Below are 57,671 nucleotides of genomic sequence, written 5' to 3' on the forward strand. Positions count from 1 at the left end.
ATGATTATGTTTATCAAAAAATATGCGTCTTAGAATATTATCCATACTAAAAAAATACCACAGAACAGCGTTCTATGGCACAATTTTTATACTTTCTTATCTTTTCTTAAAAAAACGTTTCCGGCCCTTGCCGGAAACGTTCCATACACATTATTGGTCTGTAAACACGAGGTTTGGTTTTTTCTTTAGGCTGTGCTTGCCGTCGATGAAACGAACAGTGCCTGATTTGGCGCGCATGACGAGTGTTTCAGTTGTGGCGATGCCGCCTTTGAACTGAACGCCTTTTAACAGTTCGCCGTCTGTGATGCCAGTTGCGGCGAAAATAGCGTCGTCGCCTCCGCACAGGTCTTCCATGCGCAAGACTTTGTTAACGTCTTCGATGCCCATCTTATGGCATCGTGCTACTTGCTCGTCGTTTTTCGGAACGAGGCGTCCTTGGATTTCCCCGCCTAAGCACTTCAAACCGACTGCTGCTAAGACGCCTTCTGGTGCGCCGCCTTCTCCGAATAAGATGTCAACGCCTGTGTCATCAAAAGCTGTGTTGATGGCACCTGCCACGTCGCCTTCTGGAATAAGTTTAATGCGTGCTCCTGCAGCGCGAATCTCATCAATGATCGCCTGGTGACGCGGACGGTTTAAGACCGTTGCCACAACGTCTTCAACGTCTTTACCTTTAGCCGCTGCGACAGCTTTCAAATTATCCGTCACTGATGCATTCAGATCAATTTTTCCAACTGCTTCTGGTCCAACTGCGATTTTTTGCATGTACATATCAGGTGCGTGCAGCATCTTACCGCGATCTGCAATCGCGACAACTGCTAGTGCATTCCATGACCCTTCAGCGACAATGTTTGTCCCTTCAACAGGGTCAACCGCGATATCTACTTTTGGATTTTCAGCGCTGCCTAGCTCTTCTCCTATGTATAACATCGGAGCTTCATCACGTTCACCTTCTCCGATGACAACACGACCGTCCATTGGGATCGTATCAAATACATGACGCATCGCTTCTGTTGCGGCGTTATCTGCTTCTTCTTTTTCTCCGCGTCCCATCCATCGTGCTGAAGCAAGTGCAGCTGCCTCAGTTACACGTACTACTTCCATTGATAAACTTCTTTCCATGTTAAAAAGCTCCTCCCCTATATCGACACCTTATGAATTTTGGTATTGCTTCACTTCATCATCAGTCAAATCTTCACGCCAAACGTTAGCCCCTAAGGCTTCTAACTTGTCGGTTAAATTCGCGTAACCACGGTCGATGTGTTCAACACCTACAATTTCTGTCACGCCATTGGCCATTAAACCCGCAACGACAAGTGACGCTCCAGCACGTAGGTCTGTTGCTTTTACTTTCGCACCTTCTAACGTCGTTGGTCCGGTGATGACCGCTGAACTTCCCTCAACTTTTATATTCGCATTCATTCGGCGCAGTTCATCTACGTGTTTAAAACGGGCAGAATAAATCGTATCGGTGACAATACTCGTTCCGGTTGATTGCGTTAGCAGCGCTGTAAATGGCTGCTGGAGATCCGTCGGAAAACCTGGATAAACTAGTGTTTTAATATCGACACTCGACAGGACTTTATCCGTCGTCACAATCAATCGGTCATCTTCTTCGACAATTTTAACACCCATTTCACGAAGCTTAGCCGTCAGTGACTCTAAGTGAATCGGAATCACATTATCGATGACAACTTCTTTCCCCATAGATGCCGCGATAATCGTATACGTTCCAGCTTCGATTCGGTCTGGAATAATCGTGTGGCGACAGCCGTTTAAATGCTCGACACCTTGAATACGAATGACGTCCGTTCCTGCTCCTTTGATATTCGCACCCATGCTGTTTAAAAGGGTTGCGACATCAATGATTTCAGGTTCTTTCGCTGCGTTTTCAATAACGGTTTTTCCTTTTGCACGAACCGCTGCTAGCATAATATTAATCGTTGCGCCAACACTAACAACATCTAGATAAATTTTAGCGCCACGAAGTTCATCAGCTCTTAAGTAAATCGCACCTTGTTCGTTCGTTACCTGTGCACCTAGAGCTTCAAAACCTTTAATATGCTGGTCAATTGGGCGGGGGCCTAGATTACAACCCCCAGGCATACCAATGACAGCCTTTTTAAAACGGCCAAGCATAGCACCCATGAAATAATATGATGCTCTTAGCTTCTTAACCCGGCCATTCGGCAGTGGCATTGAAACCATATTTGATGAATCGATTGTCACATCTTCACCATTTTGTTCAACCTTACCCCCGATGTCTTCTAAAAGGCCTTTTAACGTTTGAATGTCTGAGATGTCTGGGAGACCTTCTAATGTCACTTCGCCTTCAGCCAAAATCGTTGCCGGGAGTAAAGCAACGGCACTGTTTTTGGCTCCACTTACTCGAACTTGCCCTTGTAACGTGTGTCCACCTTCGATGAGTAATTTTTCCATTGAATAAGACTCCTCTTAAGTTAATCTATCCTTATTATGCGAAAAAAGCTTTAAAACATGCTTCTTACTTGTTCGCTTGCTCCCAATCTGCTAAAAACTTCTCGATACCTTGATTAGTTAACGGATGCTTAACTAACTGTCCGATCACTTTAAACGGAATGGTTGCGATATGCGCGCCGTGTAAAGCTGCTTCATGAACATGCATTGGATGACGGACGCTTGCTGCAATAATTTCAGATTCGATTCCGTGACGGTCGAAAATCTCTGCGATTTCCGCAATTAAGTTCATGCCGTTTTGACCGATATCATCTAAACGTCCTAAGAACGGTGATACATAAGTTGCACCAGCACGCGCTGCAAGTAGGGCTTGGTTAGCTGAGAAAACAAGTGTTACGTTTGTTTTAACGCCTTGGTCTGTTAAGGCTTTACAAGCTTTTAATCCTTCTAGCGTCATTGGAAGTTTGATTGTAATGTTTGGTGCAATTTTCACAAGCTCTTCTGCTTCTCTAAGCATTCCCTCTGCGTCTTCTGAAATAACTTCTGCACTAACAGAACCTTCTGTTACGACTTCTGTTATTTCTTTTAAACGTTCGTGGAAAGATACGTTTTCTTTAGCTACTAAGGATGGGTTTGTTGTCACACCAGCTAAAATGCCTAAGCTGTGTGCTTCTTTAATTTCACTAATATTTGCCGTATCAATAAAAAATTTCATAATATTTGCCTCCTATAAAAATATTCAGATGGTATTTATGAATCGCTTTCGGTGGACGCTTTCCGCGGGCACGGCTCGAGCCNGTCGGCATTGGTCACAGGACGTGACCGCTTTTAGCCGACCCGGAGTCGCCACCTTAACTTTTAAATCATAATCAGAACCAATATTAAACACGAAAAGGCCAACCCAAGTTTTACGGATTAGCCATCTTCATATGGTTATTAAGCTTTATTTGACGAACCAAATTCGCGCATTTTACCGATAACGGTCTCTTTAATTTTCTCGCGACTTGGTCCTAAGTATTTACGCGGATCATATTGTTCTGGCTGTTCAGCTAACACCTCACGAACGACTTTCGCCTGAGCGATTTGGTTCTCGGTGTTCACATTAATTTTTGCCGTACCTAATGAAATAGCGCGTTGTATATCTTTTGTCGGAATACCAGTTCCGCCATGTAACACGAGTGGTACACCTGTTAACTTTTGGACTTCTTCCATTCGGTCGAAACCTAAATTTGGCTCACCTTTATATGGACCATGAACCGATCCTAATGCCGGAGCAAAGCAGTCCACACCCGTTTCGCGAACCAAACGGTCACATTCTGATGGAATCGCATAAGCGGCTTCTGCATCTTCAACAATGATGTCATCCTCTTGTCCACCGATGCGTCCTAATTCTGCTTCAACTGACACACCATGAAGGTGCGCTAGTTCAACGACTTTTTGTGTTAAAGCAATGTTGTCATCTAATGGAAAATGAGAGCCATCAATCATGACAGATGTAAATCCAGCATGAATCGCCTCTGCGCATTTTTCGAAACTTGAGCCGTGGTCCAAATGAATGGCTACAGGCACAGTTGTTTGATAAGACTTCATTAATTCGTTAACTAAAGCAGTGACGACATTAAAGCCACCACAATATTTCGCTGCTCCTTCCGAAACACCGATGATGACTGGAGATTGTTCTTCTTCAGCCGCTTGTAAAATCGCCTGAAAGTACTCCAGGTTATTAATATTAAATTGCCCAACCGCATAGCCTTCACGGTTTGCCTTGTTGAGCATCTCTGTCATAGATTGTAATGGCACAACTGGTTCCTCCTTGTGATGTAAATCGTACCTATTTAATAGAATACCAACTGCACCCTAAAATCGCAACTAAATCTTAACGTTAAGCCCCTCTAATATTTGGTGAATTTGTTCAACCGAAAAAGGCTTTTCTATCACATCAAATACTTCTGCATCGCCTAGATGATCTCGAAGTTCCTGTTCTGCCATCCCGCTCATTAACACGACTGGAATGTCTGCGGATTCTTCGTTTAACCGTCTAATAACCTCATCTCCGCGCCAAGGTTCCATTAAATAATCTAAGAAGATGATCTGCGGTAATTTTGTTAAAGCTTCTGTAAAAGCTCGATCTGAACGTTCATAAGTTGTCACATTATAATTTTCACGTCTAATAACTTCTGATAACAACAGACGAACGCCAGGTTCATCATCTACCACAAAAACCTCACCTTTAATCATCATTACCCCCCAGGTTGTTCAGTATAGTTTAACTTTACCAAAAAACGGGAGTTAATCAATCAGTTATTTTGTCGTAACTTGTCGTTTGCTTGCTAGACTGTGTTCGATAAAATCTCTAAATAAAGGCTGGGGGCGATTTGGGCGCGATTTAAATTCAGGGTGAAATTGTGAAGCCACAAACCATGGGTGATCCTTTACCTCGATAATTTCAATTAAGCGGTCATCTGGGCTCTTACCTGAAAAAACAAACCCAGCTGATTCCATGTCTTGTCTGTACTGATTATTAAATTCATAACGGTGGCGATGGCGTTCATACACGACTTCCTCAGCATAAGCGTCGTATGCTTTCGTGTTATCTTGAAGACGGCAAGCATAAACACCTAAGCGAAGCGTTCCTCCTAAGTCTTCAACATCCTTTTGTTCTGGTAAAAGATCAATGATTGGATGCGGCGTTGTAGGATTAATCTCTGCTGAATGTGCACCATCAAGACCTAACACATTACGCGCAAACTCGACGGTGGCAAGCTGCATGCCTAAACAGATTCCTAAAAATGGCACTTTGTTCTCACGCGCATATTTAATGGCAGAAATTTTACCTTCAATGGCGCGATCACCAAATCCACCAGGAACTAAAATCCCATCGACATCTGATAAATAATCAGCTGCGTTGTCATCGTTCACATCTTCAGAGCTGATCCATTTCACTTCAATATCAGCATCATGCGCGAACCCAGCATGTTTTAATGCTTCAACGACTGAAATATACGCATCCTGCAAGGAAACATACTTACCTACAAGCCCGATTGTAACTGTAGAAGATAGGTTTTTAACCTTTTGAATTAAACCTTCCCATTCATCCATGTTGGCCTCAGGCGTGCTTAATTTGAAATGATCAACCGCAAGCTGGTCTAATCCTTGCTGCTTTAATTCTAATGCTACTTCGTATAATACATCACAGTCTAATGCTTCTATTACTGCTTTTTCATTGATGTCACAAAACAGTGCGATTTTTTCTTTCATTTCTTTGCTAATTTTCATATCCGTTCTAAGCACAATCACATCTGGCTGAATCCCAAGTGAACGAAGCTCTTTTACGGAGTGCTGAGTTGGTTTAGTCTTCAGTTCCCCTGCTGCTTTAATGTATGGCACAAGTGTACAATGGATATACATGACGTTGTCACGACCAAGATCACTTTTCAGCTGACGAATCGCTTCTAAGAACGGTAAGCTTTCGATGTCCCCAACCGTTCCGCCAATTTCAGTGATGACAACATCTGCATTCGTTTCTTTACCAGCTTGGAAAACTTTATTTTTAATCTCGTTGGTGATATGCGGTATAACCTGCACAGTGCCGCCTAAGTAATCACCTTTGCGTTCTTTACGGATCACTGATGAATAAACTTTTCCTGTTGTGATATTGCTGTATTTATTTAAATTAATATCGATAAATCGCTCATAATGTCCTAAATCTAAGTCCGTTTCAGCACCGTCTTCGGTAACGAATACTTCACCGTGCTGATAGGGGCTCATCGTCCCTGGGTCGACGTTTAAGTACGGGTCGAATTTTTGAATCGTGACGTTTAGGCCGCGATTTTTTAGCAAACGACCGAGTGATGCTGCTGTGATTCCTTTACCTAAAGATGAAACCACTCCACCTGTTACGAAAATATACTTTGTCATGTTACATCCTGCCTTTCTATTACATCTGGATCGGGGAGTATTTATTATAAGTTTTCCTTATAAGTTCGATTTAACACTAATCATTTATTAAGAATCTCTATAAAAATAAAAAAAGCTCCCGAACTGAGTCGGGAGCTTGTCTATTTTTTGAGAGCCCACATAAAATCTTAAAGTTTTATATTTAAGAAGTCAAGCTAAACTTTATAAATCTTCTTCGTCGTCATCTTCAACGAAGTTATCATCGTCTTCCGGATCTTCCTCGAAAAGTTCTTCGTCATCATCTTCTTCAGTGACTAAGTCATCTTCTCCAAGTTCAGGTTCCACCTCATCTTCAAGAAGCTCTTCTTCTTTTTTCTTCTTTTTCTTCTTCTTCTTTTTCTTTGGTACTTCTTCAGTGAAGGAAATCGTATCATCTTCCTGCTGATCATATGGGTACCACTTTTTAAGGCCCCAGATGTTTGTACCAACTGACATAAAGCGTCCGTCAATATTTAAATCTGTATAAAATTGAACGATGTATTCTTCTTTTTCCTCTTGGGTGAATTCCTTTGCTTCTGCAATGAGTTCAAAGATTTCATTGAAGTTCATCGCTTTCTTTTCTTCTGCTAAGATTTCATAAGCAACTTCAACCATTGAAACCTCTTTAACTTCTTCCTTGGTATACTTTTCCAACGTCACTTCCAGCACTCCTTTACCCAATGTCGATGGCGGAAACCATAATTATGCTATTTTTCTAGTTTACAGAATACCACAACCATTAGTCAATTCAAGTACAAAATTAATTTTAGACATAAAAACGAGGATTTATTCAAAGTGGATGCTTTTTCGCTGTGGCAAAAAGGCTACTTCTCTGTTTTTTCCGTTAATTATCTACCCCTATTTGAAAAATATCTACCACGAAATTTGTCGACGAAGTAAAAAAAGCTTTTTTATCTACCCCTAAAGTTCCTTTATCGACCTTTTTGCATAAGGAAACCACCAACGGCGAGGTTGGTGGTTTGACTTATTACATATTACGACGGTACTGCCCGCCGACTTCGTATAAGGCGTTTGTGATCTGGCCTAGACTGGCCACTTTAACGGTTTCCATGAGTTCTTCAAACACATTACCGTTTGACGCTGCAACTTCCTTAAGGCGGTTTAATGCTTCTTCAGATTTGTCAGCATTTCTGTCTTGGAAGTCATGTAAATTCTTAATTTGTTGCTGTTTTTCTTCCTTAGAAGCACGGGCAACTTCCATCGAGTTGATTTCATCTTCTGATGGTGGGTTCGGGTTCACATACGTGTTAACCCCTACAATCGGAAGGTCGCCTGAATGTTTTTTACCTTCATAGTAAAGAGACTCTTCTTGAATCTTACCGCGTTGATACTGGCGTTCCATCGCGCCGAGTACGCCACCGCGGTCGTTAATGCGTTCGAACTCTTGTAAAACGGCTTCTTCAACAAGGTCAGTTAACTCTTCTAAAATAAATGACCCTTGTAATGAGTTTTCGTTTTTCGTTAAGCCGAATTCTTTGTTAATAATCATTTGAATCGCCATTGCACGGCGAACGGATTCTTCAGTTGGTGTTGTGATGGCTTCGTCATACGCATTAGTATGAAGCGAATTCGTGTTGTCTTGAATCGCGATTAATGCCTGCAGTGTCGTACGAATATCATTAAAGTCAACTTCTTGCGCGTGAAGTGAACGGCCTGATGTTTGAATGTGATACTTCAACTTCTGGCTTCGCTCATTCGCACCGTACTTATCGCGCATCGCAACCGACCAAATGCGGCGCGCCACACGGCCAATGACTGTATACTCAGGGTCTAAGCCGTTTGAGAAAAAGAATGATAAGTTTGGCGCAAATTTGTTAATATCCATGCCGCGGCTTAAGTAATACTCAACATACGTAAAGCCGTTTGCGAGGGTAAAGGCTAACTGACTGATTGGGTTTGCTCCTGCTTCAGCAATGTGATAGCCCGAGATTGAAACCGAGTAGTAGTTACGGACTTCATTATTAATGAAGTACTCCTGAATGTCCCCCATCATGCGAAGGGCAAACTCGGTTGAGAAAATACACGTGTTTTGTCCTTGATCTTCTTTTAAGATATCGGCTTGAACCGTACCACGAACAACTGAGATCGTCTCGACCTTAATTTGTTCGTACTCTTCTTGGCTCGGTTCGCGGCCGTTTTCGTCTTTAAACTTCTTCAGCTGCTGATCAATAGCTGTATTGAAATACATCGCTAGAATAATCGGCGCAGGACCGTTGATGGTCATTGAGACAGACGTCATTGGATCGACTAAGTCAAAGCCATCATAAAGCTTCTTCATGTCATCTAACGTACAAATACTTACGCCAGATTCTCCAACTTTACCGTAAATGTCAGGGCGCTCATCAGGATCTTCACCATATAGCGTCACGGAGTCAAAAGCTGTACTTAAGCGCTTAGCCGGTTCGTTTTTCGATAAATAGTGGAAACGGCGATTCGTACGTTCTGGCGTTCCTTCACCAGCAAACTGACGAGTCGGATCTTCTCCTTTACGCTTGAATGGGAACACCCCTGCCGTAAATGGAAAGGCACCAGGCACGTTTTCCATGAGCATCCAGTATAAACGGTCGCCCCAGTCGCGGTATTTTGGCAGCGCGACTTTTGGAACTTTAATTCCAGATAAGCTTTCCGTATTTAAGTCAACGGTAAACTCTTTATCACGAACTTTATAGGACAACTGATCCTTTGTGTACGTCTCTTTTAGCTCATCAAATTTATCAAGCTTTTCCTTGTTGTCAGCTTCTAATTCTTTCTCGTATTTCTCAATTAGCTGAATAAGCTCTTCAACTTGGCCGATTTCTTCTTCGGTTCCCTTTAATTGATAAAGCTTACGCGCAATATCGCTCTGTTTCTTCGCATCCTCTTTATACCCGTGCACTGTCTGCACGATATCACGTAAATATTGACGACGCTCTGGTGGGATGATTAAGTTTTGCTTTTCAACTAGCTTAATCTTTGTATCAAACGGAACTTCAGCCTCCCAGCCGTAACGGTCGTTAATTGTTTCTAAAATTGAAGCAAATAGTGTGTTCGTACCTGGGTCGTTAAACTGTGATGCGATCGTGCCAAACACTGGGAATGTGTCATGGTCTTCGTGAAATAGCATCCGGCTACGACTGTACTGTTTACGAACTTGATTAAACGCATCTTCTGACCCTTTTTGTTCAAACTTATTGATGACGATGAAGTCAGCAAAGTCGATCATGTCGATCTTCTCTAGCTGAGTTGGCGCACCGAATTCAGCTGTCATCACGTACATCGATAGGTCCGTAATCTCAGTGATCTCGGCATCCCCTTGACCAATCCCGCTTGTTTCAACAATGATGAAGTCAAAATCAGCTGCTTTGACAACGCGAATCGCATCTAAAATCGCCTGTGACAATTCCGTTTTTGAACTTCTTGTTGCAAGCGAGCGCATATACACACGTTCGTTAAAAATCGCGTTCATACGAATTCGGTCACCAAGTAGCGCACCGCCTGTTTTCTTCTTCGTAGGATCGACAGATAAAATCGCAAGCTTTTTATCTGGCACTTCGTTAATAAAACGGCGAACAAGTTCATCCGTTAATGAACTTTTACCCGCTCCGCCTGTTCCAGTAATCCCTAATACCGGCACGTCCTCGCGCGTAATTTTTAATAAATCTTGAAGCTTATCACTCGTGACGTCTTCATTTTCAACATGTGAAATAAGGCGCGCGATTGCTTGATAATCACCTTGTTGCGCTTTAGCTGCATCTGATTCAAGCTCAAGCGGCGTCGGATGATCGCACTCCTCTAACATCTGATTAATCATCCCTTGAAGACCGTGCTGACGACCATCTTCAGGTGAGAATATACGTGCTACTCCATGGTCATGAAGTTCTTTAATTTCACGAGGTAAAATAACCCCGCCCCCACCGCCGTAAACACGGATGTGGCCAGCACCTTTTTCATTCAGTAAATCAACCATGTACTTAAAATACTCAACGTGTCCACCTTGGTAAGAAGAAATCGCAATCCCTTGTACGTCCTCCTGGATTGCCGCATTAACCACTTCTTCAACCGAGCGGTTATGCCCAAGGTGAATGATTTCTGCCCCGCTCGCCTGCAAAATACGGCGCATAATGTTAATCGATGCATCGTGGCCGTCAAACAAGCTCGAAGCTGTCACAAAACGAACAGGATGCTTCACTTTGTAGACTTCCTGTTGTTGCATAAGGCTCATCCTCCTCTCGTCAGCTCAAGCTGACTTTTTAATAAATCAAATTGCAAATTCGTATACTCTTCAAGCGAAAATTCCTTTTGTAAAATCCAGCGCCTGAATCCCCACATTTGGCCTTGGATGAATATGTTATTGGCAATGATGGTCAGCTGGTCTCTCGTCATCCTAGGATAATTATTTTGAATAACCCGCTCCAAAAGATGAACCATCTGCCGTTCTTTTTCTAGCACATAATCCTGAGCATCCTTTGGTAGTGCTTTAAGTTCCTGATATAAGACCAAGACTTCATCTTGCATATCATCCATTAGTTCATAGTAAGACTTAACGGCTTGATATAGCGTGTCTTCTGACGTCTCTTTTGTATTAAAAACCGCTTCCATCCTCGCCTTTACTTCATCATAAATAGCGTCACAGACGAGAAAAAGAACGTCTTCTTTTTTTCTAATATATTCATATAGCGTCCCGATTGAAAAACCAGCAGCCTTAGCAATTTCTCTAGTTGTTGCACGGTGAAACCCTTTTTGCTTAAAAAGAGATACCGCTCCTTTTTGTAGCTGCTCACGACGCTTTTGGATTAATTGTTCATCCTTAATCGATGAATCAATGGGTTTAACCATCCGCTTCACCTTCTTTACGCCATTCCGATAACCACTTTTTCGCAAGGCTATACGGATCACCTGATTGCTTAAGCTCTTCTTGTTTATCAGAGTCGTTATTGACGAACTGATAAACGTCTTTCCATAATGCTTCTTGCATGAGTTCATAGACTTCATAACGAAGCTGCTCGCTTCGCTTCTTTTGCCCCTCGTCAGTCTCATCTAAGTAATGACGATGCTTTTGAAAAGCTTCAAATAATTTGTTAAATCCAAAGTTTTCATTCACACTCGTTTCGATGATTTGTGGCTCGAACCCACGGTGACCAGCAATATGAATGAGGTCACGCAGTGTATTCTTAAGTTTTCTAACGCCTGGTAAATCAGCTTTATTTAATATAAAAAGGTCTGCGATTTCCATAATGCCTGCTTTGAAAATTTGCAGAATATCACCACTGTTAGGTGTTAACATGACGGCGGTCGTGTCAGCAACCTTCATGATGTCGAGTTCAGACTGACCGACCCCGACCGTTTCAACGATAATGTAGTCAAAACCGTAAGCATCACATGCGCGAATCGCATCCTTAGTCGCACGAGCAAGCCCGCCAAGACTTCCACGGGTTGCCATACTGCGAATGAATACGTCTTGGTCGGTAAAATGCTTATGCATGCGTACGCGGTCTCCAAGAAGGGCGCCGCCGCTGAAAGGACTGGTTGGATCAACTGCGATGACCGCAACGTTGTATTGCTTTTCACGAAGCAAGGTGATGAGTTTATCAACGAGTGAGCTTTTGCCCGCGCCAGGCGACCCGGTGATGCCAATGTAATGGGCGTGTTTTTTGCGCGCGTTAAGTTCACTCATCAGCTCGAGTTTGTCTGGGTGGTCGTTTTCGATTAGGGTGATGGCCCGAGCTAAAGCTCGTTGGTCTTGATTCGCTATGCGGTCTGCTAGTTGATCCATTGGTTTCATCCTTTCTGTACTTATATAAATGCAAATGTGAAAATCCTAATTTGAAGAAGCAAGTAGTTCAAAATAATTTACGAAAGGCGGCGACTCCTGGTCGGCTAAAAGCGGCCACGTCCTGTTCGTCGCGGGAACAGCACGAGCTGAAAATCACCCAATACGAAACAATAGTGAGTTTTGGGAAGCCCTCGCCTTGCCTGCGGAAAGCGTCCGCCTGTAGCAAATCTAAAGTGAACTAACTTACTTCGTCACCATTCTTCCAATGACTAAACGTTGGATTTCTTGTGTTCCTTCGTAAATTTGAGTGATTTTCGCATCACGCATGAAGCGCTCAACAGGATAATCTTTCGTATATCCATAACCACCGAAAACTTGCACAGCTTCAACTGACACTTTCATTGCCGTATCACCTGCGTAAAGCTTTGCCATTGCTGATTCCTTCTGATACGGAATGCCTTCTGACTCGTTATACGCAGCTTGGTAAGTAAGTAGACGTGATGCTTCAACTTGAGTTGCCATGTCAGCAAGCTTGAAGGAAATGCCTTGATTGTTCGCAATTGGCTTGCCGAACTGTTCGCGCTCTTTCGCGTAGTCAGTTGCCGCATCTAAAGCACCTTGCGCAATTCCGACTGCTTGTGCAGCAATTCCGTTACGACCACCATCTAATGTAGTCATAGCAATCTTAAACCCTTCACCTTCTTCACCTAGTAAATTCTCCTTAGGTACGCGGCAGTTCTCAAAAATTAACTCCGTTGTAGGAGAAGAACGGATTCCAAGCTTTTGTTCTTTTTTACCAAATGAAAAGCCATCTGTGCCTTTTTCAACGATAAATGCTGAGATGCCTTTATGTTTCGCATCGACATCTGTTTTCGCAAACACCACATAAATATCGGCGACACCACCGTTTGTGATCCAAACCTTGTTACCGTTTAGGATATAGTCGTCACCGTCTTTTTTAGCTGTAGTGCGCATAGATGCCACATCACTACCTGCTCCAGGCTCAGATAGTGCATAAGCCCCTAAAGCTTCACCTGTTGCTAGGCGTTGTAAGAAGGTTTTCTTTTGATCTTCATTTCCGTAAGTATAAATCGGCCAGCTCGCAAGTGAGATGTGAGCGGATAACGTGACCCCTGTTGAGGCACAAACGCGAGATAACTCTTCAACTGCAATCGCATAGCTCACAAAGTCTGAACCTATTCCGCCGTATTCTTCTGGCCAAGGTATACCCGTTAGGCCAAGCTCTGCCATTTTGTCAAATATCTCACGGTCAAAGCGCTCTTCTTCGTCACGCTCTGCCGCCGTTGGTGCCACTTCATTTTCCGCATAATCGCGAACCATCTTGCGTAGCATCTGTTGTTCTTCTGTTAGTTGAAAATTCATGTTCAAGTCCTCCTATTTAAGTAGTTGTCTACTAATCACTAGATTTTGTATTTCCGTTGTGCCTTCATAGATTTGAGTAATTTTGGCATCACGCATATAACGCTCAACTGGATAATCTTTCGTAAATCCGTAACCACCATAAACCTGAACGGCATCAATTGAGACGTCGACCGCTGTTTGTGAAGCAAACTTCTTCGCCATTGAGGCCTCTTTTGCGCAGTCAACTCCACCTTCATGCATCGAAGCAGCGTTATAGATTAATAGTTTTGAACCTTCGACTGCCGTTGCCATATCTGCGAGCTTAAACGAAATCCCCTGGTTATGAGCAATCGGTTTACCGAACTGTTCGCGTTCCTTCGCATAACCTGTAGATGCATCTAACGCCGCTTCTGCAATTCCTAAAGCTTGAGCACCGATTCCGATCCTGCCGATGTTCAGGTTAGATAATGCAATCTTGTACCCTTCGCCTTCCTGGCCAAGTAGCTGACTTTCTGGAATGCGGCAGTTATCAAACGTTAACGAAACGGTTGCCGAGCCATGAAGCCCCATTTTCTTTTCTGGCTTACCGACTTCAAACCCTGGGGTATCTTTTTCGACGATAAAAGCTGAAATCCCCTTACTTCCTGCTTCCGAATCGGTCTTCGCAAACACGACATACGTATCAGCATAACCGCCATTCGTAATAAAAATTTTCGATCCGTTTAAGACGTATTCATTGCCATCTTTTACAGCGCGAGTTTTAAGTGAAGCAGCATCACTACCTGCACCTGGTTCGGTTAAGGCAAATGCTCCTAAGTATTCACCCGATGCCAGTTTTGGAACGTAATGCTTTTTCTGTTCTTCACTTCCGAATTTTAGTATCGGAAATGTACCAACAGATGTATGGACTGAAAGAATCACGCCAAGTGTCGCACTCACTTTGGATAACTCATGAATGGCAATAATGTAAGAGACATAATCCATTCCAGCTCCGCCATACTCTTCTGGAATCGGGATTCCTAGAATGCCTAACTCACCCATTTTCCCAATAAGTTCTGATGGAAAACGATCTTCTTGTTCCATGCGTTCAACGGCTGGCGCCACTTCTTGCTGGGCGAAGTCCCTTACCATTTTGCGCATCATATTTTGTTCATCTGTGAAGTTCAAATTCATCTAAGGTGCCTCCTATTCGTACACGTAGAAGCCGCGACCAGATTTTTTACCTAACCAGCCTGCGCTAACGTACTTTTTAAGTAGTGGACACGGACGATATTTGCTGTCACCAAAGCCATCGTAAAGGACTTCCATAATGTATAAGCATGTATCAAGGCCAATAAAATCAGCTAGCGTTAACGGTCCCATTGGATGATTCATACCGAGTTTCATGACTTCATCCACCGCTTCAGGCTCAGCTACACCTTCATAAACCGTATAAATTGCTTCGTTAATCATTGGCATGAGCACACGGTTTGAAACAAATCCTGGATAGTCATTCACTTCAACAGGTGTTTTGTTTAATGCTTTTGCTGCTTCTTCAATCGTTTTATAAGTCTTATCAGATGTTTGAATCGCACGAATGATCTCCACTAACTTCATAATTGGAACTGGATTCATAAAGTGCATGCCGATCACTTGATCAGGGCGATTTGTCACCGCTGCTATATCTGTGATGGGTAGTGACGATGTATTCGTGGCTAAAATTGCATGCGATGGTGTGATTTCATCTAGCTTTTGAAATACTTGAGTTTTAACATCCATGTTTTCAACGACAGCTTCGATCACTAAATCTCGATCGCTCGCTTCTTCTAACGAAGTCGTCGTTTGAATACGGTTTAACGTTTCCGTCTTTTGTTCCTCTGTCATTCTACCTTTATCCACATTACGAGATAATAGTTTTTCCATTGTTGCAAGACCCTTTTGCAAGGACTCTTCCGAAATGTCATTTAGTTTCACGTCAAATCCAGACTGCGCAAATACTTGCGCAATTCCAGACCCCATCTGACCTGCACCAATGACCATTACGTTTTTAATTGTCATGAAAAACCCTTCCTTTCAAAATCTATTTATCTATTGTTTTGGAACTTCAATTAGGAGCGCGTCACCTTGACCGCCACCAGAACAAATCGATGCAATCCCTAAACCACCGCCGCGGCGTTTTAGTTCATAAGCAAGTGTTAACGTAATACGAGCACCACTCGCACCAATTGGGTGTCCAAGTGCAACGGCACCGCCATTAACATTCACCTTCTCTGGATCGAGACCTGCAATCTTACCGCTTGCAAGTGAAACGGCCGCAAACGCTTCGTTCACTTCAAATAAATCAATATCATCAAGGCTATAGCCTGTTTTTTCTAGTAATTTATTAATCACAATACCAGGTGTTTCTGGGAACCTGTCAGCTTCAACTGCTACTTCCGCATGTCCGATGACTTTTGCTAGAGTTTCTTTTCCTTCTGCTTTAGCTTTTTCTTCAGACATTAACACCATAGCTGCAGCACCGTCGTTAACTCCTGGCGCGTTACCTGCTGTAATCGTTCCGTCTTTATCAAATGCCGGGCGAAGTTTTGCTAGTTTTTCAGCCGTTGTACCTTGACGCGGTGCTTCGTCCGTATCAACCACAACTGGGTCACCCTTACGCTTTGGCACTTCTACTGGTACGATTTCGTCAGCTAGTTTACCCTCTTCAATCGCTTTTAGCGCACGCTCATGACTTTGTGCTGCCCAGTTATCTTGATCTTCACGAGATAATTCGAATTTATTAGCTGTGCGGTTGCCATACGTTCCCATGTGCACATTTTCAAACGAACAAGTAAGGCCATCATGCACCATCATATCAACGACTTTCTGGTCTCCCATGCGCATTCCCCAGCGCGCATTCGGCATGAAGTATGGTGCATTACTCATGCTCTCCATACCACCAGCAACAATCGTATCTTCTTCACCTAAACGAATCATCATATCGCCTAAGGCTACACTACGCATTCCTGATGCACAAACCTTGTTAACCGTTTCCGTTTTCGTCTCCCAAGGAATACCTGCATGACGCATCGCTTGACGAGACGGAAGCTGACCTTGGCCACCTTGTAAAACCGTCCCCATAATCACTTCTTGAATATCTTTACCTTCAACTGAAGCACGATTAAGCGCTTCCTTGATCGCAATACCACCTAATTGAGCTGCCGTAAGCGGTGCTAGACCTCCACCAAATTTACCGAAAGGCGTTCTCGCACCTGCAACAATCACTGTATTTGACACTATGATTCCTCCCTTTTTGTAACTCTTTGTAAACGCTAACATCATTATAACATAAAACCGACTGAACGCTCGCTCAATAACATAATTTTAAGAATTTTTATTTAGAGCGAGTTGTGGGTGAAACTCAGATAGATCTGCGTGAGATGCGAACTGTTTTCTCTCGTACGCGAACAAATTTCGCCCACACACGAACAGTTTTCCACAATATACGAACAAACTTCTGCCGAATACGAACACTTCTCACGAAAACGCAAACAGTTCTCATCGAAATACGGACACTCCCCTATAAATAGGGACAAAACTTCTGTTAATACAATCAATTAGATATTTTTAATAATAAACTTGTACCTCATTTAATAAGATGATATAAGACTGGGGGGAACTTGACATGCGGAAAGGTAATGGAAAAGCTTTTCTCATATTAATTTTGCTGGTTGCAATCGTCGTATTATTTTTCATGAGTTTTGTTAATTTCAAAAAATCCCCCGAAGAAGAAGCAACAGAAACGGTTCATAAATTTTATCAGTTTGAGCAAGACGGAGCATTCTCGCATTCTTGGGAGTTATTTCATCCGCTAATGCAGAAAAAGTTCGAGAAAGGCTATTACATACAGGATCGAGCTCATGTTTTTATGAATCACTTCGGCGTTCAATCGTACACTTATTCCCTTAGCGGGCCGACTGAAGTTCAAGATTGGTCGATGGAAAGTGGAGCAGAAGTCATTGAACGTCTCTATAAATTTGAAATTGCGAAAACATATAAGGGTAAATACGGAAACTTTACGATTGTGCAGGATGTTTATGCAACTGAATTAGAGGATGGATGGCGAGTCTTATGGGATTATAATAAATGAGCTTAGGGCACCCCTAAGCTCATTGTTGTTTTAAATAATCGTAAAATGGATTTGTTTCAATTGTTTTGTATTCACCGTGAAGGCCTGGTTCTCTTAAGAATAAATGATTTTCTAAAGACTCTCACTTACATCTTAATCGGAACATCGCGGATCATTCTATAGCATAACCAAAGCAGAAGTCCGATTAACATAATATCGCCTAATGAACTCCCTAATAAGTAATAACTTGCTCCAAATAAATGGTCAAATAAATCTGCTGCCAAAACTTCTATTGCTTCTCTCGTTGTAATGAAGACCAACGTTAACACTAATCCTACTTTCCAACCGTAGCGATAGTAAGCTAATGCGATGATCATTCCGAATAGGAAGCTTAAAAACAGCGTAATGAGATAGTGCCAAATGTCTGAAAGAGCGATTGACTCAATAGTAAACCTTTGCACAACAGCATACTCAGTAGCTGTTAATATAAGGTTCAGCACGGCATAACTAATTGTTAAAGCTAATACGGTATACACAATCCCTAAGTAAAATGCTTTTCTCGTTGCGCCTAGTTTGATCGATTGCGGTAAAAATCCATATATTGAAATGATTCCTAAAATCATCATACCAATACTCATTGGGTCCATTGTAAAACTTAAAAAATGGCTTAATGAAGATTCCTCATTAAAGTATGACACAACGTAAACAGTGATTCTAATCACAACTAAAAAGATAGAGATATAAAGTAGCCATTTAAAAAGCTCTCGGTAATAATCTTTAAAAACTATTTTAGTAACCTGTTCCATTAATGTTCCCCTCCCGTTAAATGTGTGAATAAATCCTGAAGTTTTGCCTGGCTGATATCGAGCCCAGCCGCTCTCGCCTCTTGTATATCTTGTTCTTTAAGATCTTCATAAATTAATACAGTTTTACTGCCGCCAATTGTTTCTTCGATTAGTACATCTATTCCGCTACAAAATTCATCTACATCGTCGTGGCTACCAGTTATAAAATATCCTCGCTCAATAATCGATTGATAATCATCGTGTAATAATAGCTTACCTTCGTGGATCATCATGACTTCATCAAACAAATACTCCATTTCTGACACAAGATGCGTTGATAGAATAAACAATCTTGGATGTTTTTCTTGTTCATTTAATAACTCTTTGTAAAACATCGAACGTGTAGGGGCATCCATTCCTAGGTAGACTTCATCTAAGATGGTTATCGGCGTGCGACTTGCTAATCCAACGATCATATTAAAAGCCGATAACTGACCTTTTGAAAGTTTACTTAAGTTTTTGTTATCTGGCACTTTAAATCGTTTCATTAGCTCATTAGCATATGTTTTATCAAAATTTGGCCTGTATAATTGTAATTTCTCAAAATACTTAGATGCCTTCTGATCTTGAAGATCCTTAACAGGCGCTTCGTATAAAAAAGTTGAATTCTTCATATACTTCGCATTCTCAAATACAAGTTTTCCGTTCGCTTCAACATATCCTACTGTTGCATCTCGATAAGCTGCAAGTATTGATAGTAGCGTCGTTTTCCCTGCTCCATTTCTACCAATTAAACCGACAATTTTATTTCCTTCTAGTGTAAAATTCACATCCGACAAAGCTTGATAGTCTTTGAAATGCATCGAAATATTCTTAGCCTCTAATTTGCCGTCCATCATTCCTCACTCCCCTTTTTAACCTCTCGAATCATACTAATCATTTCATCATCAGATATCTTTAATTTATTTGCTTCACGAACAAGCTGCACGATATAAGTATCTAAAAATGCATGTTTCCTTTTTTCAATTAACTTCTCCTTAGCCCCTTCTGAGACGAACATACCAACACCACGCTTCTTAAAAATAACCCCTTCGTCTGTTAGTTGATTAATCCCCTTCGATACCGTTAGGTGGTTAATTTTGTAGAAATTCACTAATTGATTGGTGGATGGTATTTGGTCACCCTCTTTTAGTTGGTCGTTCAAGATTTGATCTTCAATTCGTTCTCTTACTTGTTGAAAGATTGGTTTACCTTCATCAAATTCTCGGTTCATTTATGACACCACACTTTATATGGTTATATAGTTAAGTATATAACCATAATACTTTAACTTATACAACAATGCAACTTATTTATGGGAAAGTTTTTTATTTTATGAGGAACTTTCTTTAATTTATAGGGGACTCCACCTTATAACACAAAAAAGACCCCGATTCACTTCGAGGCCTCGTTCATTATTAAAATTTAATTTTAATTCCTGAAGGATCTTTAACAAAGTATCCTTGATCTGTTTCTTCTACCTGTTCACCAAAAGCTTTTTTCACTTTGTCACGATCACCATCTGTCATTTTCACCGAAAACCAATTAAGACCCACTTCATCATCACTTTTCGCTTCACTATTTCGGCTGTTCCACACATTCAAACCAATGTGGTGATGATATTTGTCATCTGACATAAACAACGCTTGTGGTCCATATTTAGCTACAACTTCAAAGCCTAACTTTTCATAAAAAGGCTGAACGCTTGGTAGGTCATGAATCTGAAGGTGGATGTGCCCGATTGTTGATTCACTCGGAAAACCTGTCCACCCTTCTTCAGTGCGCTCTTTTAATAGACCTTCTATATCTAATGGGATGGTATCCATCACGACTTCTTCACCATTCCAATCCCATTCTTCAGGATCACGGTCACGATAAATCTCGATTCCATTACCATCTGGGTCTGCAAGGTATAGTGCCTCAGATACTTTATGGTCAGATGCGCCTTGCACTGGCAATTGATTACGCCAGAAATGATAAACGATATTTGCTAAGTCCTCTCTGGTTGGAACTAAGTACGCAATGTGAAATAGACCCGTTTTACGACGGTCTAATGGTTTTACATATTCAACTTGTTCAATGGTCAAAATCGGTGTTTCACCATCAAACGAAAAAATAGCTTGATCATCGGTTTGACTTAATAAGTTCATACCAAGGATATCTTTATAAAATGTAATTGATTTTTCAAGGTTTGATACACTTAATGATATTTGATCGATATATTTAGTTGGTAACTCATGATAACTCATATTGATCACTCACTTTCTTTTTAAATTAATTACAGTATATCATACTAACTTACAAAAAGTAAGTAAATATATAAAAATAAACTCAAGAAGCATCATGCTTCTTGAGTCTATTATAGTCCTTATTCAGTTACACCTACTTGGTAATAACGTTCAGTAAATGTAGGATCACCTACTGAGATACCCCAGTTAACTACACGCTCGTTAACTGGAATTAATACCGAGCGGTAAAGAGTAGGGAATACAGGGATTTCCTCTACCATAAGTTTTTGCCACTTACTATAAACTTCTTTACGGTACTCAGGGTCAAATGCTTCTTCTGAAAGACCGTCTTCTAGAAGTTTAGTATTTTCTTCGCTTTCATAACGCGGGAAGTTGAACATTGCTGTTGGACCATATAAACCACTAGGGTCTACATCGTAACCAACACCCCATGCACCTTGATAGATATCAACTTCAGGATCGTCGTTACCACCGTTACCTACACGCTCATAGAATGTGTTGAACTCAAGTAAACGTCCATCGATAAGTTGTACTTTTAATCCAACATTCTCCCAAGCTTGGATGTAGTAACGCGCTAATGGTTCAGCAACATCGCCACCAGACATAGATGCAAAGTTAATTTCTAACTTATCACCATTTGGTTTTTCACGGAATCCGTCACCATCAGTATCTTCATAACCAGCTTCGTCTAAGATTTGCTTAGCTTTTTCTGGATCATAAGTTGGTGTTTCGATTGAATCATCATGGTATTCAGGATGTGAAGGAGCAATTAAAGTAGTTGCATTCCAACGTAAACCGTTGTAGAACTCCTCACCAACTGCATTGTTATCTACTGCATACCACATTGCACGACGTAATCTAACGTCACCCATTTTCATTTCATCAGGCTTGTAGTTAACGCGACCTTCTTCTTTGTTCCAGTCACCTAATTTGAAACCGATGTAGGTGTATGCTAAGTCAATATCACCTAACCATTCAACGCCTTCCATACTAGAGTTGTCTGGGAACTGATCAACCGGGAAGCTATCCACTAAATCAACTTCGCCAGTTTCTAAAGCGTTTGCCACAGTACTAGGGCTTACAACTTTAAGAGTTACTTTATCTAAATTCGGCTCGCCTCTCCAGTAATCTTCGTTCTTAACGTAAGTTACAGACTCACCAGGAACAATGCTATCAACTTTGTACGGACCAAAACCAATTGGGTTTTGACGTACTGCATCAGAAGCTGACATATCTGCTACTTCCATGTCGCCAAAGATGTGTTTTGCTAACGGGTAAATCCAAATACCACCTGTTAATAGAGATGGTGTTAAACGCTCATAGTTAAATTTAATTGTTTTCTCATCTACAATCTCGATACCCTTAATTGAATCAGCTTCACCATTTCGGTATGCTTCCATACCTTTAAGTAAAGTGAAACCTACAGTGCTTCCACGAGGACCATCGTAATCAGGATGAGATATCACTTCATAGGCAAATGCCCAGTCTTCAGCTGTAACAGGCTCACCATCATGCCAGTTAACATTGTCTCTAATAGTAAACGTAATTGAAGACTCTTCTTCGTTTACTTCATACGTTGCAGCACCGTCATTAGTAATACGATAGTTTTCATCGTAAGTTACTAGCGCTTCATCAAACCATGCGATTACTTCCGCATCTGGTGCACCAGAATAGAAGTTCCAGTTTAATGTACCTTCAAATGCTGTATCAGTTACTAAACCGAATGTTAACTCTCCACCTTCGATTGGCTCACCAGTGTTCGAAACCTTTGTATTAAAGTCTTCAATGTTATAAAGACCATCAGCGTTAGCTTCTCCCCCTGCTTCTTCGCCTTCTTCACTTTCTTCACCTTCGCCTTCTCCCTCAGAAGACTCTTCAGTGCCTTCGCCTTCTCCTTCAGAAGGCTCTTCGTTCCCTTCATCGCTATTACAAGCTGCGATGAGCAAAACGAATGCGAGCATTAAGACAAATAAAAATTTGCCAAATAAGCTTCTGCTCATATTTAATTACCTCCCCCTAATATTTTTGCTCAGTCTATTTTTGACTGAAAAACTATATACTCAACACCTGACGTAAAAGCCAGGTGTAGGTACCATTGATTTAAGCTCTTCTCTGTCTAGCATCAGCTGCACGTTTTAGTGCTTCGCCAACGTTACGAACTGCTAGCATGAGTAATAGAATAAGTATGGCTGCTGGTAGCCAAATCCACCAACGTTGTTCTAACGTCGTTGGGTTCGTTGTGTAACTTAATAGAGTCCCTAAACTTGGTGTTTCTTCAGGGAAACCAAATCCTAAGAATGATAGACCTGACTCAATTCCAATATTAGCTGCTAAGTTAAGAGTCATCGTTACAACGATTAGTGATGTAATGTTTGGTAATACTTGTTTAAATATAATCTTCGTGTGTGAAGACCCTAATGTTCTAGATGCTTGAGCGTAATCTAGTTCTTTTTCTTGTAAAGCTTTAGAACGTATCAACCTTGCGATCCCCATCCATAAGAAAGCTGTCATAATTAAAGAGAATGAAATAACGCTATATTCTGGAACAATCGCAACGAATACGATAACTAACATAATGAATGGTAATACCATAAAGAAGTCTACGACACGCATTAATGCGTTATCGATATGACCACCAAAGTAACCTGAGACAACGCCTACCACAACACCAATAATGCCTGATAGGATGGTGACTAGAAATCCAATTAATAGAGAGTTTCTAGTACCTATAATTAACTGACCAAAAACATCACGTCCTCCATAGTCTGTCCCTAACCAGTACTCACTTGAAGGTGGCTCATATAAAGCAAATAAATCTACTTTAGCGATTTGATCTTGGTCTAAGATTAATGATGCTCCAAAAACAAATAAAGTTATGAGTGTAAAAAACACTAATGAAACAAGTGCCAATTTATCTTTTTTAATTTCCTTCCAAAAGATTGATAACCCGGAAGGACTTTTGTGCTGTTCTGTTTCTTGCTGAGCTTGATTTACTTCCTGTTCAATATCAACATCCTGCTGTCTGTTTGATTGTGCCAATTTGTCTCACCCCCATTGATGTCTAATCAATTTATTTGATACGGATACGCGGATCTACAATACTTAAAATGATATCTGACAGTAACGCACCTAAAATTGCTAAAATACCAGATAATAGAACTAGTGCTGTTACAACTGAAAAGTCTCTTAATTGAATTGATTCGATAAATAAGTTCCCCATTCCTGGGTAACTGAAAATTCTTTCAATAAAAACTGTACCATTTATAAGGTTTACAATTTCGTATCCAAAGAATGCTGCAATTGGAAGAATTGAGTTTCTAAAAATATGACGATTGTAAACACGACTTTCAGATGCACCTTTTGCACGAGCTGTTAAAATGAAATCTTTTTGTTTCGTATCAATTATTTCACTTCTTAAGTATTGTACTGTTCCAACCGTTCCAATCAGAGCGATTGACAAGGATGGCAGTAATAAATGGTGCAACTTACTCAAAATGTATTGTAATGTTCCTGGTTCTAGGCCTGGCTCAACTGAACCGCCTGTTGGGAACCAACCAAGCATAAAACCAAAGACCCAAAGTGCAACTAAACCAAAGATAAAGATTGGTGTTGCAAATCCAATATAAGTGTAACCAGTAATTAACTGATCGATTAATTTGTCATTGTAACGACCACTAACGATCCCTAAAGGTAAGCCAATAGCATAAATCATAATTGTTGAAACTAATGATAGCCAGAATGTATTAACAACCCGTTGCCAGATTAAGTCTGATACTGGCATTTTATATTTAAAAGATTGTCCGAAGTCACCTTGGACAGCTCCAACTATCCAATCCTTATATTGAACATACCAAGGATTGTTAAGTCCCAGTTTTTCTCTCATTTCAGCAATACGTTCAGGTTTAATATTCGGATCAATTAATCCTGTTAACGCATCACCCGGCATCATTTTAGCTAACAAAAACACGATAACACTTAGTAATATGATTTGTGGTGTAGTGATTAATAATCTTCTAACTATAAATTTCCACATAGTCTGATCAACCTTTCTCTGGTAACGCTACCCGATGTGTATCGGTGACTGGTGTTAAATCGTACGCCAAGCCGTTTTCATCAAAATAATCATAGTACGAGTTTGAAAACTCATGCTTGACTTGTTCACGGAAGTTAAGGTTTTCTTGACGTCTTTTTGGATTAATGTCCGGAATCGCTGCAACGAGACGTTTTGTATAAATGTGCTGAGGAGAGTTAAAGATTTCTTCTTTTGTACCCTCTTCTACGTAACGTCCGTTATACATAATTCCAATTCTGTCACACATATGTTTAACTACACCTAAATCGTGGGATATAAATAAGTAAGTTAGATTTAATTCTTTCTGTAAATCTTGCATAAAGTTTAATACTTGTGCCTGAACCGATACGTCTAACGCTGATACAGGCTCGTCCATGATAATAAGCTTTGGCTTTAGAGCAATGGCTCTAGCAACACCAATTCTTTGGCGCTGACCACCTGAGAATTCGTGTGGATATTTTAGTATACTCTCAGGAGAAAGTCCTACTTTCTCTAGTAGTTCCTGAACCTTCTTTTTCTCTTCTTGTTTCGATAGCTTTTCATAGTTTCTAAGAGGTTCAGCGATTATATCTAGTACGCGCTTCCTTGGATTCAAACTAGAGTATGGATCCTGGAAGATCATTTGAATATCTTTACGAATATTTACTCTTTTGCCACTTTTATTTAAGAGTTCATCTTGGAAATAAATTTTACCGTCCGTAATATTATTTAGCCCCATTACCGCTTTACCTGTTGTTGTTTTACCAGAACCTGATTCACCAACTAATCCATAAGTCTCACCAGGTTGGATTTCAAAGCTTACGTCATCAACGGCTTTGATTGAATCAACAACTCTATTTAGAATTCCACCACGGATCGGAAAATGCACTTTAAGGTTATCAACTTTGAGCAGTGTCATGGTTCTGTTCCTCCTTGCTCTCTTCTGGGAAGTAAAAATGCTTATAACATGTGCAGCGAACAAAGTGACCTGGACTAATTTCATGTAGTTCAGGATGTTCTTCATGGGCACTCGCATCAATCCATGGAATTCGTGCACTGAATCTACAACCTTGACGTGGTAAATGTTTAAGTGATGGAACAATACCGTGAATGACATGCAGTTTATCTTGTGCACTGTCAACAAGTGGAATTGAACTCAATAACGATCTGGTATAAGGGTGCTTAGGGTCTTCGAACAACGTCTTAACATCTGCAACTTCCACAATCTCACCTGCATACATAACAGCTACACGGTCAGCCATTTCTGCAACCACCCCTAAGTCATGGGTAATTAGAATGACGCCGGAGCCAAGATCATCTTTCAATTCACGCATTAAGTCTAATATTTGCGCTTGAATAGTAACGTCTAATGCTGTTGTTGGCTCATCAGCTATTAATAACTCAGGCTGATTCGCAATGGCAATTGCGATAATTACACGTTGTCTCATACCCCCGGATAATTCGTGAGGGAACTGATTATAAACGTGCTTGGGCCTAGGGATTTCGACCCTTTCTAAAAGCTCTATAATATAGTTTTTACGTTTCGATTTCGGCATATTTTTGTTGTGAAGCGTCAAAACCTCATCAATCTGTCTTCCAACTTCCATCAGAGGATTTAATGCCGTTAATGGATCCTGGAAAATCATCGAAAGCTCTTTACCGCGAAATTTATTCATCTCTTTAAACGGTAAATTCGCAATATTCCGACCTTTAAAGTTAATGTCTCCTTCAATTTTCGCCCGGTTATGTAGTCCCATAACAGAAAATGCTAGAGCACTTTTTCCTGAGCCAGACTCCCCAACTATGGCTAGGACTTCGTTCTTATTGACGTTAAGTGATACATCATCAACCGCTGCGTAATACTCTTCCCCAATTCTGAAGGATGTCTTCAGATTTTTGATCTCTAGTAATGGATTACTCAACTCAATCACCCTATAGTTATATTTTCTCGATGACAAATCTTAAGGGTCTAAATTTCTCTAATTTTTAGAAAATTAAATTTTGATATAGTCTGTCCATATTAAAAAACCCATAAGTCTATTCGAGAATCCCCATTTTATCTTTATCAATAAATTTTTCTTTTTTCAGATAAGTTTAACATCTATTATTTTATGAAAGACGTCATCAAATTGCAACATCTTTTTTAAATTTTTATAAAATTACTAAAATAAAAAAATGGAAATTTCAAAAGTTTTTGTAGAAAATTAGCCCTAAGACTCTAGTCTTAGGTATAAAAATAACCCTCTAGCAACTCGTCGAAGCTAGAGGGGCAACATTATGCAGGTTGATCCACTTTTGCAGGTTCCCCGAAGATTGAACGTTCAAGAACTTCTGCAACGTCTTGAGTTGTCACATCATCCTCAACTTCTTTAGCCTTCGTACCATCTGTAAGCATGGTTAAACAGTATGGACACGCACTCGAAATGGTGTTAGGCGTTACTTCTAAAGCCTGCTCTGTACGAGCAACATTTATGCGGTTACCTGTTGTCTCTTCAGACCACATCATACCGCCACCTGCACCACAGCACATTCCGTTTTCTTTATTACGTTCAATTTCAACATATTGAACGCCTGGAATGGATTCTAAAATTTTACGAGGCGGGTTATAGACATCATTATAACGCCCTAAGTAACAAGAATCGTGGAACGTAATCTTCTCGTTAATCGCTTGCTCTGGCTGCAATCGACCTTCTTCGATTAACTGTGCTAATAGCTCTGTATGGTGATAAACTTCACCTTCAAAACCGAAGTCAGGATATTCATTTTTAAAGATGTTATAAGCGTGAGGATCGATCGTTACAATCTTCTTCACTTCATTCTTTTCAAATTCTTTAATATTCTTCTCAGCTAACTCTTGGAATAAGAATTCGTTACCTAAACGACGAGCTGTATCTCCAGAGTTACGCTCTTTATTACCTAAAATAGCAAACTTAACGCCTGCTTTATTCATTAAACGAGCAAATGCCATAGCAATCTTTTGACTGCGGTTATCATAAGACCCCATTGAAGAGACCCAGAATAAGTATTCGAATTCTTCGCCCTCTTTTTTCATTTCCTTAACAGTTGGAATGCGAAGTGTTTCGTCTTGTTCTCTCCAGTTTTCGCGGTCTTTCTTAGAAAGTCCCCATGGGTTTCCTTGACGCTCAATGTTCATCATCGCACGCTGAGCTTCAGGATCCATTTTACCTTCTGTCATAACTAAGTAACGACGTAAGTCAATAATCGTATCTACGTGCTGGTTCATAACAGGACACTGATCTTCACAGTTACGACAAGTCGTACACGCCCATAACTCTTCTTCCGTTACTACGTCACCGATTAAGTCTTTTTCCATTACCTGCTCAGCAAGTGAGCCATTCGGATCTGCGGCTATTTGATTTCCTTGAGTCCCAGCAAAAGCATAAGATGGAACCCATGCAGATTTGCCCGTTACAGCTGCTCCCTTTTCAGTTAAATGGTCACGCAATTTCACAATAATATCCATTGGCGACAACATCTTACCTGAACCTGAAGCCGGACATACATCCGTACAACGACCACATTCAACACAAGCGTATAAGTCTAAGAGTTGTAGTTGATCTAAGTCTTCTACTTTTCCGACGCCAAACGTCGGCTCTTCATCAGACTCTTCCATTTCATCAATGTCAAAGTCGATTTTCTTAAGCTTTCCGTGCTTTTTATCTTTTGTTAAAAATACGTTAGCAGGCCCAGCTAAAAGGTGAGCGTGCTTAGATTGTGGCACGTAAACTAAGAAACTTAATAATGCGAATAAATGAATCCACCACATCACGTAGAATAAAGCGGCAGATGCAGTCGGTCCCATCCATCCAAAAGCAGTCGCAAACATGGATGCAACTGGCTCAGTCCATGTTAATCCATGACCATGCCAAACAATCGCGGCCCCGTTACCCATCAATACAGATAACATAAGCGTTGCGATAAAAATTAAAACAAGTCCTGCTTTAAAGCCTCGCTTTAAGCGAACAAGTTTTTCAATATAACGGCGGTAAAACGCCCAAACTACTGCTACTAAAATCGTCAACGTGACGATCTCTTGGAAGAACGTAAACCCTGGGTAGAAAATGCCAAGTGGCAAATGAGAATCAGGTGCTAACCCCTTCCAAATAAAATCAATAGCGCCAAATTGAACTAATAAGAAACCATAGAACATCATGACGTGAATCGCGCCAGACTTTTTATCCTTTAATAGTTTCTTTTGGCCAAATACGAACGTCAAAATATCTCTGACGCGCTGTTTCATGTCTTGGTCGAACTCTGCTTTTTTCCCCATCTTTATGTAAGCAATACGCGTGCGTACTACTTGTACAAAGAGGAAAATTCCGTAAGCGGTTACACCTAAAAAGGCTAACCAATTGATTAGAAGTAATGTGTCCATAAAAGTTTCCCCCCGCTAGTCTCGAAGTTGTCTAGTAACTATCTTATCATAAAAAATTGTAATTTCATGAAAATTCTTTTTCTTACCTCTTATTATACAATGAATGAGCATTCAGTCAATGTTAAATTTAAGTAATTTAATCGTATAATAACGTTTTGGAAATCGCATAATACTTGAGAAGGGGGAGCTTACAGTGTGGGTATTAATTGTTATTATTATTGTTATTATATTTTTTTTAATCAAACAAAAACTTGAGACAGATCCCATTGACCATACATATCCCCACCGTCTTGCGAACATCGATTTTTACAATCATGGCGAGGAGTTGTATGACCAGTATTTTAAAGATATTCAATCCGCAACACAGTTTGTTTGCGTGTCTTTTTTTATTGTCAAAAGTGATCATTTTAGCGAAACGTTTTTTAAATTATTATCAGATGCAAGTTCAAGAGGTGTTGAGGTTTATTTATTAGTTGATCGTTTAGGGTCTTTTGCCATTAGACGAAAAGATCGTGAAGACTTAAAAAAAGCTGGCGTTCAAATAGAGTATAGTAACCGGTTTAACATTTTGTCGCCGCTTCGTTCGTTTAACAGGCGTAATCACCGGAAAATCTCAATTATCGACGGGCGTATTGCCTATATAGGCGGTTATAACATTGGTGATGAATATATTAATCAGAACTCTAAGTTTTCTTTTTGGCGAGACTATCACCTTCGTCTTCAGGGTGATGTGGTAAAGGATGTATTAGATTTATTTAAACAGGACTGGGAACAAAATACTTACGAGGCTCTAGAAATTAATTCAAACGTCGATATTACAGGGCATTATAGGTGTCAGCTCATTCCAACATCAAACGGCAAACTGCAGGAGACGTTTTTAAATTTAGTCCGTCAAGCAGAAAGTCGTATCGCAATAGGCTCGCCCTATTTTATCCCTAATAAAAAGTTACTTGATTTATTAGAGAAAAAATTAGCTCAAGGCATTAAGGTTCAAATTATTTATCCTCATGATTCAGACCACATCCTCGTTAAGGAGGCATCTGCACCTTTTTTATCTCGACTTCACAGAGCAGGTGCTGAAGTGAGGCTATTTCAAGAAGGCTTTTATCATGCTAAGGCCATTTTTATTGATGATAAAGTTTGTGATATTGGTACGGCTAACTTTGACAGGAGAAGTCTTTATTTTAACCATGAAGTGAACCTGCTAATGTATGATCAGGAATTAGTCAGAAAGCTATATACCTATTACGAACAAGACTTCAACTATGCGACACCAATTTATGAGGAATGGTATGAGTACCCCAATTCCAAAACTCACATTGTAAAAAAAATATTAGCAAAATGGTTTCATCCGTTATTATAAAATGACACCAACCTGGAGTTTATTCCAAGTTGGTGTCTTCATTAATGCGCCTTCATTTCTTCAATAAATGACCACGCATCTTGTAGGTCTTCGTCTGTATAATTTTGCTTACTTTTAACTGTTAAAACCTTCTCTTCTACCTCGTGTTTTGGAAACGTATCAAAATATAGCATCGTTGAAACAAGTTCAAGAAATTTCGAGCTTTTAACATTCATCTTTTCGATTAACTCAGTCATATTAGGCGCTTGAACTTTTGAGTCATCTAAAAAGCCTGTCCCTTGCTCAGTTAACGTATAACGATATTGATAATAACCTTTTTCTTTCTCTTTCTCTTCATCTAAAAACCCTAAATTGCAGAGTTCTTCCACCCGAGTTGAAAGTTCCTCTGAATAAGGCCCGTAAAAATGGAATGAATAACGTTCCGAGAAATCAAAGCCTGATTTCTTAAGTATATAAACCATTTTCTGTAGACGTTTTCGCCCAACAACTTCCTCCGCCTGTTCAAAAAATGTCATTAGTTTAGCATGATCTTCTAACATACACTTCTCAGCCCCTATCCCTTTAAAATTTCATTAATCCGACGTTTGATGTCACTGTCTTCGGGTAGTTGGTCAATCAAATCTTTCGCATAATATAATTTATGGTCTGTTCTCTTTTTACCTGAAATAGCTTCAACAATATCTGACTGTCTAGAGAGCTCTTTCAACTCCCCATTCGGCATTTGTAGTAAAATTGGCAGTCGCTCTTCATCTTCCCCTTGTCTATAAAAGTCATAAGGTAGGTCGGATGATGAGTCAACTTCTAAATAATAAGACGGGTCTACTCCTGCTTCGATAAAACATTCTTTGAGATCCATTAAATCTCGGTACTGATTACCAGGATTAAATTCTACATATTTAAATAAATCACGGTCAACAAAACGACGACACAAATCTGCTAAAATGTGATCGTCCTCATCTTGCCAAATTTGAAAATAGTAATAAACTACATTCTCATCTAGCTTTAAATAATCTTTTAGCGAAACATCTTTTTCAAAAAAACTAACAAAATGGGTCGGCGCTAATTTAAACAAATAATCTGAGTGAAAAAGTTCCTTAGCGCGGTGTAAAATTTTGGTTAGAATCACTTCTGCACTGCGTGTAACTGGATGAAAATAAACTTGCCAGTACATTTGGTACCTACTCATGATGTAATCTTCAACCGCATGCATCCCGCTTTCTTTAATCACAGCTTGATCTTCCATTGGTCGCATGACACGTAAAATTCTTTCCATATCAAAGTGGCCATAGCTTACACCTGTAAAATAAGCATCTCGCTGCAAATAATCCATTCGGTCCGCATCAATCTGGCTTGAAATTAAGCTTACGACTAATTTGTTACGGTATGTTTTGTTAATGACATCAGCTACATCTTGTGGGAAATTCGGGTCTACTTTAGTTAGCACTTGATTAACGCCTGTATCCCCAAGCACAATTTCACGAGTGAAATCTTCGTGGTCTAAGTCAAATACCTTTTCGAATGAATGAGAAAATGGCCCGTGACCTAAATCATGAAGCAGTGCGGCACATAAGCAGAGTAGCCTCTCTTCTTCACTCCAATTTGGTTTACCCTTGAAATTCTCAACGATTCGGCGGACAATCTCGTACACTCCTAATGAATGGCTGAATCGACTATGCTCCGCCCCGTGGAATGTTAAGTATGTAGTTCCTAGCTGTTTAATCCGTCTAAGACGCTGGAATTCCGGAGTTCCAATCAAATCCCAAATCACACGGTCACGAACGTGTATGTAGCGATGGACTGGGTCTTTAAATACTTTCTCTTCGCTTAATTGTTCATGGCGATACGACATTTTTTCCGACCTTTCTACAATGTATATCATCCATTATAACGATTTTTAAATTGAAATACATCCTTATGGCGAGAAAAATTTTATAACTTATGATTAAATGCGGAGAGTTCCCGCTGGTTGCAGGTAAGTCACTTGGCGATGCGGACAATTCACCCTGCGATGCGAACACTTCTCCCCGAGATACGAACAATTCACCACGCCACGTGAACACTTTTTCCCGGGATGCGAACAATTCACCACCTCACGCGAACACTTCTCCACGCCACTCAAACATTTCTCCTCGGGATGCGGACAATTCTCTCGTGAACACAATCTTTTTTTCACAAACGAACCCCCCTGTTCAGCGTAATAAACAGGGGGGTTAGGTTTAGCCGCGTGCTTTAGCTTGTTTATAGTTCATGATACCGTCAAATAATAAGGCGAAGAACGCAACCCAGTGAAGGATCATGCCGACGACTGGGATGAATGCAACAATCGAAACGACCATTCCGGTAATCGCACCCCATTTGGCGTAACCGTACTTAATAGACAGTAATAATATTGCTAGGTAAAATAAGAACATAAGCAGTAATGGTCCCCATGCGTTAGCGAAAATAAATGCGCCGCCAACAAATGGAATACCTAGGAAAAATTCAATACCTGATGCAATTAATTTTAAGATAGCTGTTAACAATGAATCCACATCCTTATCTGTTATAATATTTATTTGGTACATACAAAAAGATTGAAGGAACGATTTTATGAAGAAACATCCCTTATTAGATATTAATTATATTAGAAAAGTTGATCGAAGTAATGCACAAGATTCGAAAATAATAGAATCCTTCGCTGTTGATGATGCTTTATGTCTAGCCGCAAGTGAGCATCGTGAAACAAGTATTCATTATTGGGTTCATAAGCCAACTGTCGTCTTAGGTATTCCCGATAGCCGCCTTCCTTATTTAGAAGATGGAATCAACTTTTTACAAAAGCAAGGCTATGACGTCCTCATTCGAAACTCAGGTGGTCTTGCGGTTGTCCTAGATGAGGGCGTATTAAATATTTCCCTCATTTTCCCTGACGCTAAACATTTTGATATTCATGATGGCTATGAAGCTATGGTTGAATTTATTAGGTGGGTTTTTGAAGATGAAGGGCTGCCTATAGAAGCTTACGAAATTGAAGAATCTTATTGCCCTGGAACTTACGATTTAAGTATTCATGGTAAAAAATTTGCCGGAATCTCACAGCGAAGAGTTAAATCTGGGTCAGCTGTTCAAATCTATTTAGATGTTGAAGGACATGGAGAAGAACGTGCTGAATTACTCAAAACGTTTTATAAATTAGCTAAAAACGGTACTCAGACTAAATTTAATTATCCCAATATTAACCCTAATGTCATGGCATCACTTGAACAACTTTTTCATAAAAAGCTGTCTGTTAAACATGTTATGGACCGTGTTGAACAAAAATTAACTGAACAGAGCGTCACGATTGATGAACGTCCTATGTTTAGTGAAGAACGTGAATGGTTCGAAAACCGATTAGAATTGATGAAGCAGCGTAACGAACGATTGTTTCACAAATAGTTGTTAACAAAACGTTCAAAGGCTTTTCCTTTAACCTCGTTTAATTCTTTATGATATAGTTAAATTGGAAAATGAATTGAAGGAGTGAAACCAATGCCAGAAGCAGTTGAAACATTTGATGGTTGGTATTGTTTACATGATTTTCGTAAAGTCGACTGGAACGCGTGGAAATTAGCTTCTCAAGAAGAGCGTGACCAGGCGTTAAATGAATTTAATGAACTCATGCAAGGCTGGGAAGAGATAGAGTCAAACCGAGAAGGCAGTGTTGGTTTTTACCAAATGATTGGCCAAAAAGCTGACTTACTCATCATGAACCTTCGCCCTACAATGGACGAGCTGACCGATCTTGAGACAGCGTTTAATAAAACTAAACTCGCTGAATTTTTAATTCCAGCATATTCGTTCGTATCAGTTGTTGAGCTATCCGCTTATATGGCAAAAGGTAAAGACCCTGATACAGACCCTGAATTTCAGGCTCGCCTTAAGCCTGTACTTCCAAAATGGGAACACATTTGCTTCTACCCAATGGACCGTAAGAAAGATGCCGTTAACAACTGGTTTATGGAAGAGAAAGATGAGCGTGGCCGTTTAATGTATGAACACGGTATGACTGGCCGTAAATATGCAGGTAAAGTTCGCCAAATCATTACAGGTAGTATCGGTTTCGACGACTGGGAATGGGGCGTCACTTTATATGCTCACGAAATGATCCAGTTTAAAAAACTAATTTACGAAATGCGCTTTGACGAAGTGAGCGCACGCTTTGCGGACTTCGGTGAATTCTTCATCGGGCATCGCAAGACAAAAGAAGACTTAAATCAGATTATGGCACTATAACTGAGTCACATTTGTGGCTCAGTTTTTTTGTTGGTTAGTTTTATTCCAGTGCTACTATTTACATTTCCTCCTCTTCTATTTCGGTTCAAGTGCATTCTATTGATATTCACGCTCGCCCTAACTTCCCAATTGACACTACCCCTCATTCTAACGACTTTCCTCTAATGAATTACAACTCTTTGCTATTAAAAACTTTTTACCTTTTCAAAAAGTACAAGCACCTATATCAACATTTACCCATTTCAACATATAAATGAACTAGTGGTGGGTATGAAAGAGGTGGTATGAATTGGCAGTCATTGCCTACAACGAAGCACAACTAAGAGAACTAGCAAGACTTATGCGCGCCGAAGCTGAGGAAGACGGTAAGTTAGGCATGCTTTTAGTCGGAAATGTTGGGGTTAATAGAGTTTTAGCCGAATGCTTAGACTTCACTGGAATTGATACGCTATCGGACATGATTTATCAATCACCTGGTGGGTTTGAAGCAGTCACTCAGAATTATTTCTACCAGAGAGCTCGCCCAAAAGATATCCGTTTGGCTCAGCGAACTGTCGACGGTGAACAGTTTGACCCTGGTGATGATTCACTGTGGTTTTATCGCCCAGTTGGTGATTGTAGAGCTAGGTGGTATGGGCAATGGAATGTTGGTAGATTTAAATCGCATTGTTTTTATGCGCCTACACAAGCAGAATGTCCAGAAGTCTATTAGTTATTTAAATAAATTTTAGGAGGTTGATGATCAATTGGATCAATCAAAAGGCAAAGGCGGAAAGTTACCGGATAAAAAATCTTTTAACGACCCGAAAAATCTCATGGGCGGGCAAGGTAAATGGCCAGGCAAAAACCCAAAATGGTCTGGCGGAAGCGGAAAAAAGTTAAGTCTTCCAGGTAAAGGACAAATGGGTAACAAATTACAAGGAATGGGTGGCGGACCTTCTAAGGGTCAAAACCCAAATAAATTTGGCATGGGTCAATCCCAAGGACAAATGCCAGGTATGGTTCAAGGTATGCAACAAGGGCAAACGATGCAAGGAATGCCTGGAATGGGTGGTCAACAAATGATGCCAGGTATGGGCCAAATGATGCAAAACGGTGGTATGCAAGGCGGACCGATGATGCAAAATGGCGGCCAAGGTCCAGTTCAAGTTCCAATTGGTGGTGGCCCTATTGGCAGAGAACGTTCATACATTGAAAATATCTTAAGGCTTAATAGAGGTAAAGAAGCTAGAGTATATATGACGTTTGAAGGTCAAGATACTCAAGATGTATTCACAGGTACAATCGAAGAGGCTGGAAGGGATCATATTGTTTTAGCAGATTCTGACTCAGGTAAGTGGTATTTACTACTAATGATCTATTTAGATTATGTTGAATTTAATGAGGAAATTGAATACCAGTATCCGTTTGGATAAAAAAGTAACCCCATTGAGAGCTTAACATTTCAATGGGGTTGCTTTTTAACGGGCTAAGACCAATCTATTTATTCTATCTTGCAACGAAAAATCATAATAGAAAGGGTAAAACCCGTCTGAGGATGGGTTTTGACAACTTGATTACAGTTAATTCTGCTCTCGCTAGTTTGGTTTACGGCCTGTTTTTCTGGTTATACGGCCCGTTTTCGAATTTTAACGGCCTCTTTTTGAAAATTATCGGCCCCTTTTTTAATTTTTACGGCCTCTTTTTAAAAAATTACGGCCCGTTTTTTAATTTTTACGGCCTCTTTTTAAAAAATTAAGGCCCGTTTTCTGAATTTATCGGCCTGTTTCCATCTCACAAATTCATCAAAATCTTCATCGTAGTTAAAATTAAGTTTATAGATTGCTGTTCTTTTATCTCCTACCCTATTAAAGCCAGATCTTCTAAGTTGCTTTTTGGCCGTACTCTCAGACCCCACCCCAGTCCACCACCTAAACTGTCGATTGGTAATTTGATCTCCAAAAAGCAAGAAAAATTCCTTCAATGCACCAACATAGGCATCAGCTGAGCGCATTCCACAGGCCGAACATTCAAACCTTAATCGCTCCCATTTCATTGGGAGGGTTCGGCAGCTTGGGCAGCGCACGCCTCGCCTGATTTCTCCTGGCCCGATGCCTAATCTTTGAAAGACGTTTGGTTTCCAGGGTTTGTGCTGACTCGCGACGTAGCTTGCTAGCCGCCGGGTTTCAGCGAGCGTTAGGTGTTCGTGTGTATAATGTTGATTGATCTCTCTTAGCTTGGAAGCAAGTTTACTTAGGGGAATGACTTTTTCTTGGTATAGAGAATTCGGTGTGGCATCTAAAATGACTCGGGGATTCGTCATGACGACAAGGGTTTCAATCGGGAGGACAGGCATCCCTTGTGTTTCTAGCCATAATTCTAGTTGCAGCTTTTGTTCCTCAACTTGCAAAACTGGATCGTCATAAACGTTCGTCACCATTTGACCGTTGACATCCTTTTGTTGAATAATCTGGTTGAATCCGTCTCTTAATGAAATGTGGCCCGTATAGTCTTTTGCCTCGATGATTAAATCATATCTTGGTGTCCAAAGGTTGGTGTCCATCTGGAAATTTAAATGGTTGACTTCAAGCCTGGTGTGGTGAGTCACGAAATGAGGAAATTGGATTTTCCTAAATGGATAGTCGAGGGCGCGCTCTCCGAAGTATCCGGAGCGTTCTTGATACAAAGTTTTTTCGTACTTATTAAAACTTGAATGTTGGGGCGGCACCCTTCCTTCAAGTACCTCTAGTTGTAGGTGGAATGGTGAGTGGGAATGGTTTTTCAAGATCAAACGCATCAGTCCTTTCATAATTTATATTTTAAAATTATTTCCATAAAATCAATATAAAAAAAGCATCGACCTCCCCGCCGCAACAAGTTCGGTCAATGCTTCCATCTTATTTACATCTTCTCTGGTGCTTCTACACCAATTAGTTTTAATGCGTCTTGAATAACGACACGTACAGCTTTCATAAGAGCAATACGAGCTTGCGTTAATTCTTGCGCATCTAAATCAATTACTTTCTCAGCGTTATAAAAGCTGTGAAGATCTGACGCTAAGTCGAACACATACTGCGGAATGCGGTGTGGCATTCGTTTTTCGGCAGCATCAGCAATCACCTGAGGATAATCGCCAAGTCGTTTTAATAGCGCGGTCTCTTTCTCCGCCGTGAGAAGTGACGTGTCTGCATTTGCCTCAACATTAACACCTTTTTCTTTAGCTTGACGAAGCATGCTGCAGATACGCGCATGCGCATACTGAACATAATATACTGGGTTTTCGTTTGACTGAGATTTCGCAAGGTCCATGTCGAAATCTAAATGAGCATCATTTGAACGCATGATAAAGAAGTAACGTGTCGCATCGAGGCCAACTTCTTCAATTAGCTCCTTCATCGTTACTGCCTTACCTGTACGCTTACTCATTTTGACTTTTTCACCATTTTCAAACAGGTTCACCATTTGGGTAATTTTAATGTCTAAAACCTCTTTTGGATAACCTAATGCTTGAATCGCGGCGTGCATTCTTGCGACATATCCATGGTGGTCGGCGCCCCAAATGTTAATGAGCTCATCAAAACCACGCTCGATTTTATTTAAGTGGTACGCAATATCTGGCGTTAAATACGTGTAAGAACCGTCTTGCTTAACAAGTACGCGGTCTTTGTCATCGCCAAACTCCGTTGATTTAAGCCAAGTTGCACCGTCTGCTTCATAGACATAGCCTTTACCTCGAAGCTTTTGAACAGCACCTGCTACTAAATCTTGATCATACAATGATGTTTCAGAAAACCATGAATCAAATGGTACGCGATATTCTTTTAAATCTTCTTCAATTCGATTTAATAAGTGTTTAAGGCCATACTGACGGAACTCAGCTAAACGTTCTTTTTCATCTAATTTCGTAAATTCATCACCGTGGTCATCAACTAAAGACTGCGCTAGTGCAACAATATCTTTTCCGTGATAGCCATCTTCAGGCATGTCCATCTCCTGGCCAAGTGCTTGGTAATAACGCGCGTTAATAGAACGTGCTAAATTATCAATTTGATTACCCGCATCATTAATATAATATTCGCGTTCGATGTCAAAGCCTGCTTTTTCCATCACATTAGCTAATGCATCACCAAAAGCAGCACCTCTAGCATGTCCTAAGTGAAGCGTTCCGGTTGGATTGGCGGAAACAAACTCAATTTGAACTCGCTTGCTTTCACCTGCGTTCGTCTTTCCGTATTCGCTACCTTGTTCTAGCACGGTATCCACGACCTCAGTTAGTGATGATTGATCAATAAAAAAGTTAATAAAACCTGGTCCAGCAATGTCAACCTGTTTGACAGATGCTTTTTCACTATCTAAATGTTGAACGATCTCTTCGGCGATTTGACGTGGTGCTTTTTTTGCAATACGTGCAAGTTGCATCGCCATGTTCGTAGCATAGTCCCCGTGCGCCGAATCCTTTGGTGTTTCCAAAACGACATCGGGCATTTCATCCTTTGAAGCTAAGCCCGCTTCTAATACGGCAGATTCAATTCCTTGTTTTAATGTCTCTTCGATTTGACCTACGATATTCATCTAGGCAACCTCCTCTTGAAAGTGTAACTCAAATGTATGACGCCTCGGTTCTTGTTCATTCAGTACAACATCATAGTTTAAATAGATTCGGCCAGAACGATTCCCAATCCCTTTGACAAACTGCATATGATGTGTGGTTGTTTCCATTCGAAACTTCCCAAACGGATGGTGATAAACACACTCTGTACTTGACCCTATTCTAAACACTTGATGCATTTGCAAGGATCCTTCTCGTTTAATTGACACGCGATCGTCCTGAACGACAATCGTTGTTGCGACATTCCCTAAGTCTTCCATTTCTTCTTCGTATTGAATCATGTGAATATGCCCTTTACGTGCATAAGTTCCATGTTCCGTTCTCGTAATGTTTTCATTACCATGTTCCTCATCGACAATTTCAGTATCTATTTTTATATGAATTGGAATTTTTTCACTAGACAAAAGAATCTTCCTTTCTCCCTAATCCAACAAACTCACGATTTAATACCTCATCTATTGTGCCACAAATTTTACTTGAAAGAAATTATACCAATTATTATATCTAACAAAACACTATATTAGAAGAGTTCTACGTTTAAATTCATGCCAATTTTTACATACTAGTAAAAGCAACTAGCCTTACGACAGGAGACGTGCTTATGATTAGAAAAATACTTACATGGAGCATATTCGCATTAATCTTTGCTGTTTCAACTGGAGCAGTGATTCTTGTGTATTCTATTTTTCAAGGTCCACCTGAAATTAAACTAGATGAAAATACGGTTTTATATGATCAAGATGGCCAAGTTCTCTCCGTTGAACACGGCGTCCAAAACCGGTTTTGGGTGGAGCTCGATGATGTGTCTCCTTACGTGATTGACGCTTTTATAGCCGCAGAGGATGAGCATTTTTATAAACACATCGGCTTTGATTTCAAGCGAATTTTTAGCGCGATCTATCATAACGTTTTAGCGATGGAAAAGCGGCAAGGCGCAAGTACCATCACGCAGCAATACGCTAGAAACGTCTTTTTAACAAACCAAAAGACATGGGAACGTAAAATTAACGAAGCCTTAATTGCTTTAAGGCTTGAAATTTTTCAAGATAAAGATGACATACTAGAAGGTTATTTAAATACTATTTATTTTGGTCATGGACAGTACGGGATTCAGGCAGCTAGTCAATATTATTTTGACAAAGAGGCAAGTGACCTTACGTTAGAAGAGTCAGCGTTACTTGCCGCAATTCCAAAAGGGCCTTCTGTCTATTCGCCACTTACATCCTTAGAAAATGCAACCGAACGTCAGCATTGGATCTTGGAACGCATGCATGAAACAGGGAAAATTACTGAAACAACGATGACGAGAGCGAAACAAGAAGAATTAAATTTTGTTGCAGCAGCATCCGAACAAGAACCTGAAGTTGGTAAGTACTTTCAGGATTATGCAATGGATCAAGCATCTAACATATTAGGAATTGACCGCCAAGCCATCGACACTCAAGGTTATCAAATATATACGACGATTAATCAAGATGCTCAAAAGAAACTAGAGGATACGATTAAACAAGAATTGCCTGAAGACTCCGAAGAACTACAAATCGGAGCCGTTACTATTGATCCTCGTTCAAGTAAAATAGTAGCCATGCAAGGCGGAAGGGATTTCGACCAGACGCCATATAATCGCGTCACTCAAGCAGAACGTATGACAGGTTCGACATTTAAAGCCTTTTTATATTACGCAGCGCTCGTTTATGGGTTTACACCTTCAACACTTGTTGAGAGCCGTGAGACAACATTTACATTAGAAAACGATGAAACATATACGCCAGGTAATGCAGGTGATTTCGCAAACAGACCCGTCACGCTCGCGCAGGCGCTTGCCGTGTCTGATAATATATATGCGATTAAAACAGCCATGGAGATAGGACCTGAGAACATCGTTGAAGCCGCACGTGCATTTGGAATTGAAGCAGACTTAAAAGCCGTCCCGTCTATCGCAATTGGTACAGGATACCTCTCACCACTCGAGATGACAAAAGCGTACAGTGTTTTGGCAAATCAAGGCTGGTCGGTAAAACCCTATGTCATTGAAAAAATCGTTGACCGAGACGGTAATATCGTTTACCAGCACCAAGCCGAGACACCAAAGCGATTGTTAGAGGAGAATCATGCATTCGTTCTTACGCACATGCTGACAGGAATGTTTAATGACAAATTTACAGACTACATGAGAGCAACGGGTGCCAATGTTGCTCCTATTATTCAAGGCCATCAATATGCCGGGAAATCAGGAAGTACCGATTTTGATAGTTGGATGATTGGTTTTACGCCTGAGTACACCACAGCAGTTTGGACAGGATACGATGATCACCGTGAAATGACTAAAGTTCAAGACTTTAGAGTGTCTAAACAGGTGTGGGCTAAATATATGAGCCAGCTTCATGCTGGTTTACCAACACAAACCTTCAATGTTCCAACAGGTGTTGTAGGGCTGAAGGTCGATCCGATCTCTGGTAAATTAGAAGGTCCAGCATGTGAAGACAGATCTGTTATGATGTACTACATTAAAGGGACTCAACCAAAAGAAGTATGTAGTGAGTAAAAAATAAAAGGGGCTAGCCATTAGTGGCCAGCCCCTTTTATTTGTCCTAATAAACATGTGCTATAAAACCCATGTTTATCTATATTTTACAAAGGATTTATAAAACTTACAATGTAAAAGATTAATGTTCACAATTCATTCAAAATTAAACGAACGCTTGTTTTAATTCATCCGCTGCATTTTTCCAATAATCTTCGTTAAATTCTTTTAAGAAATCGCCTAATAATGTTTTCGAATGATCATCCATTTGATCAACGACAATACGACCTTTTAGTGATTTATCCATTCGATTGACATGCTCGGCTAAAATTTTATACCCACGGCGCGCTTCACGGTCGACTTCTAAATAGCTTGCTGCCACACCATGATAATAAGGTCCTTCCTCACCGCGTTCAACTGTGACCCATACAATCCAATAAGGCTTACCATTTGGAACCTCTTCTTTTTCCGTTACGAACTTAATCCGTTTCTCAACTTCACTTCTTGCGTGCATCGCTCCCATATCTACCCAAACCTTATCTTCGTTCGGGTCGACAACCAGTGGTGACATATTCTCTAAACTAATAGCCCCACCGCCACTATATCCAGGGTGACCATCAATCGGGTCATCTTTCATAATCGTAAACTGATTACTTTTCTTTTCATTTTTATCATCAAACGAATTCATGAGAGAAACCTCCTCCAAACTCAATCTAAATCTATTTTGCCATAAAGCGAGCTGTTTATAAAGCCATGACGTTTTCTATAATTTTTTGAATAAAACTCCTATTCAGTCTTTTTATTCAAGTGTTAAAAGTTGTCATTTTATGTCGATATAATAATTTATCGCAACAAGAAAGAAAGTTAGGAGTGAAGATATGAAACAATTTTTAGTCATTGTACTTATTGGTATAGCCATCGTTATGTCAGGGTGCAGTGAAGACAATAGTCAGAAGACTGATAAGGAGATTAGTGCTGGGCTCGTCGTCACAGAAAGTGGTCTAGGAGATGACTCGTTTAGTGACTCTGCCTTTCAAGGATTAGAGCAAGCAAGAGATGAGTTGGGGGTCACGTTTGATTACCGCGAACCTTTTGAAGGTGATTTTGTTGCTCAGATGGAAGAGCTCATAACCCAGGATCATGACGTTATTATGGGGCTCAGTTATAACGCACAGGCTGCAATGGAACAATTAGCCGAAGAGTATCCAGAACAGCAATTTGTTTTAATTGATGCCGTATCTGATAAAGATAACGTGACCTCAATTACCTTCAAAGAGGATGAAGGAAGTTATTTAATTGGACTCATCGCTGGTATGAGAACTAAATCCAATGTCGTTGGATTTATTGGCGGGGAACGAATTGAGGTTGTGAAGAAGTTTGAGCGCGGGTTTAAAGAAGGCGTTCAAGCTGTCAATAAAGATGCTGAAGTGCTGGTAGAATATGCAGAAACATTCGACGATGATGCACTTGGGGCTAAATTGACAAGAGAAATGGTCAATAAAGATGCTGATTATGTCTTTCACGCAGCAGGTTTTACTGGCGTTGGAACTTTAAAAGAAGCCGAAAAACAAGGAATCTATGCCTTTGGGGTTGATAGTGATCAGTACTTTGTAGCAGAAGATGCAGTCGTTACATCGATGATGAAAAATGTAAATATTGCGTTATACGATATTATGAAAAGACTAGTTAATGACGAACAATTAACTGGAGAACATATTGAATTAGGTATTGAAGAAAACGGCGTTGGACTAGCGCCAATTCGCTTGATTGAACTGACTCAGTCACAGCAACAACGAATTGATCAGGAGGTGAACCAATGAGTATTAGCAAACGATTATATACGATGACTTTGATCCCTCTTTTACTAAGTCTTGTATTAATTTCTTATATTGTATTCCAGATGCTAAGTTTTGAAAGTTCTTCAAATGAAGATGTTGAGTATTTGCTAGAAGTAAAGGAACTTAACAGTCAATTAATTTCGGTTGAACAAACGCTTGATACATATAGTTACAACCCTTCTGAAGCGTCAAGACAAAAGGCTTTATCTCAAGTTGAAACAACCAAAGAATCTATCTCAAACATAAAGCCGATGATTCAAACAGATGAACAGAAATCATGGTTTAATCAAGCATTAAACAAATTTAACGACTGGGAACAGGTTACCGTTAATGCACTTGAATCCGAGGACTTAAATGAAGTTCAAAGACAGTCGTCTAGAACGGCCGGCATTTTAAATGATATTTATATGCTTCAGCGTGAAGCTCAAGCTTGGTACGATGCAAAAATTAGTGCTCAACAAAACGCGATTCAAAATCTTATTATTTTTGCTGTAATTGCAGCTGTTATTTTAATTGGTTTATCAGTTTTAGCTACTTACAGGTTAACATCACGCATTGCCAAACCAATTAGAAACTTATCAAATCAAGCAACTCAAGTTGCAGAAGGTGATCTCACTATAGAGATTGATGCACCTGATGAGGCAAAAGATGAAGTGGATCAGTTAAAACAAGCCTTTAAAGCGATGATTTATAACTTAACATCTACACTTCAATCCGTTCAAAAAATCGGTAATAATGTAAATGACTTTAGTAACAAGCTAAATCATGAGATGGAAGGATTGTCTGAATCTACTGGGCAAGTTTCGAGTTCAACAGATGAACTTGCCGAGGGAAGCCAGTCTATTTCAAATGATATCCAAGATGTTGCCGGATTAATTGAAAGAATGAACCATCAGTTTGAGCGAAATACGACTGAGAGCCAGCACGCATCTGATCAGTCAACGCAAGCTCTTTCGTCAGTTAAAAATGGACAAACTGCCATTCAAGATCAGCGCACTGTTATGGATCAACACAATCACTCTATTCAAAATGTTGAACAATCCGTTAGTAATTTTATTCAGTACACAGAAGAAATTGAAAGTACAATTAAAATTGTGAATGACATCTCAGAACAAACCAATTTACTAGCCTTAAATGCAGCCATTGAAGCCGCACGGGCTGGTGAGCACGGGAAAGGGTTCGCAGTTGTTGCAGATGAAGTTAGAAAACTAGCCGAACAATCGACTAGTGCAACAAGCGAAATATCCTCCATGGTCGATCAAATTAAGTCGGGCGTATCGATTATTGAGCAAGAAATGAACGAAACAGTACAATTAACACAAAAACAACATGAGTCTCTCAATGATTCAGAGGAGTCCTTTAAAGATATCAGGGAACATGTTGACTCTATCTATCAACGATTAACAGATCTAGCTCATGATATGAAAGAGTCCAAAGAACAAAGTTTGCAAGTAACCTCTTCTATTCAAAACATTAGTGCCATTACGGAACAAACTGCAGCTGGTACTGAGGAAATTTCAGCTTCTGCTGAAGAACAGCAACATGCCTTCGAGCAGTTAAAGCATGAAGCTAATCAGCTGAAGAGCATGATTAACGAGCTTAATCAGCAGTTAACTAAGTTTAAAATTGAATAGTATTTATATAAAGAAGGACCGAGCAGCTGCTCGGTCCTTTTATGCCTATTATAAATAACCTAATTTTGTTGCTTCATGGGTTAACTCTTCTCTAAACTTTGGATGAGCAATCTCAATTAAAGCTTTTGTTCGTTCGCGGATCGTTTTACCTCTAAGTCTTGCAATTCCATATTCCGTTACAATATAATCAACATCATTCTTATGCGTCGAAATTGGTGTATTTGGTTTTAACGTCGGAATTATTTTTGAGACTTCATCATTTTTAGCTGTCGAATGTAAACATATAATTGCTCTTCCGTTTTCATTTAGACGTGCTGCAGTCTGGAAATCAGACTGACCTCCGGTTGATGAAAAATAGAGGTCTCCTACTTTCTCAGAGTTAACTTGTCCCATAAAGTCAACCTCGACCCCAGCATTAACTGTTACTAAATCATTAATATCTTTTAGTAGACAAGCATTGTTCGTCTGACTGACCGGCATCATATAAATGTCTTCATTTTCGTGCATGAAATCATATAAGGCTTGTGAGCCAAAAGCAAACGTAGCTGTCATTTTACCCTTTTTAAACGGATTATTTTCATTGGTCACTGCACCACTTTTATAAAGCTCAATAATTTTCTCTGGGATCATTTCCGTATGAACACTCAAATTACGATAATCTTTTAAGTTATCAATGATGGCATTCGGGATTGAACCATAACCAATCTGAAGCGTATCACCGTTTTTAATAAGACTCGCCACGTGATCTCCAATTATTTGATCTTTCTCAGAAAGTTTGGATTCTGGCGCCTCAGGTAATGGTTGATGATGTTCGATTAATGCCGTCACTTCTGAAATGTGAATTTGATTATCACCAAAAGTCCTTGGCATATACTTATTCACTTCTAATAGGATGGTATCTGCCTCTTTAACCATAGAGATAATATGATCTGCGTTTGTTCCCATTGAAAAATAGCCATTTTCGTCCATCGGGGATACAGTAGCCAGCACGACTGGTTTTCTAGCCTCTTGCTTTAGCAGGTTCGGAACATCCGAAAAGTGGTTGGGAAGTAAATCAATTCTTCCTTCTTTAAACGCTTGACGCTCTGATGCGCCCATAAACATACTAATGACTTTTAATCGATCTGGATCAACATCGATGACTTCACGTGGGGTGAACATCATGTAATAGCGGTTATTATTTAGGCCATCATAGTTTTCAAGTTGTTTGATTAAAGCATCTGGTTCCCCGCAAAGAATAGGTGTCATTAAATCCGTCTCAGGCTGAATATATTGAACCGCTTCTTCTGCAGTTTTAAGTTTTTCATTATATAACGCTTGATGATTCATTGTGCTTCCTCCTCTATGTTGTCTGGACTAGTATTATTGAAACACTTTTTTGGTGACAAATCTAGTTATGTTTATTGTTAATTTCGCCCCCTAATTTTAATTGACGTCCCTATTGACATTCAGGTACTCCCAATTTAGGTTGGACATGTTTCTATTGACGTTAGGAGCTCGCCTAACGACATTCAGAGTTTTCACACCCTCACGGCGAGTTGGATCCAAAAAACCAATATAAAAAGAGGCTGAATCATCAGCCTCTTAACCTACTACTTTCATAATGCTTATTCCGAGTAATACCCATCCAACGAGAAATGCCACGCCACCAATTGGGGTGATCATAGCAAATGTTTTAATACCGCTTAATGAGTAAATGTAAAGACTACCTGAGAATAAAATGATTCCAAGTAAAAATGTCCACCCTGCTGATGCTAACATCGAATGGTCGAAGCGTAACATCATCATGCCTGCGATGAAAATGGCTAGTGTGTGGAACATTTGATATTGTACTGCTTTCTCCCAGGTACTCATCATTTTTTCACTTAGCTTACTTTCTAAACCATGAGCGCCGAATGCTCCAAGCGCTACTGCGAGAAATCCGTTTATGACTCCGATGAGTAATAGTGCTTTCATGTTCTATCCCCTTTTTGCTAGAAATCGAAAATCGATTCACCGTTCGCATCATCTTCATCCAACAAACTACGTTCTGGTTGTTTTGTATTCTTTTGAATCCCCATCATTTTCGCCTCAGCATCTGTCATGTCTGGCGCGTGTTTTGCCGTAATCACTTTAGATACTTCAGGTTTTTCCTCGATATCTTCATATGAATTAATCACGACATCAGCTAATGATTTCACTGCATGCATTTTTGCAATGACATGCTCATGAGGAGTCTCTTCATCAAGTTGATTGAGTTCTTTTTTTAATTGACGGATAATCGCATGATAAGATACGGTCATCTCTGTTTCCTCCTAGATTATACTCACCATTAGTATAACACGGTCCTCTTAATTACGCAGTGTATCCGAATACATTGGCAATGACCAGCGCAATCATAACAATTGGAACGAGATATTTCACAATACCGTACCAAATATTAAACATGACTGGATTTTCAATTTCACTATTTCGTTTCGCTTGTTCACGGTCTAAGTACCATCCTACAAAAATCGCCATTAACACGGCTCCAAATGGTAATACGAAGTTTGCCGTAAAGAAGTCAACCATACCTAAGATGTTTTGGTCGCCAATTGTTACGCCACTCCAAATTCCAAAACCTAATGAAGAAGCGATCCCTATCACGAAAATAATCGTCGTACACAGATAAGTAGCTGCTTTACGTGACATACCTACCGTACGTTTGAAGAATGATACTGGTAACTCTAATAACGAAATCGCTGACGATAATGCTGCTAACGATAATAAAACGAAAAATACAATCGCAACGATATTTCCTAATGGCATACTTGCAAAAATGCTTGGTAATGTAATAAATACTAACGGCGGACCAGAACTTACCTCTAAGCCAAAGCTAAATACAGCTGGGAAGATCATAATACCAGCAATCACGGCAAAAACGGTATCCATGACCCCAACCCCAATCGCCGCTCCAGGTAGTTTATCTTTTGATTTTAGATAACTCGCATACGTCAACATGCCTGATACACCTATACTAAGTGAGAAGAACGCTTGACCAAGCGCTGTTAAATATAGCTTAGGATTATTTAATTGTGACCAATCAGGTGTGAATAAGAACTGCAAGCCTTCTAATGCTCCATCTAGTGTTAGTACGTATCCTGCCATAAAAATCATTAAAATCGCTAGAATTGGCATGAGTAACGCATTAGCTTTTTCAATACCACCTTTGACGCCGCGCACAACGATAAATAATGTTAATCCTAAGAATAGTGCCTGCCAAAACAGCGGCATTAACGGATTCGTAATCCAATCATTAAACACTTGCCCAAATCCGCCGTCTGGTTCTGTCCAATATGAACCTGTTAAATATTTATATAAATAGAATAAAGACCATCCTGCAACCACACTATAGAAGCTTAATATTAAAATACCGCCAATGACTCCCATAAATCCAGTCCAGTGCCATTTCGTGTTTGGTGCTAGGTTCTTAAAGGAACCAACAGCGTCTTTCTGACCCGCTTTACCAATACTAAATTCATTTAATAATAAAGGTATACCTATTAAGAAAACGAAAGCTAGATAGACTATTAAAAATGTCGCTCCTCCTAGCTCACCTGTTATATATGGGAAACGCCAAATATTACCTAACCCCACAGCTGAACCCATTGCGGCTAGCATAAACCCTAGCCTGGTTTTCCATTGATCCTGATTTTGATTCAAGCTGACTCACCTGCCTACTTTTTTTATTTTTTTAACTATAGCACATGTTAACGCTATCAACAAAGTAAAATTTTAACGTATTAACGCACAACTCTAATAAAAAACATATTTGCATAATAAGAAACAAAAAACTCGCTAAAAAAGCGAGTTTGAAACTAAGTCACACCGCAACATGCAGCGCACCTATTTTATTTCTTTACATGTACTTCACCTTTGTGTTTTTTCCATACCCAATTCACGAAATCTTTCTCTTTTGGGCAAAGACCTCTTCCAAGTCTAGTTTCAAACTTGTCAACAAATCCATTATACTTCAGCATTACTTGCTCCTCCCCATATCTATCAAAAATAGATCCCCACTAACTATTCTATGTCGTGATGACATATGTATACCCTGCTGAAGAATACAACCAATTTTATTATAACCATAAAGTAATTTATTTGTGAAGGGTATTTTTTGAAAATTTTAAATTTTCATTGCGAAAAGGTTACTTTTTATCTATATTGTATTCCAAAAATCGTCGGCGCTGTTCATCAGCTACCATTAATACTTCAGCCGCACGCTTATATTTTTTCATATTATAAAGCGTATAACCGAGTAATTGATAGTAATACCTTAAGTCAAATGCCTGTCCAGTTACTTTAAAAAAAGGAAGAGCACTTTTATTTAGAAAATCTACCAGATCTTCTGATTTCTTTTCAATCACGAGTTTAAGCGATTTAAATTTAATCAAATAGTAGTTTAATTGATGTGCTTGTGCTAACGTTCGTCCTGTCTCTATTAACTCTAATGCTTCATCAAATCGATCAGTAATATAATAGGTATGAGCTAGCAAGTATCTCGAATGCATTAATTCCGTTTCATTGACATCCGTTTCTAAATTTTCTTTTAGCAACTGAATTGCCTCACCGTAGTTGTTCTGCATAGCGTTGATTAAACTTAAATGAAAGTTAATTTTAACTTTAGAATGTTTCTCAAACTTATGGTCTATAAGTGATTCAATTCGCTCTAGTTGCTCTTTAGCTTGCTGATATTCATTTACAAACGTATAATTGGAAGCTAATATAATCTCACATTCTATTATTCTAGAATAGTATAACTTCTCCTGAAATATTCGAAGAGCTCGTCTCGCATACTGATTGGAAGTTAGCACATTTTCTAAATGACTATTAGCAACCGCAATTAAAACGTATAATTCGGGGTCTTCTTGATCCGGTAGTAAACGCTCAGCCTTATGAAGATGGCTTTTCGCATCAAAAAACAAACACTTATTAATTAAGTAGTCACCAATAAACTTATGAAAACTATACGGAGCCGTTTCTTCAAAAATCTCATCATAATTCATAATTGTTTCATATAACTGATCCGCCTCAGATAGTCGCTTCATTAATAACATATAACCAAACCTTGCTAATAAACATAAGAAGTCCAAATCATAATGAAGAAGGTCATGCCTCTTATTAACAAGTTTAGCCTCCAGCTCTTGCGCTGTTGGAATGTCATACTCATGAATCGCTGTTATAAGCTGTTCAGCCATTTGGTAGTGCTCTTGATCAATTGGAGCGACTAATTTTTCTTCTGGTATGTTGAGTCTATTAGCGATTTCGACTAGTAGTTCTTCATTTACTTGAACTTGTCCATTTTCAATCTTGCTTAACTGGGTCATTGAGCAGATGCCTTCAGCCAGTTGCTCTTGCGTGATCTTTTGCTTGTTACGATGCCATTTAATTAATTTCCCGACTAACTTCATTACCATACCAGCTTTCTAATTCTATATAATATTGAGAAAGGATGAGATTCATCTCACCCTTTCAAGTTTAAACGATTGCCCAATCACCGTTTTCGATGATCGGTTCTTTTTGTCCATTCTTAGTGACACCATAAACGGTTAAATCAGCCGAACCAATCATAAAGTCTTCGTGTACAAGACTGGTGTTGATTCCTTTCTCTTTGAGCTCATCTTGAGACATTTTCTCGCCATCCTTCACGTTAGTTGGATATGCTTCACCTAGCGCCATGTGGCAAGATGCGTTCTCATCATATAACGTGTTGTAAAAAATTAACTCTGATTGTGAAATAGGTGATGAATGAGGAACTAACGCAATTTCACCGATACGTGTTGCTCCTTCATCTGTTTCTAGCAAATGCTTAAGCGTTTCTTCACCTTGTTCAGCTTTGTAATCAACGACTTTGCCATTTTCAAACGTTAATGTAAAGCCATCAATTAAGTTACCGTTATAATTAAGCGGCTTCGTATTTGTAACTGTTCCATTAATACCTTCACGATGAGGTGCAGTGTATACTTCCTCAGTTGGCATATTAGGGTTAAACTCCGCACCATTTGTCTCTGCTACAGCACCGCCGCCGGCCCAGATATGGTCTTTTGGAAGTTTAACCGTCATATTCGTTCCTTCAGATTGATATTCTAAAGCTTCATATTGTTTTTCGTTTAAATAATCGCGAATAGAGTATAATGTGTTGTTGTGTTCTTTCCATGCTGCAATTGGGTCTTCCTGATCAACTCTTACGATTGAGAAAATTTGTTCCCATAGTGACGTGACCGCTTCATCCACATCTTTGTTAGGGAAAATCTTCTTCGCCCATTTATCCGTTGGGACAGATACGATTGACCACTGAACTCGGTCATTCATAATATATGTCTTGTATTCGCTTAACGCTTGGCTTTTTGCTTTAGTAGCTTTGGCCACACGTTCAGCATCAATGCCCTCTAGTAAATCAGGGTTTGGTGCATAAATCGTTAAGATTGCACCACCTTCTTTAACATGACTGAGTTGTTTTTCAACTAGCCATTCTGGAACGTCCTCTAGAATATGTAAAGGCTCTTTTTCATAGCTTTTCCTTGTTAACACTTCGTCAGACCAGTTCACACGCACTCCTTCTGCCCCAGCATTGTAAGCGGCTTCAACAACGTAATGCACAAACTCACGCGCCTCAATGGGTGCATTGATCGATAGTGCTTGCCCTTTTTGAATGTTAACCCCTTTTTGAATGGTTAAGTTAGCATACTTGGTTAATTGTTCTTTTGTTGGAATCATTTAGACACTCCTCGTTTGCTTTTCCTCTATTATTTCATATTTCCAAATTTAAAAAAAGTTTTTTCGCAAATATTTAGAGGTGACCATAAAGGCCACCTCTTGATTAGGATACTTCAGATAAGTCTATTTCATTCGCATCTGGGTTATTATAACGTTCTTTATTCAGTGTACCGAGGATTCTAGAGGTGATTGTACCGGATGTCATTGCACCATTTACGTTAAGCGCTGTTCGACCCATATCAATTAACGGTTCAATCGAAATGAGTAAACCCGCTAAATAGACAGGCAGATCCATGGCTGACAAGACAATGAGTGCTGCAAATGTCGCTCCACCGCCAACACCGGCAACTCCAAATGAGCTAATACCAATCACGAGAACTAACATTAACAAAAATGTCGGTTCTAACGGGTTAATACCAACAGTAGGTGCGATCATCACTGCAAGCATGGCAGGGTAAATTCCAGCACAGCCATTTTGACCAATCGTAGCGCCAAATGACGCTGACATATCCGCTACACCATCTGGAACACCAAGGTTATTTTTCTGCGTTTGAATATTGAGCGGGATCGTTCCTGCACTAGAGCGTGACGTAAAGGCAAAACCGAGTACAGGCAGTACTTTTTTCAAATAAGTGATTGGATTTAAACCAGAGAAACTGACCATGATTAAATGAATCACAAACATGACGAGCAGCGCTACGTAAGATGCCAACACAAATTTTGATAACTCAATAATACCGCCAACATCTGTTCGAGCAACTGTATTCGCCATTAACCCTAAAATACCGTATGGCGTTAATCGTAATACTAACGTTACGATTCTCATCACAACACTGTAAACAGCATCGATCATTTTAGTGAAGAATTCAGCGTGCTCTGGCTTTTTCCTTCTAAGTCCTAATACGGCTATCCCTATGAACGCTGAAAAAATGACAACCGCAATCGTAGATGTTGCACGGTCACCTGTCATATCTTGAAATGGATTTGTCGGGATAAACTCTAAAATACGCTGCGGGGTCGACATACTTTCAACGTCACCTAAACGCTCTTCTAAGTAAGATCCACGTTCTTGTTCAGATTGACCCGCTTCAATTTGATCGGCATTTAAATCAAACGCAACTGACGTTCCAACCCCGATTACTGCTGCAACCATAGCCGTACCAACTAAAATCCCGATAATCCAAGCAGACATTTTACCAAGTTGAGATGTTTTTTCTAAATTTGTGATGGCTTTAATGATCGACACCATCACAAGTGGAATGACAATCATCATTAATAGACGTATATAACCGGAACCAACTAATGAATACCAATCAGTTGTCGTTGATACAACGCTACTATCACTTCCATAGGTTACTTGCATGAAAATCCCTAATAAGATTCCTAATCCTAAACCAGTAAAAACTCTCTTACTAAATGAGACATGCTTCTTTTGCATCTGGAATAATACTATTATTAATGCGAGCATAATCGCGATATTTACAATCGTTAACATACAATCTCCTCCTTTTTAATAATATATTTAATAATTCCTATAAGTTTACTCAAGATTTACTTTAAACAGAAATTGGGCTAATGTCAATCCTCTTTGTAAAAAAATAAAACCAGCCTTAATAGACTGGTAACATTGTTTCTAGCAATCCACCCAATTGTGGATCCGAGCTGCGACTCCTTGCATAAACCCTTCATCTAATGCATCCTTGTAGATGGCTTCAAAGGTGCGCTGACGATCTTGTATTTGCTTTAAATACTCAGTCGCTTGCTTCGTTTGCATTTTATAATTATTTTTTAAACTTAAAATATCTTCCAAATGTTTGTCGTCTGGCGCCCCATCAACAAACAACTCATACACATCAAAAATCTCATCTCCAGTACGCTGAGGCTCGTGCTCATGAGGTGCTGTTGCATCAAATATCGCAACACCGAGTTCTCTGAAAATCACCATATCTAAACTTTCGGGGTCAAATCCACAATGATAGACTTCCGTATCAATTCCGCGGTCTATTGCTTCTTTGACTAACTTTTTAAGCATCGTAGACTTACCTGTGCCAGATCGACCTTTTATAAAAATCCTTTTCTCTACATCTGATGTTAAATCAAGCACAAAGTCAGTCGGCCCTTGAGGTGTTGCAGCTCCTAAGTAACGATGAACGATTGAGGCTGATTTATTTAGTTTAGTCGCATTAAAGATCGACTGCTTCAGTTTGTCAGTTTCACGATTTGCCTTATCAATGTTTAGATACTTAATATAAATCTTTTCAACCTCTTCATGATAATCATGCGCTGTTTTAAATTGATGAATCGCTTTTTGATATAATTCCTGAATATCTGTTCTTGCTTGAATTAAATGCTTTTGATTTCGTTTTAAAAGGTCGTAATCATAACCTTCTCCAATGTAAATGACGTTTTCTAATAGTTTGGGATAAGCTAGGCGCTTCACATTAGCCTTAGACCGGTCAATAACTGCAAGGTTGCGGTCAGGAATCACGACTGCTTCAAGCTGGTCTGGCTCAATGTGATTATAAACACACCCTAATTCACTATGGCTCGCGCACTCTTTTGTTAGCTGTTCTAACGCTGGGTGAATGATGGATGTAAACCCACCTTCAATAAACAAAACCTGATCAAGATTATGAATTAAATCATCATAAAAACGATAATAGCCTTTTGCGGTCGTACCACCTAAATAATATTTTCTTATCATATATGGCCCCCCGTAGCATCAGTCGTTGTAATAGTATATGAGGGCTTTTTAGTAAAAAGAACTGACTGCTGTATAGTCTGACTATTATGAAAGGATCATCTTAAAAGGGGGATTTGAGAGACTCCTTTCTACTATGTCTTCCAGTTGCTACATGATCTTTTTATAAAAATATCAATCATTTTTCTCATGTGATGCGGACAGTTTCCTTCGAGATATGGACAGTTCATATAAAAATGCAGACACTTTGCTTCGAGATGCGGACAATTCATATGAAAATACGGACAGTTTGGTTCTAAATACGAACAGCTCGCTATGGTATGCGAACAGTTGGCTCAAAAATGCAAACAAACACATATAAATACGAGCATACAACGAAGTTATGCGCTCAATAAAAAACTCAGCCAAAGTTTTTATACTTTAGCTGAGTTTATTTAGCTTAGTGATTCAATTGATTTAATTCATCCTCATCCACATCTTCTTGTTTAGATGTAAACCAACCGATAGCTGCGATCGCTACTAACACGGCATAGAAGGTTAACTTCCAAGCTGTTGAGTGCGCAAAGTCATATGGGATTAAACCGATATCCTCGTGGGACAATGTAATGACTAATAATTTAATCCCTACCCAACCTACGATTAAGAACGCAGCTGTTTCTAATCCTGGGCGCTTCTTAAGTAACTTAACGAAAACTGTTGCAGCAAAACGCATAATGACGACCCCAATTAACCCACCAAGTAATACGACGATGAATTTACCACCGTCCATTCCTCCGATTTGAGGAAGTGGTGTTGATGGTAACGCCATAGCAAGTGCAACGGCTGCTAAAATCGAATCTACCGCGAAAGCAATATCTGCGAATTCAACTTTTACAACAGTCATCCAGAAACCTGAACCTTTTGAATCACGCTTTGCATCCGCTTCTTCAGGTGTTTTTTCTTTGTTTTTCTTAAGTTTCTTTTTCACAAGATGGTTAACTGCGATATAAAGTAGATAAATAGAACCTAGTGCTTGAACCTGCCATACATCGACTAAGAACGAAATAATGAATAACGATCCAACCCTAAGGACAAATGCACCAAATAATCCATAGAATAAAGCCTTTTTCCGTTGTTTTTCAGGTAAATGTTTAACCATTATGGCTAATACAAGTGCGTTATCGGCTGCTAAAATTCCTTCTAGACCAATTAGTACTAATAATACCCATCCATATTCAAGTAATAATCCTGCATCCATGTTACGATCGCTCCCTTACCTTTGTAGTTTGATTACAAACATAGGCTTTTTATACAATAAATTTTAAATCAGTTTTACAGGTTAAAAGTGTCACCTTTACTAGATACCACTTATCTTCATAGGTAAACTTATTTGTTAATTAAAAAAGCCTTTACCGCGAAATTGCGATAAAGGCTTGGTCATATAAAAAACCTTTACGCAACTTCTGTGTACGTAAAGGTCTCGCTTACAACAAGTTCACGTTGCCATCATAGCCGGAGGTCATGCCTCGAAATGACGACTATAATGTCTCAAGCTACTCCCCTTTGGAGTATATGTTTGTAAAATAATTATACGTGAATAGAATTGAAAAAGTCAACTTATTTAATAAATAAACGCACCGCTTAAACAGCGATGCGTTTATGATCATTATTCACCTGAGATTTCTTCAATTTCTTTCTTAAGCTTATCGTATAACTCAGGATCAATACCTTTTACTTCATTACGATAGTACTCATGTACAGGTTCTGCAACTTTCTTGAATTCTGCAATTTGGTCTTCAGTAAGTTCGATGACTTTTGTATCATATTCTTCATCTGACTTAATTGCTTCAAGCCCTGCTTCGTTTTGACGTTTTTGCTCTTCAAATACCCAATCTTGCATTTCTGTAACTGTTTCATCGATTAATGTTTTCTCTTTGTCTGATAATCCATTATACCAGCCAGTGTTAACAGTTGTCATCGCAACGTAGTTGTTGTGGTTTGAAATCGTGATTGTATCTTGAACCTCATGGAAACTAGCTGATTCAATGAAGAATAATGGGTTTTCTTGTGCATCAACTGTTTCACGGTCTAATGCTGTGTATAATTCACCCCAGCTTAGAGATTGAACTGTTGCTCCATAAGCGTCATACGACTCACGCATTAATGGTGACTCTTGAACGCGCATGTTTAGGCCTTCCCAATCAGAAGGTTTTTCAATACCAACATTACTCGTCCATGCCATAGAACCTTCAGTCCAGAAAGCGAGTGGTGTAATGTTATGCTCTTCATACTTAGCACGTAAATCTTTGTTTAACGCTTCACTATTCGTTAATACTTCTTGAGTTTTAGCCGGGTCTGCCGGGAAGAAGTAGTGTAGTGAGAAAATTTGTCCATCTGGCACTTGACCACCTGTGAAACCTGGTGACATAACTGCCATTTCAACACCGCCCTGTTGAAGTAACTGGGCTTGGTCAACCTCACTACCTAATGCACCATATTCTAAAGCTTCAACCTTAATCGCACCGTTTGTTTTTTCTTCGATGCGCTTAGCAAATTCAGCTGCATATTCATACTGAACCTCACCTTGAAGTTCTTCAGTTACGAAACGCCATTCTTGCTCCTCGAATTCACCTTCGCCAGAGCCTTCACTTGATTCACCTTCTGACTCTTCACTTGACTCTTCTCCGCCGTTAGCTTCTTCGCCACCGGTACTCTCTTCACTATCTCCTCCACCACAAGCTGCTAAGAATAAGCCTAGTGAAAGGATTGCAATTAACAATACTAAAAATTTCTTGTTAAAAATGATCATTACCCCCTAATGATTTTTAAAGATTTATTTAAAGTGTTGTATAAACACACTTTATCACTTAATCAACTAACATTAATGATAGTTCTGGGAAGAAAATTAACAATGCTCCAATCGCTAATAACATAGCGATGT

The 57,671-nt window shown here is 39.8% G+C and carries 52 protein-coding genes (1 of these 52 running past the window's edge); 9 read left to right on the plus strand and 43 right to left on the minus strand.

The annotated features are described in order from the left end of the window. Window positions 1-150: 150 nt before the first annotated feature. The 14 genes from glpX to ACFSW4_RS00395 all read right to left on the minus strand — a co-directional run bounded on the left by glpX (window position 151) and on the right by ACFSW4_RS00395 (window position 16,762). Window positions 151-1,122: a class II fructose-bisphosphatase gene (glpX, locus tag ACFSW4_RS00330; protein ID WP_377326710.1), complete on the minus strand. Its 972-nt coding sequence runs from the start codon at window positions 1,120-1,122 to the stop codon at window positions 151-153. A 30-nt stretch (window positions 1,123-1,152) separates the two neighbouring features. After that, window positions 1,153-2,439, minus strand: coding sequence for a UDP-N-acetylglucosamine 1-carboxyvinyltransferase (locus tag ACFSW4_RS00335; RefSeq protein WP_377326712.1), 1,287 nt, complete (start codon window positions 2,437-2,439; stop codon window positions 1,153-1,155). 64 nt (window positions 2,440-2,503) lie between these two features. Next, on the minus strand, window positions 2,504-3,151 hold the full coding sequence (fsa, locus tag ACFSW4_RS00340; protein WP_377326714.1) for a fructose-6-phosphate aldolase: 648 nt from the start codon (window positions 3,149-3,151) through the stop codon (window positions 2,504-2,506). A gap of 221 nt (window positions 3,152-3,372) precedes the next feature. Further along, window positions 3,373-4,236, minus strand: a complete 864-nt coding sequence (fba, locus tag ACFSW4_RS00345) for a class II fructose-1,6-bisphosphate aldolase (RefSeq protein ID WP_054754560.1) — start codon at window positions 4,234-4,236, stop codon at window positions 3,373-3,375. Between the two features lie 69 nt (window positions 4,237-4,305). After that, complete coding sequence (locus ACFSW4_RS00350; protein ID WP_377326716.1) at window positions 4,306-4,674, minus strand: response regulator; 369 nt, start codon at window positions 4,672-4,674, stop codon at window positions 4,306-4,308. Between the two features lie 63 nt (window positions 4,675-4,737). Further along, a complete protein-coding gene (locus ACFSW4_RS00355) occupies window positions 4,738-6,354 on the minus strand; it encodes a CTP synthase (RefSeq protein ID WP_377326718.1) in 1,617 nt (538 codons plus the stop codon). Window positions 6,355-6,555: 201 nt separating this feature from the next. Further along, window positions 6,556-7,032 (minus strand): DNA-directed RNA polymerase subunit delta, encoded by a 477-nt coding sequence (gene rpoE, locus ACFSW4_RS00360; protein ID WP_377326720.1) that lies wholly within the window; start codon window positions 7,030-7,032, stop codon window positions 6,556-6,558. A 328-nt stretch (window positions 7,033-7,360) separates the two neighbouring features. Further along, on the minus strand, window positions 7,361-10,585 hold the full coding sequence (icmF, locus tag ACFSW4_RS00365) for a fused isobutyryl-CoA mutase/GTPase IcmF (protein WP_377326722.1): 3,225 nt from the start codon (window positions 10,583-10,585) through the stop codon (window positions 7,361-7,363). A gap of 5 nt (window positions 10,586-10,590) precedes the next feature. After that, entirely contained in the window at window positions 10,591-11,208 is a 618-nt protein-coding gene (locus tag ACFSW4_RS00370) for a TetR/AcrR family transcriptional regulator (protein WP_377326724.1), read from the minus strand. Then, window positions 11,201-12,145 carry a methylmalonyl Co-A mutase-associated GTPase MeaB gene (gene meaB / locus ACFSW4_RS00375; RefSeq protein WP_377326725.1) on the minus strand — a complete coding sequence of 315 codons (945 nt, stop codon included), beginning with the start codon at window positions 12,143-12,145 and terminating at the stop codon, window positions 11,201-11,203. Before meaB ends, ACFSW4_RS00370 begins: the two co-directional genes overlap by 8 nt. 243 nt (window positions 12,146-12,388) lie before the next feature. Next, the gene (locus ACFSW4_RS00380; protein ID WP_054754564.1) at window positions 12,389-13,528 is read right to left on the minus strand and encodes an acyl-CoA dehydrogenase; all 1,140 of its coding nucleotides are present in this window, start codon (window positions 13,526-13,528) and stop codon (window positions 12,389-12,391) included. Between the two features lie 12 nt (window positions 13,529-13,540). Beyond that, a complete protein-coding gene (locus ACFSW4_RS00385) occupies window positions 13,541-14,680 on the minus strand; it encodes an acyl-CoA dehydrogenase (protein WP_377326727.1) in 1,140 nt (379 codons plus the stop codon). Between the two features lie 12 nt (window positions 14,681-14,692). Continuing rightward, window positions 14,693-15,544, minus strand: coding sequence for a 3-hydroxybutyryl-CoA dehydrogenase (locus ACFSW4_RS00390; RefSeq protein ID WP_054754565.1), 852 nt, complete (start codon window positions 15,542-15,544; stop codon window positions 14,693-14,695). A gap of 30 nt (window positions 15,545-15,574) precedes the next feature. Next, window positions 15,575-16,762 carry an acetyl-CoA C-acetyltransferase gene (locus ACFSW4_RS00395; RefSeq protein ID WP_377326729.1) on the minus strand — a complete coding sequence of 396 codons (1,188 nt, stop codon included), beginning with the start codon at window positions 16,760-16,762 and terminating at the stop codon, window positions 15,575-15,577. 388 nt (window positions 16,763-17,150) lie between these two features. Here ACFSW4_RS00395 and ACFSW4_RS00400 point away from each other — a divergent pair, with 388 nt between their 5' ends. Continuing rightward, window positions 17,151-17,615 carry a hypothetical protein gene (locus ACFSW4_RS00400; protein WP_377326731.1) on the plus strand — a complete coding sequence of 155 codons (465 nt, stop codon included), beginning with the start codon at window positions 17,151-17,153 and terminating at the stop codon, window positions 17,613-17,615. Window positions 17,616-17,740: 125 nt separating this feature from the next. On the opposite strand, the gene ACFSW4_RS00405 is transcribed toward ACFSW4_RS00400, so the two are convergent. The 10 genes from ACFSW4_RS00405 to ACFSW4_RS00450 all read right to left on the minus strand — a co-directional run bounded on the left by ACFSW4_RS00405 (window position 17,741) and on the right by ACFSW4_RS00450 (window position 29,114). Continuing rightward, entirely contained in the window at window positions 17,741-18,400 is a 660-nt protein-coding gene (locus ACFSW4_RS00405) for a hypothetical protein (protein WP_377326733.1), read from the minus strand. Beyond that, window positions 18,400-19,278, minus strand: a complete 879-nt coding sequence (locus tag ACFSW4_RS00410; RefSeq protein ID WP_377326735.1) for an ATP-binding cassette domain-containing protein — start codon at window positions 19,276-19,278, stop codon at window positions 18,400-18,402. The genes ACFSW4_RS00405 and ACFSW4_RS00410 overlap by 1 nt, the downstream gene beginning before the upstream one ends. After that, entirely contained in the window at window positions 19,275-19,652 is a 378-nt protein-coding gene (locus ACFSW4_RS00415) for a GntR family transcriptional regulator (protein ID WP_054754569.1), read from the minus strand. Before ACFSW4_RS00415 ends, ACFSW4_RS00410 begins: the two co-directional genes overlap by 4 nt. Before the next feature lie 184 nt (window positions 19,653-19,836). Then, the gene (locus tag ACFSW4_RS00420; protein WP_377326737.1) at window positions 19,837-20,667 is read right to left on the minus strand and encodes a VOC family protein; all 831 of its coding nucleotides are present in this window, start codon (window positions 20,665-20,667) and stop codon (window positions 19,837-19,839) included. A 119-nt stretch (window positions 20,668-20,786) separates the two neighbouring features. Next, complete coding sequence (gene opp4A, locus ACFSW4_RS00425; protein WP_054754570.1) at window positions 20,787-22,667, minus strand: oligopeptide ABC transporter substrate-binding protein; 1,881 nt, start codon at window positions 22,665-22,667, stop codon at window positions 20,787-20,789. A gap of 100 nt (window positions 22,668-22,767) precedes the next feature. Beyond that, a complete protein-coding gene (locus ACFSW4_RS00430) occupies window positions 22,768-23,673 on the minus strand; it encodes an ABC transporter permease (protein WP_377326788.1) in 906 nt (301 codons plus the stop codon). Between the two features lie 64 nt (window positions 23,674-23,737). Next, window positions 23,738-24,700 carry an oligopeptide ABC transporter permease gene (opp4B, locus tag ACFSW4_RS00435; protein ID WP_377326740.1) on the minus strand — a complete coding sequence of 321 codons (963 nt, stop codon included), beginning with the start codon at window positions 24,698-24,700 and terminating at the stop codon, window positions 23,738-23,740. A 7-nt stretch (window positions 24,701-24,707) separates the two neighbouring features. Further along, window positions 24,708-25,637 (minus strand): ABC transporter ATP-binding protein, encoded by a 930-nt coding sequence (locus tag ACFSW4_RS00440; RefSeq protein WP_377326742.1) that lies wholly within the window; start codon window positions 25,635-25,637, stop codon window positions 24,708-24,710. Continuing rightward, entirely contained in the window at window positions 25,618-26,640 is a 1,023-nt protein-coding gene (locus ACFSW4_RS00445; RefSeq protein WP_377326744.1) for an ABC transporter ATP-binding protein, read from the minus strand. The genes ACFSW4_RS00440 and ACFSW4_RS00445 overlap by 20 nt, the downstream gene beginning before the upstream one ends. Before the next feature lie 353 nt (window positions 26,641-26,993). Further along, window positions 26,994-29,114 (minus strand): (Fe-S)-binding protein, encoded by a 2,121-nt coding sequence (locus ACFSW4_RS00450; RefSeq protein ID WP_377326746.1) that lies wholly within the window; start codon window positions 29,112-29,114, stop codon window positions 26,994-26,996. A gap of 193 nt (window positions 29,115-29,307) precedes the next feature. Between ACFSW4_RS00450 and ACFSW4_RS00455 the strand changes: the two genes are divergently transcribed. After that, complete coding sequence (locus ACFSW4_RS00455; RefSeq protein ID WP_377326748.1) at window positions 29,308-30,477, plus strand: phospholipase D-like domain-containing protein; 1,170 nt, start codon at window positions 29,308-29,310, stop codon at window positions 30,475-30,477. Between the two features lie 41 nt (window positions 30,478-30,518). Here the strand turns inward: ACFSW4_RS00455 and ACFSW4_RS00460 are convergent, their stop codons facing one another. From ACFSW4_RS00460 to ACFSW4_RS00470, 3 genes are all read right to left on the minus strand, one after another. Further along, window positions 30,519-31,016, minus strand: coding sequence for a YwgA family protein (locus ACFSW4_RS00460; RefSeq protein WP_377326750.1), 498 nt, complete (start codon window positions 31,014-31,016; stop codon window positions 30,519-30,521). Window positions 31,017-31,030: 14 nt separating this feature from the next. Continuing rightward, window positions 31,031-32,326, minus strand: a complete 1,296-nt coding sequence (locus ACFSW4_RS00465; protein WP_377326752.1) for an HD domain-containing protein — start codon at window positions 32,324-32,326, stop codon at window positions 31,031-31,033. Between the two features lie 367 nt (window positions 32,327-32,693). Further along, complete coding sequence (locus ACFSW4_RS00470; RefSeq protein ID WP_054754576.1) at window positions 32,694-32,999, minus strand: hypothetical protein; 306 nt, start codon at window positions 32,997-32,999, stop codon at window positions 32,694-32,696. A gap of 67 nt (window positions 33,000-33,066) precedes the next feature. Between ACFSW4_RS00470 and ACFSW4_RS00475 the strand changes: the two genes are divergently transcribed. The 4 genes from ACFSW4_RS00475 to gerQ all read left to right on the plus strand — a co-directional run bounded on the left by ACFSW4_RS00475 (window position 33,067) and on the right by gerQ (window position 36,146). Continuing rightward, window positions 33,067-33,894 carry a lipoate--protein ligase family protein gene (locus ACFSW4_RS00475; protein ID WP_054754577.1) on the plus strand — a complete coding sequence of 276 codons (828 nt, stop codon included), beginning with the start codon at window positions 33,067-33,069 and terminating at the stop codon, window positions 33,892-33,894. 93 nt (window positions 33,895-33,987) lie between these two features. Beyond that, window positions 33,988-34,731, plus strand: a complete 744-nt coding sequence (gene hemQ / locus ACFSW4_RS00480) for a hydrogen peroxide-dependent heme synthase (protein WP_054754578.1) — start codon at window positions 33,988-33,990, stop codon at window positions 34,729-34,731. Between the two features lie 289 nt (window positions 34,732-35,020). After that, the gene (locus ACFSW4_RS00485; RefSeq protein WP_377326755.1) at window positions 35,021-35,443 is read left to right on the plus strand and encodes a cell wall hydrolase; all 423 of its coding nucleotides are present in this window, start codon (window positions 35,021-35,023) and stop codon (window positions 35,441-35,443) included. A gap of 34 nt (window positions 35,444-35,477) precedes the next feature. Further along, window positions 35,478-36,146, plus strand: a complete 669-nt coding sequence (gene gerQ, locus ACFSW4_RS00490) for a spore coat protein GerQ (protein WP_377326757.1) — start codon at window positions 35,478-35,480, stop codon at window positions 36,144-36,146. 311 nt (window positions 36,147-36,457) lie between these two features. Here gerQ and ACFSW4_RS00495 read toward each other — a convergent pair whose 3' ends face one another. The 3 genes from ACFSW4_RS00495 to ACFSW4_RS00505 all read right to left on the minus strand — a co-directional run bounded on the left by ACFSW4_RS00495 (window position 36,458) and on the right by ACFSW4_RS00505 (window position 39,723). Further along, on the minus strand, window positions 36,458-37,519 hold the full coding sequence (locus tag ACFSW4_RS00495) for a nuclease-related domain-containing protein (protein ID WP_377326759.1): 1,062 nt from the start codon (window positions 37,517-37,519) through the stop codon (window positions 36,458-36,460). A 92-nt stretch (window positions 37,520-37,611) separates the two neighbouring features. Beyond that, entirely contained in the window at window positions 37,612-39,282 is a 1,671-nt protein-coding gene (gene argS, locus ACFSW4_RS00500) for an arginine--tRNA ligase (protein WP_377326761.1), read from the minus strand. Continuing rightward, window positions 39,283-39,723, minus strand: a complete 441-nt coding sequence (locus ACFSW4_RS00505) for a DUF1934 domain-containing protein (protein ID WP_054754582.1) — start codon at window positions 39,721-39,723, stop codon at window positions 39,283-39,285. Window positions 39,724-39,920: 197 nt separating this feature from the next. On the opposite strand from ACFSW4_RS00505, the gene ACFSW4_RS00510 reads away from it, so the two are divergent. Then, the gene (locus ACFSW4_RS00510; protein ID WP_377326763.1) at window positions 39,921-41,864 is read left to right on the plus strand and encodes a transglycosylase domain-containing protein; all 1,944 of its coding nucleotides are present in this window, start codon (window positions 39,921-39,923) and stop codon (window positions 41,862-41,864) included. Window positions 41,865-42,009: 145 nt separating this feature from the next. Here ACFSW4_RS00510 and ACFSW4_RS00515 read toward each other — a convergent pair whose 3' ends face one another. Next, window positions 42,010-42,531 carry a YwhD family protein gene (locus ACFSW4_RS00515; RefSeq protein WP_054754586.1) on the minus strand — a complete coding sequence of 174 codons (522 nt, stop codon included), beginning with the start codon at window positions 42,529-42,531 and terminating at the stop codon, window positions 42,010-42,012. 190 nt (window positions 42,532-42,721) lie between these two features. Here ACFSW4_RS00515 and ACFSW4_RS00520 point away from each other — a divergent pair, with 190 nt between their 5' ends. After that, window positions 42,722-43,663: a BMP family lipoprotein gene (locus ACFSW4_RS00520; protein WP_054754587.1), complete on the plus strand. Its 942-nt coding sequence runs from the start codon at window positions 42,722-42,724 to the stop codon at window positions 43,661-43,663. Continuing rightward, entirely contained in the window at window positions 43,660-45,315 is a 1,656-nt protein-coding gene (locus ACFSW4_RS00525) for a methyl-accepting chemotaxis protein (RefSeq protein ID WP_054754588.1), read from the plus strand. Before ACFSW4_RS00520 ends, ACFSW4_RS00525 begins: the two co-directional genes overlap by 4 nt. A gap of 48 nt (window positions 45,316-45,363) precedes the next feature. On the opposite strand, the gene ACFSW4_RS00530 is transcribed toward ACFSW4_RS00525, so the two are convergent. The 12 genes from ACFSW4_RS00530 to ACFSW4_RS00585 form a co-directional block, all read right to left on the minus strand. Further along, window positions 45,364-46,644: an acetyl-CoA hydrolase/transferase family protein gene (locus tag ACFSW4_RS00530; RefSeq protein WP_377326766.1), complete on the minus strand. Its 1,281-nt coding sequence runs from the start codon at window positions 46,642-46,644 to the stop codon at window positions 45,364-45,366. Between the two features lie 255 nt (window positions 46,645-46,899). Next, window positions 46,900-47,271 carry a DUF423 domain-containing protein gene (locus ACFSW4_RS00535; RefSeq protein WP_377326767.1) on the minus strand — a complete coding sequence of 124 codons (372 nt, stop codon included), beginning with the start codon at window positions 47,269-47,271 and terminating at the stop codon, window positions 46,900-46,902. Window positions 47,272-47,288: 17 nt separating this feature from the next. Then, window positions 47,289-47,597 carry a DUF5327 family protein gene (locus tag ACFSW4_RS00540; RefSeq protein WP_377326769.1) on the minus strand — a complete coding sequence of 103 codons (309 nt, stop codon included), beginning with the start codon at window positions 47,595-47,597 and terminating at the stop codon, window positions 47,289-47,291. A gap of 52 nt (window positions 47,598-47,649) precedes the next feature. Then, a complete protein-coding gene (locus ACFSW4_RS00545) occupies window positions 47,650-48,996 on the minus strand; it encodes a sodium-dependent transporter (RefSeq protein WP_377326771.1) in 1,347 nt (448 codons plus the stop codon). A 188-nt stretch (window positions 48,997-49,184) separates the two neighbouring features. Beyond that, the gene (locus ACFSW4_RS00550; protein WP_279401859.1) at window positions 49,185-49,313 is read right to left on the minus strand and encodes a hypothetical protein; all 129 of its coding nucleotides are present in this window, start codon (window positions 49,311-49,313) and stop codon (window positions 49,185-49,187) included. 168 nt (window positions 49,314-49,481) lie between these two features. Then, window positions 49,482-50,744, minus strand: coding sequence for a helix-turn-helix domain-containing protein (locus tag ACFSW4_RS00555; RefSeq protein ID WP_377326774.1), 1,263 nt, complete (start codon window positions 50,742-50,744; stop codon window positions 49,482-49,484). 67 nt (window positions 50,745-50,811) lie between these two features. Then, on the minus strand, window positions 50,812-52,050 hold the full coding sequence (locus tag ACFSW4_RS00560; protein ID WP_377326776.1) for an aminopeptidase: 1,239 nt from the start codon (window positions 52,048-52,050) through the stop codon (window positions 50,812-50,814). A 103-nt stretch (window positions 52,051-52,153) separates the two neighbouring features. Continuing rightward, complete coding sequence (locus tag ACFSW4_RS00565) at window positions 52,154-53,545, minus strand: L-cystine transporter (RefSeq protein ID WP_054755019.1); 1,392 nt, start codon at window positions 53,543-53,545, stop codon at window positions 52,154-52,156. Between the two features lie 138 nt (window positions 53,546-53,683). Continuing rightward, complete coding sequence (locus ACFSW4_RS00570; RefSeq protein WP_377326778.1) at window positions 53,684-54,754, minus strand: hypothetical protein; 1,071 nt, start codon at window positions 54,752-54,754, stop codon at window positions 53,684-53,686. Window positions 54,755-55,190: 436 nt separating this feature from the next. Next, window positions 55,191-55,988, minus strand: a complete 798-nt coding sequence (locus tag ACFSW4_RS00575; protein ID WP_377326780.1) for a TerC family protein — start codon at window positions 55,986-55,988, stop codon at window positions 55,191-55,193. Between the two features lie 408 nt (window positions 55,989-56,396). After that, window positions 56,397-57,539 carry a TRAP transporter substrate-binding protein DctP gene (dctP, locus tag ACFSW4_RS00580; protein WP_377326782.1) on the minus strand — a complete coding sequence of 381 codons (1,143 nt, stop codon included), beginning with the start codon at window positions 57,537-57,539 and terminating at the stop codon, window positions 56,397-56,399. Between the two features lie 58 nt (window positions 57,540-57,597). After that, a protein-coding gene (locus tag ACFSW4_RS00585) for a TRAP transporter large permease (RefSeq protein ID WP_377326784.1) crosses the window boundary here: on the minus strand, window positions 57,598-57,671 show its final stretch. Its footprint extends 1,201 nt past the window's final position; only the last 74 of its 1,275 coding nucleotides appear in the window; its start codon lies beyond the right edge, outside the window — the gene reads right to left on this strand; the stop codon is at window positions 57,598-57,600.

Origin of the sequence: Piscibacillus salipiscarius (assembly GCF_042685285.1) — a bacterium.
GTDB classification, from domain to species: Bacteria; Bacillota; Bacilli; order Bacillales; family Alkalibacillaceae; genus Piscibacillus; species Piscibacillus salipiscarius.

Coding starts and splice junctions, on each gene's coding strand:
- glpX (WP_377326710.1), bottom strand. CDS start 1,122: ATGGAAAGAAGTTTATCAATGGAAGTAGTACGTGTAACTGAGGCAGCT.
- ACFSW4_RS00335 (WP_377326712.1), bottom strand. CDS start 2,439: ATGGAAAAATTACTCATCGAAGGTGGACACACGTTACAAGGGCAAGTT.
- fsa (WP_377326714.1), bottom strand. CDS start 3,151: ATGAAATTTTTTATTGATACGGCAAATATTAGTGAAATTAAAGAAGCA.
- ACFSW4_RS00350 (WP_377326716.1), bottom strand. CDS start 4,674: ATGATTAAAGGTGAGGTTTTTGTGGTAGATGATGAACCTGGCGTTCGT.
- ACFSW4_RS00355 (WP_377326718.1), bottom strand. CDS start 6,354: ATGACAAAGTATATTTTCGTAACAGGTGGAGTGGTTTCATCTTTAGGT.
- icmF (WP_377326722.1), bottom strand. CDS start 10,585: ATGCAACAACAGGAAGTCTACAAAGTGAAGCATCCTGTTCGTTTTGTG.
- ACFSW4_RS00370 (WP_377326724.1), bottom strand. CDS start 11,208: ATGGTTAAACCCATTGATTCATCGATTAAGGATGAACAATTAATCCAA.
- meaB (WP_377326725.1), bottom strand. CDS start 12,145: ATGGATCAACTAGCAGACCGCATAGCGAATCAAGACCAACGAGCTTTA.
- ACFSW4_RS00380 (WP_054754564.1), bottom strand. CDS start 13,528: ATGAATTTTCAACTAACAGAAGAACAACAGATGCTACGCAAGATGGTT.
- ACFSW4_RS00385 (WP_377326727.1), bottom strand. CDS start 14,680: ATGAATTTGAACTTCACAGATGAACAAAATATGATGCGCAAAATGGTA.
- ACFSW4_RS00390 (WP_054754565.1), bottom strand. CDS start 15,544: ATGACAATTAAAAACGTAATGGTCATTGGTGCAGGTCAGATGGGGTCT.
- ACFSW4_RS00400 (WP_377326731.1), top strand. CDS start 17,151: ATGCGGAAAGGTAATGGAAAAGCTTTTCTCATATTAATTTTGCTGGTT.
- ACFSW4_RS00405 (WP_377326733.1), bottom strand. CDS start 18,400: ATGGAACAGGTTACTAAAATAGTTTTTAAAGATTATTACCGAGAGCTT.
- ACFSW4_RS00410 (WP_377326735.1), bottom strand. CDS start 19,278: ATGATGGACGGCAAATTAGAGGCTAAGAATATTTCGATGCATTTCAAA.
- ACFSW4_RS00415 (WP_054754569.1), bottom strand. CDS start 19,652: ATGAACCGAGAATTTGATGAAGGTAAACCAATCTTTCAACAAGTAAGA.
- ACFSW4_RS00420 (WP_377326737.1), bottom strand. CDS start 20,667: ATGAGTTATCATGAGTTACCAACTAAATATATCGATCAAATATCATTA.
- opp4A (WP_054754570.1), bottom strand. CDS start 22,667: ATGAGCAGAAGCTTATTTGGCAAATTTTTATTTGTCTTAATGCTCGCA.
- opp4B (WP_377326740.1), bottom strand. CDS start 24,700: ATGTGGAAATTTATAGTTAGAAGATTATTAATCACTACACCACAAATC.
- ACFSW4_RS00440 (WP_377326742.1), bottom strand. CDS start 25,637: ATGACACTGCTCAAAGTTGATAACCTTAAAGTGCATTTTCCGATCCGT.
- ACFSW4_RS00450 (WP_377326746.1), bottom strand. CDS start 29,114: ATGGACACATTACTTCTAATCAATTGGTTAGCCTTTTTAGGTGTAACC.
- ACFSW4_RS00460 (WP_377326750.1), bottom strand. CDS start 31,016: ATGTTAGAAGATCATGCTAAACTAATGACATTTTTTGAACAGGCGGAG.
- ACFSW4_RS00465 (WP_377326752.1), bottom strand. CDS start 32,326: ATGTCGTATCGCCATGAACAATTAAGCGAAGAGAAAGTATTTAAAGAC.
- ACFSW4_RS00475 (WP_054754577.1), top strand. CDS start 33,067: ATGAAGAAACATCCCTTATTAGATATTAATTATATTAGAAAAGTTGAT.
- hemQ (WP_054754578.1), top strand. CDS start 33,988: ATGCCAGAAGCAGTTGAAACATTTGATGGTTGGTATTGTTTACATGAT.
- ACFSW4_RS00495 (WP_377326759.1), bottom strand. CDS start 37,519: ATGAAAGGACTGATGCGTTTGATCTTGAAAAACCATTCCCACTCACCA.
- argS (WP_377326761.1), bottom strand. CDS start 39,282: ATGAATATCGTAGGTCAAATCGAAGAGACATTAAAACAAGGAATTGAA.
- ACFSW4_RS00510 (WP_377326763.1), top strand. CDS start 39,921: ATGATTAGAAAAATACTTACATGGAGCATATTCGCATTAATCTTTGCT.
- ACFSW4_RS00515 (WP_054754586.1), bottom strand. CDS start 42,531: ATGAATTCGTTTGATGATAAAAATGAAAAGAAAAGTAATCAGTTTACG.
- ACFSW4_RS00520 (WP_054754587.1), top strand. CDS start 42,722: ATGAAACAATTTTTAGTCATTGTACTTATTGGTATAGCCATCGTTATG.
- ACFSW4_RS00525 (WP_054754588.1), top strand. CDS start 43,660: ATGAGTATTAGCAAACGATTATATACGATGACTTTGATCCCTCTTTTA.
- ACFSW4_RS00530 (WP_377326766.1), bottom strand. CDS start 46,644: ATGAATCATCAAGCGTTATATAATGAAAAACTTAAAACTGCAGAAGAA.
- ACFSW4_RS00535 (WP_377326767.1), bottom strand. CDS start 47,271: ATGAAAGCACTATTACTCATCGGAGTCATAAACGGATTTCTCGCAGTA.
- ACFSW4_RS00540 (WP_377326769.1), bottom strand. CDS start 47,597: ATGACCGTATCTTATCATGCGATTATCCGTCAATTAAAAAAAGAACTC.
- ACFSW4_RS00550 (WP_279401859.1), bottom strand. CDS start 49,313: ATGCTGAAGTATAATGGATTTGTTGACAAGTTTGAAACTAGACTTGGA.
- ACFSW4_RS00555 (WP_377326774.1), bottom strand. CDS start 50,744: ATGAAGTTAGTCGGGAAATTAATTAAATGGCATCGTAACAAGCAAAAG.
- ACFSW4_RS00560 (WP_377326776.1), bottom strand. CDS start 52,050: ATGATTCCAACAAAAGAACAATTAACCAAGTATGCTAACTTAACCATT.
- ACFSW4_RS00565 (WP_054755019.1), bottom strand. CDS start 53,545: ATGTTAACGATTGTAAATATCGCGATTATGCTCGCATTAATAATAGTA.
- ACFSW4_RS00570 (WP_377326778.1), bottom strand. CDS start 54,754: ATGATAAGAAAATATTATTTAGGTGGTACGACCGCAAAAGGCTATTAT.
- ACFSW4_RS00575 (WP_377326780.1), bottom strand. CDS start 55,988: ATGGATGCAGGATTATTACTTGAATATGGATGGGTATTATTAGTACTA.
- dctP (WP_377326782.1), bottom strand. CDS start 57,539: ATGATCATTTTTAACAAGAAATTTTTAGTATTGTTAATTGCAATCCTT.